General features: G+C 45.6%; 52 protein-coding genes, 1 tRNA gene and 2 riboswitches. Of the genes, 34 read left to right on the plus strand and 19 right to left on the minus strand.

The genetic code is table 11. The features are described 5' to 3' along the window. Nucleotides 1-380 precede the first annotated feature (380 nt). Entirely contained in the window at nucleotides 381-929 is a 549-nt protein-coding gene (gene ssuE, locus MHH86_RS02295) for an NADPH-dependent FMN reductase (protein ID WP_036682586.1), read from the plus strand. A gap of 181 nt (nucleotides 930-1,110) precedes the next feature. On the opposite strand, the gene MHH86_RS02300 is transcribed toward ssuE, so the two are convergent. The 4 genes from MHH86_RS02300 to MHH86_RS02315 form a co-directional block, all read right to left on the minus strand. After that, complete coding sequence (locus MHH86_RS02300) at nucleotides 1,111-2,142, minus strand: ribonucleotide-diphosphate reductase subunit beta (protein WP_036682584.1); 1,032 nt, start codon at nucleotides 2,140-2,142, stop codon at nucleotides 1,111-1,113. 285 nt (nucleotides 2,143-2,427) lie between these two features. Further along, nucleotides 2,428-4,761: a ribonucleoside-diphosphate reductase subunit alpha gene (locus MHH86_RS02305; protein WP_076101340.1), complete on the minus strand. Its 2,334-nt coding sequence runs from the start codon at nucleotides 4,759-4,761 to the stop codon at nucleotides 2,428-2,430. 55 nt (nucleotides 4,762-4,816) lie between these two features. Continuing rightward, nucleotides 4,817-5,332, minus strand: coding sequence for an anaerobic ribonucleoside-triphosphate reductase activating protein (gene nrdG / locus MHH86_RS02310; RefSeq protein ID WP_036682580.1), 516 nt, complete (start codon nucleotides 5,330-5,332; stop codon nucleotides 4,817-4,819). Then, the gene (locus tag MHH86_RS02315; protein WP_036682578.1) at nucleotides 5,329-7,314 is read right to left on the minus strand and encodes an anaerobic ribonucleoside triphosphate reductase; all 1,986 of its coding nucleotides are present in this window, start codon (nucleotides 7,312-7,314) and stop codon (nucleotides 5,329-5,331) included. Before MHH86_RS02315 ends, nrdG begins: the two co-directional genes overlap by 4 nt. A 241-nt stretch (nucleotides 7,315-7,555) precedes the next feature. Beyond that, nucleotides 7,556-7,791, minus strand: a riboswitch (cobalamin riboswitch). Nucleotides 7,792-8,169: 378 nt separating this feature from the next. On the opposite strand from MHH86_RS02315, the gene MHH86_RS02320 reads away from it, so the two are divergent. The 3 genes from MHH86_RS02320 to MHH86_RS02330 all read left to right on the plus strand — a co-directional run bounded on the left by MHH86_RS02320 (nucleotide 8,170) and on the right by MHH86_RS02330 (nucleotide 10,171). Then, nucleotides 8,170-8,478, plus strand: a complete 309-nt coding sequence (locus MHH86_RS02320) for an MTH1187 family thiamine-binding protein (protein ID WP_036682575.1) — start codon at nucleotides 8,170-8,172, stop codon at nucleotides 8,476-8,478. Between the two features lie 94 nt (nucleotides 8,479-8,572). Beyond that, nucleotides 8,573-8,644: transfer RNA gene (locus MHH86_RS02325), tRNA-Thr, on the plus strand. Nucleotides 8,645-9,367: 723 nt separating this feature from the next. Continuing rightward, a complete protein-coding gene (locus tag MHH86_RS02330) occupies nucleotides 9,368-10,171 on the plus strand; it encodes an undecaprenyl-diphosphate phosphatase (protein WP_038568497.1) in 804 nt (267 codons plus the stop codon). Nucleotides 10,172-10,448: 277 nt separating this feature from the next. On the opposite strand, the gene MHH86_RS02335 is transcribed toward MHH86_RS02330, so the two are convergent. The 4 genes from MHH86_RS02335 to MHH86_RS02350 form a co-directional block, all read right to left on the minus strand. Beyond that, nucleotides 10,449-10,664 carry a hypothetical protein gene (locus MHH86_RS02335; RefSeq protein WP_036682571.1) on the minus strand — a complete coding sequence of 72 codons (216 nt, stop codon included), beginning with the start codon at nucleotides 10,662-10,664 and terminating at the stop codon, nucleotides 10,449-10,451. A gap of 316 nt (nucleotides 10,665-10,980) precedes the next feature. Beyond that, nucleotides 10,981-11,325 carry a DUF3221 domain-containing protein gene (locus tag MHH86_RS02340; RefSeq protein WP_076147388.1) on the minus strand — a complete coding sequence of 115 codons (345 nt, stop codon included), beginning with the start codon at nucleotides 11,323-11,325 and terminating at the stop codon, nucleotides 10,981-10,983. 191 nt (nucleotides 11,326-11,516) lie between these two features. Continuing rightward, entirely contained in the window at nucleotides 11,517-12,338 is an 822-nt protein-coding gene (locus MHH86_RS02345) for an SDR family oxidoreductase (protein ID WP_036682566.1), read from the minus strand. A 13-nt stretch (nucleotides 12,339-12,351) separates the two neighbouring features. After that, entirely contained in the window at nucleotides 12,352-12,765 is a 414-nt protein-coding gene (locus tag MHH86_RS02350; RefSeq protein WP_036682564.1) for a MarR family transcriptional regulator, read from the minus strand. A 327-nt stretch (nucleotides 12,766-13,092) separates the two neighbouring features. On the opposite strand from MHH86_RS02350, the gene MHH86_RS02355 reads away from it, so the two are divergent. Then, entirely contained in the window at nucleotides 13,093-13,506 is a 414-nt protein-coding gene (locus MHH86_RS02355; protein WP_076101343.1) for an ASCH domain-containing protein, read from the plus strand. Between the two features lie 197 nt (nucleotides 13,507-13,703). Here MHH86_RS02355 and MHH86_RS02360 read toward each other — a convergent pair whose 3' ends face one another. Then, the gene (locus MHH86_RS02360; RefSeq protein WP_143758698.1) at nucleotides 13,704-14,201 is read right to left on the minus strand and encodes a hypothetical protein; all 498 of its coding nucleotides are present in this window, start codon (nucleotides 14,199-14,201) and stop codon (nucleotides 13,704-13,706) included. Between the two features lie 390 nt (nucleotides 14,202-14,591). Next, nucleotides 14,592-14,682: riboswitch (cyclic di-GMP riboswitch) on the plus strand. 108 nt (nucleotides 14,683-14,790) lie between these two features. Here MHH86_RS02360 and MHH86_RS02365 point away from each other — a divergent pair. From MHH86_RS02365 to MHH86_RS02410, 10 genes are all read left to right on the plus strand, one after another. After that, nucleotides 14,791-17,016 (plus strand): choice-of-anchor A family protein, encoded by a 2,226-nt coding sequence (locus tag MHH86_RS02365; RefSeq protein WP_342479624.1) that lies wholly within the window; start codon nucleotides 14,791-14,793, stop codon nucleotides 17,014-17,016. Between the two features lie 149 nt (nucleotides 17,017-17,165). Next, complete coding sequence (locus MHH86_RS02370; RefSeq protein WP_339211242.1) at nucleotides 17,166-18,101, plus strand: alpha/beta hydrolase; 936 nt, start codon at nucleotides 17,166-17,168, stop codon at nucleotides 18,099-18,101. Nucleotides 18,102-18,920: 819 nt separating this feature from the next. Beyond that, nucleotides 18,921-19,310, plus strand: a complete 390-nt coding sequence (locus MHH86_RS02375) for a NusG domain II-containing protein (protein ID WP_036681022.1) — start codon at nucleotides 18,921-18,923, stop codon at nucleotides 19,308-19,310. Beyond that, a complete protein-coding gene (locus MHH86_RS02380) occupies nucleotides 19,294-19,851 on the plus strand; it encodes a Gx transporter family protein (RefSeq protein ID WP_036681020.1) in 558 nt (185 codons plus the stop codon). The genes MHH86_RS02375 and MHH86_RS02380 overlap by 17 nt, the downstream gene beginning before the upstream one ends. 29 nt (nucleotides 19,852-19,880) lie before the next feature. Further along, nucleotides 19,881-20,735, plus strand: coding sequence for an ATP-binding cassette domain-containing protein (locus MHH86_RS02385; RefSeq protein ID WP_051491165.1), 855 nt, complete (start codon nucleotides 19,881-19,883; stop codon nucleotides 20,733-20,735). Beyond that, nucleotides 20,726-21,628, plus strand: coding sequence for an ATP-binding cassette domain-containing protein (locus MHH86_RS02390; protein ID WP_076215095.1), 903 nt, complete (start codon nucleotides 20,726-20,728; stop codon nucleotides 21,626-21,628). The genes MHH86_RS02385 and MHH86_RS02390 overlap by 10 nt, the downstream gene beginning before the upstream one ends. Then, nucleotides 21,621-22,412: an energy-coupling factor transporter transmembrane component T gene (locus MHH86_RS02395; protein ID WP_036681014.1), complete on the plus strand. Its 792-nt coding sequence runs from the start codon at nucleotides 21,621-21,623 to the stop codon at nucleotides 22,410-22,412. Before MHH86_RS02390 ends, MHH86_RS02395 begins: the two co-directional genes overlap by 8 nt. A gap of 43 nt (nucleotides 22,413-22,455) precedes the next feature. Further along, nucleotides 22,456-24,381, plus strand: coding sequence for a U32 family peptidase (locus MHH86_RS02400; protein ID WP_038568508.1), 1,926 nt, complete (start codon nucleotides 22,456-22,458; stop codon nucleotides 24,379-24,381). A 97-nt stretch (nucleotides 24,382-24,478) separates the two neighbouring features. Continuing rightward, a complete protein-coding gene (locus tag MHH86_RS02405) occupies nucleotides 24,479-25,765 on the plus strand; it encodes an aspartate aminotransferase family protein (protein WP_076101346.1) in 1,287 nt (428 codons plus the stop codon). A 38-nt stretch (nucleotides 25,766-25,803) separates the two neighbouring features. After that, nucleotides 25,804-26,688: a UbiA-like polyprenyltransferase gene (locus tag MHH86_RS02410; protein ID WP_036681005.1), complete on the plus strand. Its 885-nt coding sequence runs from the start codon at nucleotides 25,804-25,806 to the stop codon at nucleotides 26,686-26,688. 647 nt (nucleotides 26,689-27,335) lie between these two features. Here the strand turns inward: MHH86_RS02410 and MHH86_RS02415 are convergent. The 5 genes from MHH86_RS02415 to MHH86_RS02435 form a co-directional block, all read right to left on the minus strand. After that, nucleotides 27,336-28,451 carry an IS110 family transposase gene (locus MHH86_RS02415; protein ID WP_036683961.1) on the minus strand — a complete coding sequence of 372 codons (1,116 nt, stop codon included), beginning with the start codon at nucleotides 28,449-28,451 and terminating at the stop codon, nucleotides 27,336-27,338. Between the two features lie 305 nt (nucleotides 28,452-28,756). Beyond that, nucleotides 28,757-29,737, minus strand: a complete 981-nt coding sequence (locus MHH86_RS02420) for a polyprenyl synthetase family protein (protein WP_036682537.1) — start codon at nucleotides 29,735-29,737, stop codon at nucleotides 28,757-28,759. Between the two features lie 16 nt (nucleotides 29,738-29,753). Next, nucleotides 29,754-30,272 (minus strand): hypothetical protein, encoded by a 519-nt coding sequence (locus tag MHH86_RS02425; protein WP_339211244.1) that lies wholly within the window; start codon nucleotides 30,270-30,272, stop codon nucleotides 29,754-29,756. Between the two features lie 175 nt (nucleotides 30,273-30,447). Further along, nucleotides 30,448-32,328 carry an FAD-dependent oxidoreductase gene (locus MHH86_RS02430; protein WP_036682533.1) on the minus strand — a complete coding sequence of 627 codons (1,881 nt, stop codon included), beginning with the start codon at nucleotides 32,326-32,328 and terminating at the stop codon, nucleotides 30,448-30,450. A 48-nt stretch (nucleotides 32,329-32,376) separates the two neighbouring features. Continuing rightward, complete coding sequence (locus tag MHH86_RS02435; protein WP_036682532.1) at nucleotides 32,377-33,270, minus strand: hypothetical protein; 894 nt, start codon at nucleotides 33,268-33,270, stop codon at nucleotides 32,377-32,379. Nucleotides 33,271-33,730: 460 nt separating this feature from the next. On the opposite strand from MHH86_RS02435, the gene MHH86_RS02440 reads away from it, so the two are divergent. The 5 genes from MHH86_RS02440 (at nucleotide 33,731) to MHH86_RS02460 (ending at nucleotide 38,043) form a co-directional block, all read left to right on the plus strand. Beyond that, nucleotides 33,731-33,934, plus strand: coding sequence for a CsbD family protein (locus MHH86_RS02440; RefSeq protein ID WP_036682530.1), 204 nt, complete (start codon nucleotides 33,731-33,733; stop codon nucleotides 33,932-33,934). A 167-nt stretch (nucleotides 33,935-34,101) separates the two neighbouring features. After that, a complete protein-coding gene (locus tag MHH86_RS02445) occupies nucleotides 34,102-35,514 on the plus strand; it encodes an ATP-binding protein (RefSeq protein WP_038568513.1) in 1,413 nt (470 codons plus the stop codon). Nucleotides 35,515-35,618: 104 nt separating this feature from the next. Further along, nucleotides 35,619-36,884 carry an MFS transporter gene (locus MHH86_RS02450; RefSeq protein WP_036682545.1) on the plus strand — a complete coding sequence of 422 codons (1,266 nt, stop codon included), beginning with the start codon at nucleotides 35,619-35,621 and terminating at the stop codon, nucleotides 36,882-36,884. A 19-nt stretch (nucleotides 36,885-36,903) separates the two neighbouring features. Further along, the gene (locus tag MHH86_RS02455) at nucleotides 36,904-37,569 is read left to right on the plus strand and encodes an oxidoreductase (protein WP_038568515.1); all 666 of its coding nucleotides are present in this window, start codon (nucleotides 36,904-36,906) and stop codon (nucleotides 37,567-37,569) included. A 93-nt stretch (nucleotides 37,570-37,662) separates the two neighbouring features. Next, the gene (locus MHH86_RS02460) at nucleotides 37,663-38,043 is read left to right on the plus strand and encodes a RidA family protein (RefSeq protein WP_036682524.1); all 381 of its coding nucleotides are present in this window, start codon (nucleotides 37,663-37,665) and stop codon (nucleotides 38,041-38,043) included. A 93-nt stretch (nucleotides 38,044-38,136) separates the two neighbouring features. Here MHH86_RS02460 and MHH86_RS02465 read toward each other — a convergent pair whose 3' ends face one another. After that, nucleotides 38,137-38,901, minus strand: a complete 765-nt coding sequence (locus tag MHH86_RS02465) for a TspO/MBR family protein (protein ID WP_076146867.1) — start codon at nucleotides 38,899-38,901, stop codon at nucleotides 38,137-38,139. Between the two features lie 463 nt (nucleotides 38,902-39,364). On the opposite strand from MHH86_RS02465, the gene MHH86_RS02470 reads away from it, so the two are divergent. From MHH86_RS02470 to MHH86_RS02480, 3 genes are all read left to right on the plus strand, one after another. Continuing rightward, nucleotides 39,365-42,451 (plus strand): DEAD/DEAH box helicase, encoded by a 3,087-nt coding sequence (locus MHH86_RS02470; protein ID WP_036682521.1) that lies wholly within the window; start codon nucleotides 39,365-39,367, stop codon nucleotides 42,449-42,451. Nucleotides 42,452-42,484: 33 nt separating this feature from the next. Continuing rightward, nucleotides 42,485-43,276, plus strand: a complete 792-nt coding sequence (locus MHH86_RS02475; protein ID WP_076101349.1) for a hypothetical protein — start codon at nucleotides 42,485-42,487, stop codon at nucleotides 43,274-43,276. A 138-nt stretch (nucleotides 43,277-43,414) separates the two neighbouring features. Then, a complete protein-coding gene (locus MHH86_RS02480; RefSeq protein WP_076141851.1) occupies nucleotides 43,415-44,566 on the plus strand; it encodes a YCF48-related protein in 1,152 nt (383 codons plus the stop codon). A gap of 362 nt (nucleotides 44,567-44,928) precedes the next feature. Here MHH86_RS02480 and MHH86_RS02485 read toward each other — a convergent pair whose 3' ends face one another. Next, entirely contained in the window at nucleotides 44,929-45,657 is a 729-nt protein-coding gene (locus MHH86_RS02485) for a GTP pyrophosphokinase family protein (protein ID WP_076218890.1), read from the minus strand. 204 nt (nucleotides 45,658-45,861) lie between these two features. Here MHH86_RS02485 and MHH86_RS02490 point away from each other — a divergent pair, with 204 nt between their 5' ends. Genes MHH86_RS02490 through MHH86_RS02505 form a run of 4 tightly spaced genes read left to right on the plus strand, consistent with a single transcriptional unit; the run spans nucleotide 45,862 to nucleotide 48,476 of the window. Next, a complete protein-coding gene (locus tag MHH86_RS02490; RefSeq protein WP_036682517.1) occupies nucleotides 45,862-46,653 on the plus strand; it encodes a zinc ribbon domain-containing protein in 792 nt (263 codons plus the stop codon). A gap of 40 nt (nucleotides 46,654-46,693) precedes the next feature. After that, entirely contained in the window at nucleotides 46,694-47,512 is an 819-nt protein-coding gene (locus MHH86_RS02495) for a TrmB family transcriptional regulator (RefSeq protein WP_036682516.1), read from the plus strand. 25 nt (nucleotides 47,513-47,537) lie between these two features. Beyond that, entirely contained in the window at nucleotides 47,538-47,840 is a 303-nt protein-coding gene (locus MHH86_RS02500; protein WP_038568522.1) for a hypothetical protein, read from the plus strand. 42 nt (nucleotides 47,841-47,882) lie between these two features. Continuing rightward, nucleotides 47,883-48,476, plus strand: coding sequence for a xanthine phosphoribosyltransferase (locus tag MHH86_RS02505; RefSeq protein ID WP_076101352.1), 594 nt, complete (start codon nucleotides 47,883-47,885; stop codon nucleotides 48,474-48,476). 113 nt (nucleotides 48,477-48,589) lie between these two features. Here the strand turns inward: MHH86_RS02505 and MHH86_RS02510 are convergent, their stop codons facing one another. From MHH86_RS02510 to MHH86_RS02520, 3 genes are all read right to left on the minus strand, one after another. Further along, nucleotides 48,590-49,546 carry a diacylglycerol kinase family protein gene (locus MHH86_RS02510; RefSeq protein WP_052096739.1) on the minus strand — a complete coding sequence of 319 codons (957 nt, stop codon included), beginning with the start codon at nucleotides 49,544-49,546 and terminating at the stop codon, nucleotides 48,590-48,592. Between the two features lie 113 nt (nucleotides 49,547-49,659). Then, nucleotides 49,660-49,998, minus strand: a complete 339-nt coding sequence (locus tag MHH86_RS02515; protein WP_036682511.1) for a membrane protein — start codon at nucleotides 49,996-49,998, stop codon at nucleotides 49,660-49,662. A gap of 93 nt (nucleotides 49,999-50,091) precedes the next feature. Then, nucleotides 50,092-51,081, minus strand: a complete 990-nt coding sequence (locus MHH86_RS02520) for a serine hydrolase (RefSeq protein ID WP_076101354.1) — start codon at nucleotides 51,079-51,081, stop codon at nucleotides 50,092-50,094. Between the two features lie 470 nt (nucleotides 51,082-51,551). On the opposite strand from MHH86_RS02520, the gene MHH86_RS02525 reads away from it, so the two are divergent. The 7 genes from MHH86_RS02525 (at nucleotide 51,552) to MHH86_RS02555 (ending at nucleotide 57,616) form a co-directional block, all read left to right on the plus strand. Continuing rightward, complete coding sequence (locus MHH86_RS02525) at nucleotides 51,552-51,740, plus strand: hypothetical protein (RefSeq protein ID WP_019913840.1); 189 nt, start codon at nucleotides 51,552-51,554, stop codon at nucleotides 51,738-51,740. Between the two features lie 403 nt (nucleotides 51,741-52,143). Next, entirely contained in the window at nucleotides 52,144-53,190 is a 1,047-nt protein-coding gene (gene coxB / locus MHH86_RS02530; protein ID WP_076101356.1) for a cytochrome c oxidase subunit II, read from the plus strand. Between the two features lie 126 nt (nucleotides 53,191-53,316). Beyond that, entirely contained in the window at nucleotides 53,317-55,164 is a 1,848-nt protein-coding gene (ctaD, locus tag MHH86_RS02535) for a cytochrome c oxidase subunit I (RefSeq protein WP_051491246.1), read from the plus strand. Next, nucleotides 55,161-55,787, plus strand: a complete 627-nt coding sequence (locus MHH86_RS02540; protein WP_076101357.1) for a cytochrome (ubi)quinol oxidase subunit III — start codon at nucleotides 55,161-55,163, stop codon at nucleotides 55,785-55,787. The genes ctaD and MHH86_RS02540 overlap by 4 nt, the downstream gene beginning before the upstream one ends. Nucleotides 55,788-55,792: 5 nt before the next feature. Beyond that, nucleotides 55,793-56,119, plus strand: a complete 327-nt coding sequence (locus tag MHH86_RS02545; RefSeq protein WP_036682505.1) for a cytochrome C oxidase subunit IV family protein — start codon at nucleotides 55,793-55,795, stop codon at nucleotides 56,117-56,119. A gap of 85 nt (nucleotides 56,120-56,204) precedes the next feature. Next, complete coding sequence (gene ctaG / locus MHH86_RS02550; protein WP_076101359.1) at nucleotides 56,205-57,125, plus strand: cytochrome c oxidase assembly factor CtaG; 921 nt, start codon at nucleotides 56,205-56,207, stop codon at nucleotides 57,123-57,125. Between the two features lie 26 nt (nucleotides 57,126-57,151). Beyond that, nucleotides 57,152-57,616 carry a DUF420 domain-containing protein gene (locus MHH86_RS02555; protein WP_036682502.1) on the plus strand — a complete coding sequence of 155 codons (465 nt, stop codon included), beginning with the start codon at nucleotides 57,152-57,154 and terminating at the stop codon, nucleotides 57,614-57,616. Nucleotides 57,617-57,671 lie beyond the last annotated feature (55 nt).

Consider the following 57,671-nt stretch of genomic DNA (forward strand, 5'->3'; position numbering starts at 1 on the left):
TAAAAAAACGCAAAAAACGCCCTCATCCATGGGACGAGGAGCGTCAGCTCGCGGTGCCACCCAGGTTGATCGAATCTCCTTAACTGCAGGAACAATCCGACCCTCTTTGGTCTTCGCGGTAACGGGCGAAACCCGGTGAACTTAGGGAGTTGTTGTAGACTCCGGTCGCAGACGCCTCACGGTTGGATGCCGATCATTGGCCTGATTGTTGGATTTAATATTGTTGCTTAGTATAACTTAAGAGCGGGAGGAGCGCAAGTGGTTATGGTTTGACAAAAATATCAATTCTACGTTAGGATTAGTATTAATTTAAAGTAATTTTGTCGGGATAATAAATAAAGCAGTTTGAGCTGCTTAAGTGGGATGGAAGAGGTGGAAAAGTGGCTAAAATTGTTGTGATTAACGGAACGCCTTCCCTGGTATCGCGTATCAATGCAGCTATAGAATATGCGGAGGCCAGCTTAACCAATCAGGGCTTCGAGGTTGAGCGTATTAACGTAGCAGAACTACCCGCGGAGGATTTGATTCACACTAAGTTTGAAAGTGAGTCTATCGTCAAAGCCAATGGCCTTGTAGCGGAAGCTGATGCGGTAATCGTGGTTAGCCCGGTTTATAAAGCTTCTTATACAGGTGTGCTGAAGACCTTTTTAGATCTGGTTCCACAAAAGGGATTGGCCGGAAAAGTTGTACTCCCGCTGTTCATGGGCGGCAGTCTTGCACATCTGCTCACAATTGATTACGCATTGAAACCTGTGTTGTCCGTACTGGGCGCACGTTACATTCTTGGCGGCGTTTATGCCGTGGATTCTCAAGTGGTTCGTAATGATCACGGAGTGGTAGAGCTTGCTGAGGAGCTGAAGCTGCGCCTGAACGATGCATTAGATGAGCTTGCTGAAGAAACTACACATCGTGTGGAACGCAAGGCATAAGACTAAGTAGCAAGCCTTCTGTGCTTAGTGCTAATAACAAATGTATAAGCGTCTCTTTCATCCCTGATACCAGGGGAGAGGGGCGCTTTTTGCATTATATAAGCTATAGCAAAAAGGCCATCTCACTGTGAAAGTAGAGAATGGCCTCTTTTTATATATAGGGCTCGTTATATATCCGGTCTTACAAATCGTCGAATCCGTTATCGTCGCCAACCTTACCGTAGTTGCGGGACTTGGCTTCGAAGAAGTCAGTTTTGGTAGCATTAAGCGCATCATCGGAGAAAGGTTTGATCCAAGGCATACAGTTAACGTCAACACCTTGGTAAGCTTTTTCCATACCCATCAAAGTCAGACGTTTGTTCGCTGTATATTTGATGTAGTCGCTAAGCTCGTTAAGATCAATGCCACGCACGTTAGTAAGTGTGTAGTAAGCCCAGTTGGTTTCGAGCTCTACCGCGCGGTCGATGGTACGGTATACGTAATCCATGTTTTCTTTGGTGTTCAGCTCAGGGAAGTCTACGAGCAGCTGCTTAAATACTTCTGCGAAGAAGTAGCAGTGCTGATTCTCGTCACGTTGAATATAAGAGATCATTTGGCTGGTCGCCATCATCTTCTGGTCACGGGCCAGATTGTAGAAGAAGGCGAAAGTGCTGTAGAAGAAAATCCCTTCCAAGATGAGATCTGCTACCAGCGCATGGAAAAAGGTCTGTCTCGTAGGGTTATCACGGAACTCTTGATAAATATCAGAGATAAACTGATTGCGTTCCAGCAGGACAGGGTCTTTTTTCCAATATTCAAAAATTTCCTTCTGCTCACTCTCCGACACGATAGAGGATAGAACATAGGAATAGGATTGGTTATGCACCACTTCTTGCTGCCCGATAATAGCGGAGATAGCTTCCAAAGAGGAATCGGTGAAATAACGCTTCACGTCGCTCACGAACATCGTCTGCATCGAATCCAGCACAGCGAGTAGGGAGATATTAATCTTAAATACGCGTTGTTCCTCGGCATCCAGCATCGGGAATTGTTGCGCATCCTTGGACATTGGAATTTCATCCGCGATCCAGTGATTAAGCAGCAGCACCTTATACAGCTTGTACATATGAGGCATGCGAATATCGTTCCAGTTCAGAATACCTGAGCATTCACCGTCGATAATTCGTGTGGATTGATTAGGTGCTTCAGTATTAAAAATCTTTTGTAATTGCATTTCTTATCCCTCCATTTTTTGCGCGGGTAATCTTTCTTTGGTGTCTAGTTCATAGAAAGACGGTGATGGAGTAACGGAGAGGAAGTTTGGAGCTGTAGGAGCGTCAGCGACCGCCCGAAAGCTTTCCGTAGGAAAGCTCGCATCGAAAGCATATGCTGTCATCGGATGTCATCCGCTAATAGCGGTAAAGATCAAGACATCTGATGACAACAGCGGCCGGAAGCACAAACATTCCTCGCAGTTACGAAATTCATCATCGTTTTTCTATTCAGGGCACTAAGATAATTAGCTAGCGCAAGATTCACACTCTTCTATAGTCAAAGCACGGCTACGCACATAATAAGTTGATTTCAAGCCGCCCTTCCAGGCATTCAGATGCAGTTCCAGGAACTCGGTAGCCTTGATGTCAGGACGGACATACAGGTTAAAGCTTTGGCCTTGATCGACGTGACGCTGGCGAGCAGAAGCCATGCGGATCGACCAGTTTTGGTCAATTGTAAATGCTGTCTTATAGTACCAGATCGTTTTATCGGACAGATCCGGTGCTGGGTTAGCGATCTTATAAGTTGTTTTCTCTTCATAGGATAGCAGTTCATACAGCGGATCAATGCTGGCGGTGGAGCCGGCAATAATCGATGTAGATCCATTTGGCGCAATGGCGAACATCCAAGCGTTACGCACGCCGTCCTTAGCTACTTCTTCTTGCAGCTCGCGCCATTGCTCAGTCGTTACATATTTACCTTCTTGCTCACCGCTAACATACCCGCGGGAAGTGAAGTATGCGCCAGTCTCCCAATCGGAGCCAACAAATTTCGGATAACGGCCTTTTTCACGGGCGAGCTCCATGCTCGAACGAACCAACAGGTAGTTGATATGTTCATATAAATGATTGTTATATTCTACGGCTTCATCGGATTCCCAACGAATGCCCTTGAGTGCCAATAGATGATGCAGGCCGAATGTGCCAAGACCTACTGCGCGGTACTGGCTGTTCGTGTATTGTGCCTGCAGAACTTCAATATTATTAATGTCGATTACGTTATCAAGCATACGGACTTGGATCGGAACAAGTCTTTCTAATACGCCAGCTGGAATCGCCCGTGCCAAGTGAATTGAATTCAGGTTGCAGACTACGAAGTCGCCAGGGATTTTGGAAATAACGATCCGGGTCTGGCCATCTTTAGTTACTAATTCTTCTTGTTCAATTACTGTTGCAGACTGATTCTGCATAATTTCTGTGCACAGGTTGGAGGAGAAAACCATACCTTGATGACGGTTTGGGTTGGTCCGGTTCACGGTATCACGGTAGAACATGTACGGTGTACCCGTCTCTAGCTGTGATTTCATAATCCGTTTCATGATGTCGATCGCAGGAACAGTGATCCGGGATAATTCCAGGTTCGCTGTAGCTTCAGCATATTTTTCACGGAAAGTACCTTTGCCAAGCTCTTCATCGTAGAAATCTTCCAATCCTAGTGGACGGCCATTTTTATCAGTCCAGCCCATGACCTTTTTCACTTCATGAGGGCAGAAGAGGTTCCAGTGGCTGCGCGATTCTACAGCTTCCATGAACAGGTCAGGCAGGGAGACCCCGTGGAACACGTCATGTGCACGCATACGCTCGTCACCGTTGTTCAGCTTAAGATCAAGGAAAGCGAGAATATCTTTATGGAATACATCAAGATAAACAGCTACAGCACCCTTACGTGTGCCCAGCTGGTCTACGCTGACTGCTGTATTGTTCAACTGGCGAATCCAAGGGATTACGCCGGAGCTTGTGTTCTTGTGGCCACGGATATCCGAACCACGTGCCCGTACTTTTCCAAGGTAAACGCCGATGCCGCCACCCATTTTGCTTAGACGTGCTACGTCTGTATTGGAGTCAAAGATACCCTCTAGGGAATCGTCTACAGTATCAATAAAGCAGCTGGATAGCTGTCCAGCGACCTTTTTGCCGGCATTAGACATTGTAGGTGTAGCAGCAGTCATGTAGATGTTGCTCATAGCCCAATAAGCTTCTTTTACAAGCTCAAGACGTTTCTCAGCTGGCTCACGGTGCATCAGGTACATGGCAATAATCATATAACGTTCTTGTGGAAGCTCCATCACACGGCCGTCAAAATCATGCGCCAAATAACGGTCGGATAGCGTAAGCAGACCGATATAGTCAAACAAAAGGTCGCGTGTATAATCGATACACCCACCTAGTTCGATAATTTGTTCTTTGGTGTAATGACTTAGAAGTTCTTCGCGATAGATTCCTTTTTTCACGAGATCCGTAATTAGTGGATACAATTCACCGTAAGGCTCTTCTGGATAAGCTTTGTAGCGGCGATGAACGGCAGCTTTTTTATAAAGGGTTGTCAGAAGGGCGCGGGCAGCTGCGAACTTCCAGGTAGGCTCTTCTTTTGTTACAAGCTCTAGAGCGCTCATGGTGAAGGCGTTGCTGATTTCTTCTCCGCTTACCGAGTCACGACGCAGTTTGGAATTCACTCCACGCAGCAAAGTTTCTTTATTTAGTTGATCGAGACCTTCCAGAATACGGTCAGCGTAGACGGAAAGACGGTTCTCATCAAAAGCCAGTTGGCGATTATCCGGTTTTACTACGAATTGCGGCATGGTTAGTTCATCCCTTCTTATTTCAAATTAATTTTCAATATCAAAAATTGATATATTATAGCGCAGCAGGCTGCCACAGAAAGACCTCCGAGCCGTTCATGCTGGCCGGAATGTCGATAATGCGTTGGTTGGAGCTTCCCCGGTAGAGAAGCGTAGTATCTTTCAGTTCTTCTACAAATCTTCCATCTATTAACACCTGACACTGCTTAAGTAGATCCCATTCCGGCGTACCGGGAAGGGCTGTAAGTTCTTCGTACGTATAACCACTGTAAATCCAGATTGAGAAGCCTGGCAGTACAGCGCGAAGCTCATGAATGAACCCCAGCAACTCTTCTGCTGAGAAAAAAGGATCGCCGCCTGCCAGTGTCAGACCATCCAGCAAAGGGTTAGCGGCGATTTCTGCAATAATTTCATGTTGTCGTTCTAAGGTGAAGACTTCTCCATATTTAAAGTTCCATGTCTCGGGATTAAAACATCCCGGGCAACGATGGCGGCAGCCGCTGAGAAAGAGGACGGCCCGCATGCCCTCTCCCTCGTTAATCGACTCCGGATAGTAACCGCAAATATTCATAGATGCTTAACGCGATCCCGTACTTCAGCTTGTTTGGCGGCATTAAAGCGGGTCTGATAGTCGCCGGTTAAATAACCTGTAACTCTGCGCAAACGGCGGATGTGCACGTCATTCTCATGTGCGTTGCAGGAAGGACAGTTTGTCCCAATTACGCCTTCGTATCCACAGCTGGAGCAGCGGTCAATCGGATGGTTAATGCTGAAATAGCTGACCTGTTGTTCGAGCGCATATTTAATGATTTTGATAAAAGCCGATGGGTTGTTGCGGGCATTGCCGTTTAATTCGACATAAGAAATAGCCCCGGCATTGCAATATTCATGGAAAGGAGCTTCCAAGCTGATCTTCTGAGCAGCACCCAGATCGAAGTATACAGGGATGTGAAAAGAGTTCGTATAATATTCACGGTCGGTTACGCCCGGAATGGAACCCAGTACCTTGCGATCAACTTTTGTGAATTTACCGGACAAACCTTCTGCTGGAGTTGCGAACAGAGTGATGTTGAGATCCAGTTCCTCACTTTTCCGATCGCAATAGTCCCGCATATGACGCACAATAGCCAGCGCCTTGGCATGAACTTCCATATCCTCGCCATGGTGTTTGCCGTACATAGCTTTCATACATTCCGCCATACCGATGAAGCCAAGAGACAGACTGCCATGCTTTAGCAGATCGCCTACAGTGTCATCAGGTGCAAGATGCTCGCCGCCTTCCCAGACGCCTTCTCGCATCATGAAATCGGAAGCTTTAGCTTTTTGTGCGGTTTGAATGTGGAACCGATGAAGAAGTCCTTCCAGCGCAATATCCATATAATGATTTAGATCTTCATAGAAGCCAGCTTCGTCTGCGATGGTACGTCTGCCTGTTACTGTGCCGTGTGCCAGACCTAGCCGAACCAGATTCAGTGTATTAAAGGAAAGGTTGCCCTTTCCAGAGCAATGATTACGACCAAAACGGTCACCGAGCACTCGGGTTCGGCAGCCCATTGTAGCGAACTCCGTATCAGGATCACTTGGATCATAATACTGCAAGTTGAGCGGAGCGTCCAGATTAGCGAAGTTTGGATATAGTCTGCGCGCAGAACATTCAGCCGCTTTTAGGAACAGTTCATAGTTAGGATCGCCTTGTTGTTGATTGATTCCTTGCTTGCATTTGAAGATTTGAATCGGGAACACTGGTGTTTCTCCGCTGCCAAGTCCGTTCATAGTTGCTGTTAGCAGAGAACTGATCACAAGCTGACCTTCTGGTGAAGTACAAGTACCGTAGTTGATGCTGGTAAACGGTATTTGTCCACCGGATCGGCTGGACATGGTATTCAGATTATGTACCATACTTTCAGCCGCTTGCAGGGTTTCGATTTCGGTTTCCTTTAGTGCAAAACGGAACGCTCTTGGATATAACTCCGCCAGATCGGTCCGGCTCATCGTAATCTCGCCCAAAGATTCATCAGCTTGTCCTTCTTCAAAATAATCCAGACCCTTGCGGAACAGCTTGGCGAAGGATTTGGTTACATAAGGTGCCAGATCATAGTCGAGTTTATTGGCGGATACACCACCATATTGAGCATTTTGCTGGGATTGGAAAATAATCGCTACCAGAGACATAGCAGTCATTATTGAGTTCGGAGGACGAACGCTGCCGTTGCCGGTATTGAAACCTTCACGGAGAAGTTTATCAAACGGGATAAAAATACAGTTCGTCGTTCCAATCGCGTATTGATCCAGATCATGCACATAGACGACATTGTCATCAATAGCCTGCACTAGCTGCGGCGGCATCGTAAAATTGCGGGCGTACCATTTTGAATATTCACTGCCGAACTTGCTCATTTTACCGGAGAAACTCTCTCCATTCAAATTGGCATTCTCGCGCAATAGGTCCATATCCCGACTGTCGATAATATCCCGGCCTAAATCAATGAGCTCTTCTAAAAGAACTTCCCGTGCATTTTCTACTCCATTAAATTGTCTCTCCAACAACGTCATTGTACAGCTCTCCTCTCAGTATAAAAGAAAAACATCTATCATCAAATCCATATATCCATAGGAAGTTGGACTGCCATAAGCAGTCGTATATTTGTTCTGATTACATAAAAAAAGCATCCCCTACCCGAGGATGGCAGAAAATGCCCGATGCGTTATGTAAATATCCACACGGATATTTGCAGAGGTCTCTACGTAGATGACCGCATGCGGACACCATCCCTGTTCCTCGCAGGCATCAATAGTTGGTGTCGTCGAAACAGGTAGGTCTCCTGGCTTCCGTGGGATCTCTCGGCGCCTTCCCAAGGGTGTTCCTAACCCTCAGTGGCATCTGCCGGGAGATGTGGATTCTCAAGCTTCCCAGAAGCTTAAGAAGGCCATCCGGTTACAGTGGCGGGACCGCAGCGGATTCTCACCGCGCTTCCCTATTAAGCTCTAAATCCGGTTAAGGATCAAAGCGCCTGTCTCCACTATATTTTGTTGTCGTTAGATAAAAATAACCCAAGATGTTGTGTTTGTAAACAGTTTTTTAGAAAACCCGCGCGGGGAGCGGGTTCTTTAAAAGTACTCCACAAATGATCCACAGGCTGTCCATAAGTAATCCACAATTGATCCACAGGGAGATGCGAAATGATTCATAAATTGTCCGAAAAGATGCCACAAAGAGTCCATAAATATAGTGCAGATGACCCTAGAATTTGCGCATGAGAAAATACTCTTAGCCCAAAGTCATATTTTGGAGTAATCAGAAGAAATAGAAGAGATAAGGGAGGATAATCTTGCTTAGTTTGTGACAGAGCGGTGGAATTGTTACAATGGAAGAAGATAGGTACTATAAAATTTCGAGGAGGTATTCTCATGCCTATTGCTGAAGTTACAGTTATTCCAATTGGAACAGGCAGTACCAGTCTTAGCAGCTATGTTGCGGATATGCAGCGGGTGCTGAAGACAGTAGAAGGGATTACATATGAACTTACGTCCATGGGGACGATCATCGAAGGGCCTCTGCAACGCATTTTTGCCGCGGTAGAAGCTTTGCATGAGTCTCCTTTTGCCGCAGGTGCAGAACGTGTCTCTACCTCACTTAAAATAGACGACCGCCGCGATAAACCCTCCACTAGCCGTGGAAAGTTAGAGTCTGTGGAGCGTAAGCTACAGGTGGATTAGCAGTTTAGGAGGGCGGAAAACAGGGAGAAATAGGCTTGCGTTTCTGGCTGAAAGTTGTATAATATTTTTTGTTTGACAGAAAAATCAGCTTTAAGCTGGTGTAGCTCAGGGGTAGAGCAACGCACTCGTAATGCGTAGGCCGGGGGTTCAATTCCCTTCACCAGCATCCCAAAAAACCATACGTGGCGCGGATTTCCGAGGTTTCGGGACCGCGTCATTTTTCATTAAATCCCCTGGCTTCTAACATTCTTCTAAAAGATAAGACATGGCGAAATCGCTAATGAAAACGGTATGACTAGTGGTCACTGTCGAGCAGATGGAAGGCGTGTCGCAAGCTGACAGCAGTCAGAATGAAGGATGGTGGAGGAGGAGCAGCATAAGCTGCTTTTCTCTTGCGGGGGCAGATTGGTTAGATGGTAATTACTATAAAAATAAAAAAAGACACCACAAGGTGTCTTAGTACAGATACTTTTCGCTCGAATTTCACGAGCTCGTCAGTGAACTGAGTTCATAAGCAAGACTGGCTACGGCTAACAGATGAAGAGATAAAGTAATATCAATGTTAAAATGTGCGGTAATATTAATTTTCATAGATAACCACGCTCCTAAAGTATAAATACACATAAAGAAAACTTTATAAAGCGCTTGGCCTGCCATCATCAGTGCCAGGTAGCCATCCTGTACAGACGCCTTAGCGTTTCGACAGTAACATTATACTTAATATTTTGTGTTTTGCAAACCAAAGCCCCCTTAAGACTGAAATAATGAGCAATGTGACAATTATGTCATTCTGAATTGAATATTGTTAGGTTAATCGATGGGGAAGTTTACGTGTCTCCCTTATACTGGAAATTAAATGATTTTATTTCCGAAAGGGGACAATCCACTGATGACTGACGTAATTAAAGCAATAATACTTGGCATAATAGAGGGCTTAACTGAATTTTTACCAGTATCATCTACTGGACACCTTATTTTAGCAGGCGATTTGCTTAGCTTTGAGGGAGATGCTGCAATAACTTTTAAAATTGTTATTCAGTTGGGTGCAGTGATGGCAGTTCTAATTCTTTATTGGAAAAGGTATTTGGAAATTGGGGTTAATATGATTAGAATGGATTTTTCCAAAAGCAAAGGATTAAATGTCATTCATATGATTTTGGCTATGTTACCAGCATTAATCCTATATCTTCTCTTCAAGGACACAATAAAAAGCCAATTATTTGGTCCAACCCCTGTTTTGATCGGTCTAGTTGTTGGTGGGGTGTTGATGATCATTGCAGCGCGGAATAGGCGGACTGAAACCGCTGATACTATCGATGGGATTAATTATAAACAGGCTTTCGGAATTGGTCTGTTCCAATGCTTGGCGTTATGGCCGGGATTTTCGAGATCAGGTTCGACAATTTCAGGTGGCCTGTTGCTTGGCACTAGCCAAAAAGCCGCCGCAGATTTTACATTCCTTATTTCCGTGCCAGTTATGTTTGGTGCAAGCTTGTTGGATTTGTACGATAGTCGTGATTTGCTGAGTTCTGACGATTTACTTCTAATGTTAATTGGCTTTGCGACATCCTTTCTTGTGGCAATGATTGCAGTAGTGACGTTCATCAAACTGATTAAGCGACTTCGATTGGAGTGGTTTGCTCTATACCGGTTTGTTTTAGCAGCTCTCTTCTATTTAATTGTCATACAGTAATTGGATTAGTCAATATGAACATCATGGGAAAGAAGCTTTTAAAAAGGGCTATACATCATATCCTGCACAGATTAAACTAGAGGTTCAAAACAAGGGGAAATCACCAAACAAGACAAAGCTCAAGTAGTCTATGAACTAAGGAATGAATTTTCGGTGAAAGCACTTCTACAGCTAGCCATTATCCCTCGTTTGTTTCTTCTACCATTAATATCACAAAGTGATTTTACAAGTGTTTGGGAATATGAAAAACCCCACCAGTTTAAGGTGGGGCTTTTGCTTACCAAGTATTATAGTTCGACTGATACTTAACTTGTTTATTCTCATAGCTCTCATTGGGGTAATCACGTCTGACAGACTGCAAGTAGCCTGAAATTGCAAATGCTGCAATAAGCCCTCCTATAATTCCTGTGATTAAGCTGAATGTTGAAAATCCGAATGTGGCAACTACTCCAATGGAAGACAATGCTACAAGCAATAGACTGAATATTTTCATCTTTATACACACCTCCATTTTGTATATGTAGTAATTTGAAAATTAAGATTGATACGTTACTATATTTGATCGGTTTCGATAAAAATAATAATATTTCAGCAAATCTTTAGACGGGCTTCATACTTATTTAAGCTAAGAGGATTATAGTAATCACATAACCCCCTTATAAAATAGATCTAGACCCTGCCGAAAGTGGTGGGGTCACTTTTTTGCACAGAGTGCATTTATAAATATGGATTTCTCCTTAAATCTACACAAAGAAGCGCCGCCCCTTTTGGAGACGCCGCTTCTTTATAGTAGATTCTATTCTTTTTGCTCAATTCTTGATTTTGGTGATTTTTTTGGCGGTAACTTGTGCAGGGAATGAATCATCACTTACTTCAAAAAATACTTTAATCTCATCGCTTTTTTTATATTTAGAAGGTGCAACTTTATTTACCCAAATGGCTTGAGAGTACTCATTAGATTCGAGAACCTCCTTGTATTCCTTGTTCAAGTCTTCTTCTTTTAATTCGGAAATTACTAAAATTCTTTTATTTTCTACATCTATTGTATGTACAATTCCTTTCAAAACTTCATCATTCTTACTACAGGCGGTGACTAATAACAAAAAAACAAAAATAAGAGTCCATTTAATAGTAGTACGTGGTTTTTGAATCATGGACCTTCCCCTCTAGTGGTTACGACATTAGTTTAAAATCGGTTGCACAGGCATAGCATTTTGTACATTACCAATATAAGAATAAACAGCAGCATATCCATTATGACGACCTTTATTGATTCCCCTCGCACGCGGCAGTAACAATGTATCCTGAAATGCTTCCTGATGGTTTAGCCAAAAAACCACCATGATTAAACTAATTCGTACTTATAGTCATGTGCAAATTCTTTGAATGTAATGGGTCTTTTACCAAGTAATATTTGTAAATCGGGCGTGATTTTTTTGGCTAATCCAATTTTTGCAGTGAAGTAAATTCCAATCATAACAGTCACAAATTCTTTTTGAATTCCTTTTGTTAACATTTTATCTCTAAACTGAAGAACTGATGGATTAACATATTTGATTGTTTCTCCTAGCTCTTCAGATAAAATTTCAGCTACTTCATAGTAATCTAGCGCTTCAGTTCCCGTTAACGAGTAACCTTTATTTTCATGACCATTCTCAGTTAGGATTCTAGCTGTTACAGTACCGATATCACGAACATCGATAAAGCTAGTCTTGCCTTTTCCTGCGGGTACATAGATCTCCTTTTCTTTACGTAGCTCTTCCCCATGTTGAGAAATTAAGTTTTGCATGAAGAAACTTGGGCGTAAAAAAGTATATGGAATTCCTGATTTTTTAATGATTTTTTCAATTTTATGGTGTGGAACAATTGGGTTTTTCTCTACGCCCAATAGAGATAGAAACACAATGTGTTCAACTCCGACTTCCTTTGCGATATCTATGAGGGGTTGGAAATATTTTTTTGCGTCAGCTATATGAGGAGGGCGCAGTAAAAATAATTTTTTCACTCCTGTTAACGCTGGACGAAAAGAATCAGCATTTTCAAAATCAAAATAAACATACTCACTGTCTTTTCGATGGGAGGCAATTTTAAAAGGTGTTTCACTTTTCCTTAGTTCGTTAACCACTTCACGTCCTACATTACCGGTTGCCCCTGTGATTAGAATCATAAGTCTCACTTCCCTAACTAATATTTAAATAGATTGTTTTAAGCACGTTCATAAACGTGGACATTTCTTGTTCAGAAATATTTTTAAGTGCGTTATCCATGATTTCGTCACTAAGAACTTCTATTTGACTCTTAATTATCATTCCCGAATCTGTAATGAATACAAGATTTGATCGTTTATCATTTGGATTATCTCTAATGTCCAGAAGTCCTTTTGCTTTAAGTCGCTCGAGTATACCCGTTATTGTAGGGCGATCCGAGTAAGTTCGCTCTGCAATCATAGCTGGAGTTGTTCCTTCTAAATGAATAGATATATCTTTTAATACTGCCCATTGAGGAGCTGTTACATTATAAAGTAAAAGTTTTTTTGTTAAGCTTTTTTTCATTTCAAGACTTACTCTTATTAATAACTGTCCTGGGTTGTCCATAAATTAATTCCCCTCTTTATATAGTTTGCACACTAACTACTTGATTAGTATACAAACTATATTCTCCTTTATCAATTTTAATTATTTTATTTGTTTAAATTGTGGGGAGTTACAGGTGAATGTCAATAATATTGATATTTAGAACTTTTGTTTGTATATAATAAAAATGAATGTTCTTATTTTTAGAGGCGATCAATCATGGAAATGAGTATCGACCAAACGGTTGGGATTATTTATCAAGTCAAGGAGAGCAAGATTACACAACGCGAGATCGAGATCCGTGGCATCCGTGACAAACGTCCAACATAAACAAAGGGGATAAATATCATGCGGTGTATAACAATACGGCAGCCTTGGGCGACCTTAATTGCTCTTGGTGAAAAAGAGTTTGAAACTCGTTCATGGAGAACAGCCTACCGCGGCGAGTTAGGCATCCATGCCGGAATGAGGATTGACAAAAAGATTTGTGAACAGGAACCGTACAAATCAGTATTGGCGAAACATGGCTATACAGCGAATAATTTGCCGACAGGAGCTATTATTGCTACAGGTCAGCTCGCGGGATGTTATGTGGTTACTCCAGAGGTGGATTTAAGGGAATGGATCAATGGGAACGAATATGATTTTGGCGACTATAGCGAAGGACGTTTTGCCTGGAAGCTTGAAGAGGTTCACTCACTGCGCCATCCAATTCCAGCCAAAGGTCGGCTAAGCTTGTGGGAGCATTCGGATCACTTCTGAACGGCGAATGATATTTTTAATGTAATTTTTATGTGCCTATCAGCTTTTTTTCAGGTTCGAGGTATATATTGAAGACACCAAACACCCCCCAGTGTTTTGTGGTATATCTCTCTCAGGTCTTGCCAACTCCCATGGTAAGGCCTATTTTTTTGTTCACTAATTGATTGGGGGGAGAGTAGAGCGGCTTCTATACAGCTTTATTTAATCTGATACTGTTCTTCGTAACTCTTAAAAGAGGAAATATCCAGCCCTAGGTATCTGCGCATATGGATGGCAGCCTGAGCCGCAACAATGTCATTCAACAGCAGCATTCGTTCGTGATAGCCACGACATATATACTTGGCTTCAATTCCCGTATTAAGTCTGTTTTGCTCATACACCTTGATTCCCCGTCTTCTCATTTCTGCACGAACATCCCTTAGATCTGTTGTAGCTACTGCAGCAGCTGTTCCAAGCACCTCCAGATAAGGGGCGGGTGTTCGTAAGTGTGTAGATAAAATGGCGGAGTCCCGTTCGAAAGCTGATAAAATCATCGGAAGCAATAAATAAGATTTCACCAGCATGTTGTCCCTGCTTTCTGCTCTATGCATGAATCTCATCACCTCTAATAGGAACGTATATTCGTATTCTACCCCGATATTCCAAAAATAATCAATGGTATTTCTAAACAGCTTATCAAATGTGATTAAATTCACAAGTAAATAACGAAGAATAAATTATATTAAAATTGTAATAATAAAAAATAATGTATCGGACGCACATAAAGGAGAATTATGATGGAAAAAGAGGGCAGCCTCCAGCGTGGATTGTTTTTTGGTTTAATTCTGAGTGTTCCCTTATGGATATCCATATTGGGCTATATACAGTTACTTTAAAATTTAATGAAAAACCTTATGCGAAGCGCCTTTAGGCGCTTTTTTTGTATGGTAATAATGAGGGGGATCATCGAAAGGAATTGATTGACAATTGTGGGTGTCGGGCGCTAAACTGTTATTAATTCAAAAAGTATTAAAAGTCATAGACGGTTATTGGAGAGAATGCTTCGGCTACCAGTTCTGGACTTGCAGTGTAATACATATATATAGTCATGATAATAGCAAACCGTCTGAAAGGGCGGGACGCAAAGTCCAGGAGTCTAAAGTGTCTTAAAGGCACAATGACCGTCCGACTGCCATGAGAAGGGAATTCCACTTCTTTTTGGCGGTCTTTTTTGTTGTTAGGTCCTTTAGAGTTTCTGGTAATTATTCTGATTAATATAAATCATAGTTTTAGGAGGTGTGCCATTTGAAAAGAAGAATAAGACCGTTACTCTCGCTTGTATTAGCTGGGATTTTGACGGTAGGTAGTGGGCTTTCCTCATTAGGAGCTGGAGTTGCTGGAGCTAGTAGTTCTTCTACATTGGGAATTGCAGGGGTCTACAACGTGTTTATTCTAGGGGATATAACAACGGTTTCGGATACGGAAGGAAGGTTTGCTGCTGGAGGTAACGTTAACTTAACCAACTATAGTGTTGGAGATAGGTTGACCGCTGCTGAGGTTTCCTTGACTGACACACTTGTTGTTGGAGGGAATCTTACTTTCAACGGAGGTACTGTTTATGGGAATATCGTGCACGGGGGAGATTTTTCAGGGAATGTAACGCTCCTCAAGGGAGGTACAAAAAGACAGGGGAGTACGATTGACTTTTCAGCCGTAGGTCAGTCTTTGAAGGACAAATCAGCAGAACTTGCAGCATTGCCGGCGAATGGAACAACAGTGTACCAATATGGCAGTCTTACCCTGACAGGTACAGATCCTGCGGTCAATGTTTTTAATGTTCCAGGAGATAACGTCTCTAATACCTATGGAATTACAATAAATGTTCCTTCAGGATCTACAGCAATTATTAATATTGATGGTTCTAACGTAAAAATGAAAAACTTCGGATTTCTACCTAATAACGTGTTGAATAGCAAGAAAATTTTGCTTAACTTTAGCCAAGCTGCGTATCTGGATATGGCAGGCATAGGTGTAATGGGAAGCATACTTGCCCCCTATGCTCATGTTGATTTTATTAATGGTCAGATTAACGGTACTTTAGTGGCGGCTTCACTCAAAGGGACTGGTGGTGGTGAATTTCACCACTATCCATACGATGGTGATGAACCTGGACCAACGCCGACACCAACGCCAACAGTGACACCAACGCCAACGCCAACAGTGACGCCAACGCCAACGCCGACAGTGACACCAACGCCAACGCCGACAGTGACACCAACGCCGACGCCAACACCAACACCAACACCAACGCCGACGCCAACAGTGACGCCGACGCCGACACCGACACCAACACCGACGCCAATACCAACGCCGACGCCAACAGTGACACCGACGCCGACAGTGACACCAACACCGACGCCAACACCAACGCCGACGCCAACAGTGACACCGACGCCGACACCGACACCAACACCGACGCCAATACCAACGCCGACGCCAACAGTGACACCGACGCCGACAGTGACACCAACGCCGACGCCAACAGTGACGCCGACACCAACACCAACGCCGACGCCAACAGTGACGCCGACGCCGACACCGACACCAACACCGACGCCAACAGTGACACCGACGCCGACAGTGACACCAACACCGACGCCGACAGTGACACCAACGCCGACAGTGACACCAACACCGACGCCGACAGTGACACCAACGCCGACGCCAACGCCAACAGTGACACCAACGCCGACGCCGACGCCAACGCCGACAGTGACGCCAACGCCGACACCAACACCGACGCCGACGCCAACAGTGACGCCGACGCCAACACCAATACCGACGCCGACGCCAACAGTGACACCGACGCTAACACCGACGCCAACGCCGACAGTGACACCAACGCCGACGCCAACGCCAACACCAACGCCGACGCCAACAGTGACGCCGACACCAACGCCAACGCCTGAAGCAACACCGACACCGACAGTAACACCAGAAGCAACACCGACACCGACGGTAACGCCAGAGGTAACACCGACACCGACGGTAACGCCTGAAGCAACACCGACACCGACAGTAACACCAGAAGCAACACCGACACCGACGGTAACGCCAGAGGTAACACCAACTCCAGAGGTAACACCAACGTCGACACCAGAGACTTCGGTGTTCCCGACACCAACGCCATCATCCGTAATTGGCACTATAGTTCTTGCAGAAGATCCTGTGCCGCTTGGGCCTGTAGCTTCGCCGACACCAGCGCCAGTACCAACACCGTCGAATAGCACAGAAGTACTTGTTGATGATGATGAGATCCCATTAGGTCCGGTACCGGCAGTGACACCAACGCCAACGCCAACACCTGATGAAATCATCGTAGTGGACGATACGATCCCATTAGGTAAGCCACCTGTGAAGGAATTGCCAAAAACGGGTGAATCAAGTCCTGCACCTTACTATGTAGCAGGTTTAGGTTTTGCACTTATCGGATTATTAATGAGAACCAAGTTCTCCAAAAAGAATAAATAATAAACGGTAGAGCACAACATAGAGTCGCTTTCGGGGGGTGTCCCGATGGCGGCTCTATTTGTATGTCATGATTGCGATAGTTTGGTGCATTCTAAGTAGATGGTATACTCTTGTTGCAAAAGAAATGAAGAGGGGATGGCGAAGGCGAATTGATATGGTTCATTATTAGCGCTGTAATCATCATAGGGATTCTAATCTATGTGGGATTTTTCTTCTATGGTATTGCTATTAAACGAGCACCAAAGGTATTTCTAAGTAATAATCCTAATCTGAAGGCTGATCCTCCGGTTGCCGGAGCTTCTTGGGGGGAGGGGAAAGATTGGGTCTCTCGCCAGAGCTTCGAGAATATTGAGATCATATCTGCAGATGGACTTAAACTAAGAGGTTTCTTACTCCAATCTAATCGTGCTGCGGGACGCACAGCCATTCTAGCCCACGGTTATTCAGGTAAAGCAAAGGATATGGGGGCGTACGCCAAAATCTACTACGAGAACTTAGGCTTTAACATCCTAATTCCCGATGCAAGGGGGCATGGAGATAGCGCAGGGGATTACATTGGTTTTGGTTGGCCGGAACGAAAAGATTATTTGCAATGGATTGAATACATGATTAAAAAGACTGGGTCTAGTGCTCAAATTGTGCTTCACGGTGTTTCTATGGGCGGTGCTACAGTGCTAATGACCTCAGGGGAAGATCTTCCGCCGCAGGTAAAAGCTATTGTTGCGGACTGCGCTTATACCTCAGTAAAAGCACAATTATCTTACCAACTACGACGCATGTATCGTTTGCCAAGTTTCCCTTTCGTTCAAAGTGCAAGTCTAATCACCCGCTTGAAGGCGGGGTATGGTTTTGGTGAAGCCTCTACATTAAAACAAGTGCGGAAAGCGAAGGTTCCGATTCTTTTTATTCATGGGGATGCGGATAACTTTGTACCTTTTGCTATGATGAATGAATTGTATGAGGCATGCCAGAGTCCAAAAGAGAGGCTCATAGTGCCGCAAGCGGGGCATGGATTGTCTTATGATACGGATAAGGCGGGGTATATAGATGTAGTAACAGCTTTTGTAAGCCGATATGTAAAATAAGTCCTGAACGTAGACAGCGCCCGATATCCGCTAGGTAGCGGTTATCGGGCGCCTATATTTTTCCACACATGACGTAGTCCTTGAATAAGGATCGTACCGTCATGCTTTCTCGTTATATTCATCCCCCGCCGTTCGTGAATAACGGGTGTCTTGATTCCTTGTTATTTCCAGCAGCCGTGTGGCGAGAATAATCCTTCCAATACGACAAAAGCCCTACCTCTCTTTTGCCCTTGCGGCTCCATTGACCGCGCCAGTGTGAATCGGAATGCTATATTTCGAATTTAATCTCATAAAAAGGAAGAGTACTGCAAGAAAACATAAAGCCTCTTTGTCCAAAATGCCGATGTGTATAATAGTCGGCCTGACATCTTCTTGGTGGGGATATTCAATATATCGAAAAACAAATACCATATAAATATAACACACTATTGTTTAAAAGGCAAATATAATAATGAATTCCAAGATAAGGTTTATTTGATTCTAGAGAGAAACAAACCTCGATAGGGAGCGCTTAGATTTCGAAAGTAACTTAAATTGGGTTAATTGTGAATTATTCCGGAAAAGCTAGTAAACCAGAGGAGATGGGCGATCTCGGTGCAAATGGGCTAAAATGTAAGTTGGATATTTTTGCAAACGCTACAAACTACAACTGAAAATGCCAGAGACGAAGGGCTTGTGTCTGCTGGGGTTATTTTGCGTGCCTATTTTGTGAACAGCTCTCTAAAACTGACAATAAACTCCAACATTGATTGAAGGATTGAGGGTAGACCGTTATAATTAATAAGTCTGGATTTTAATTAAAAAATAAGGGAGATTTTTATGAAACGCGCAGATGTGTGGCTGATTTCCATCGTATTGATTGCTGCGCTCGCTTTTCTCGTACCGAGATGGTTTTCGGACAATGATGACAAAGGTGGGGCCGGTAAAAATCTCATAGCCAATGTAACGGTGGACGGTGAGTTATTTAAAACGGTAAAGCTTACAAAAGAAGAACAAACCATTGAGGTCCGCACGGAACGCGGCTATAACATTTTGAAGGTGCATGATTACGGGATTGAAATGTACGATGCCGATTGCGCTGATAAAGTTTGCCTAGGTTTTGGTTTTATTACCCTGCCCAAACAGACGATTGTCTGTCTACCGCATAGAGTATTAGTCGAAATCACCAGTGCGTCGGGGGAGGATGATATAGATGCCTATGTCCAGTAGTGAATCTGCAACAGCTTTAAAAAGAACAGTGATTATTGCGATTTTCGCCGCAGTGGCAGTAGTGTTAAGTTTAATAGAGGCACAGATTCCGTTATCCGGGATGGGACTGGTGCCGGGTGCTAAGCTCGGACTGGCCAACATTATGATTTTGACTTGTATTTACTTTTTACGTGGACGGGATGCTTTCCTGCTTGTCATCCTCAAAACACTGCTTACTGCATTTCTGCTAGGTACCTTCTCAAGCTTGCTGTTTAGTTTATTTGGTTCACTTTTTAGCTTTGTTGTTATGTTTGTGCTGATGCTGATTAGTGGCAAAGGTAAGAGTATAAGCTTGATCGGAATTAGTATAGCTGGTGGGATTGCACATAATATCGGTCAGCTGCTGGCAGCTTCTATGGTATTTGCATCACTTAGTATTTTTTATTATCTTCCCATGCTGCTGATCACTGGGGTAGTAACAGGAATTGCCGTGGGCTATGCAGTCCGTTATTTGGTGGCGTCATTGTCAAAAATATCGCTGTTTGAAGAATTTTTGGACTGATTAGTCACATCAGCGGAAGGATGACTAACATGAATGAATCATACGAAGGTCAAGACTTAGAGGGAGAAGGACAAGCAGTCATCTCTCTGGATGGGGTATCGTTTGGCTATGATCCCGAGCATCCGATTCTTCAAAATATAACGTTATCTATCTCACAAGGACAATGGGTCAGCTTGGTTGGTCCTAATGGCTGCGGGAAGTCTACGTTGGTCAAGCTGCTTAATGCTCTGCTGCCTAAGGGGGCTGGTGAGATTGAGGTTAGTGGCATGCTGCTTAGTGAGGAAACGATCGGAAGCATTCGGCAATGTATCGGAATGGTGTTCCAAAATCCAGATAATCAGTTTATTGGAGCCACTGTAGAGGAAGATATCCTATTCGGCCTGGAAGGGCTTTGTTTGCCGTACGAAGAGATGGCTGAACGTTTGCACTCCTATACGACAAGACTAGGAATAAATCATCTGTTGTCCAAGCATCCGGGTGAGCTGTCGGGAGGCCAAAAGCAGCGTGTTGCTATCGCTTCCATTCTTGCTATGGAACCAGGCATCGTCATTTTTGACGAGGCCTCTTCTATGTTGGATGAAGGAAGCAGAAATGACCTTCTCGGCATTCTGCAGGATATGCGGGCAGAAGGGAAGTACACGATCCTCATGATTACGCATGATGCAGATGAGATTTTGGCATCGGATCGGGTGCTTGCGCTGCATGGAGGTAGTTTGGCTGCAGATGTTACACCGGCGGAGTTGTTCCGGAACGAGGAGCTTCTGGAAAAATGCCATCTGCGTGAACCTTATCCTTGGCGCCTTGCACGCGAGCTGCAGAACCAGGGTATTCATGTGGATGTTCCGATCAGTGAAAAGGAGCTTATAGACACGTTATGGCCATAGAATTACAGCAAGTAAGTTACACCTACGCTGACCGAAGCCTCTGGAAGCTGACGGCGCTCCGGGACATTAACCTCAGTGTACCCATTGGCTCGATGGTTGGTATTGCGGGGGCGACGGGCTCAGGTAAATCGACGCTGCTGCAAATGTTTAACGGGATACTGAAACCAACCGAGGGTACGGTAAAAGTGCTTGATGTAACCATTCAGGCTGGTGAGAAGTCACCTAAGCTAATGCCACTGCGCCGCCGAGTCGGATTGGTATTTCAATTTCCGGAGCAGCAGATGTTCGAAGATACGGTCGAAAAGGATCTCATTTTCGGTCCCCTTAATTTCGGTATGAGTCTCGATGAGGCAAAGTCACGTGCACGTCAGGCCATGTCAGATATGGGGCTGGATCTCGCGTTGCTGGAGCGGAATCCTTTTCAATTGAGCGGTGGACAAATGCGTAAGGCGGCTATCGCTTCCGTGCTAGCTATGGACCCGGAGGTCATCGTTCTGGATGAGCCCACGGCAACGCTTGATCCCATTAGCCGTGCAGAGCTAATCAGCTTGCTGGAGCGATTATGCCGTGAGCAGGGCAGAACGATCATTATCGTTACGCATCGGATGGATGAGTTATTGCCCTATGCGGACAGCTGGGTTGTACTTAAAGAGGGCAGCACGGCGTTTCAGGGCAGTGTAAAGGCACTTGCAGATGATCCTTCGATTCTGGAACAGTGTGGTTTGACGGTTCCGCAGTCCCTTCGTTACTGGCGTGCAGTTGCTGATCATTTAGGTCTTGTGGATGAAGTCCCCCGCTTGACGGCTGAGAGTCTGGCAGAGCTTATAGCTTCGCTGCCAGCGGAATCAATAAGCACTGGTAAGCCCGATGGAAAGAGGGATGACCATGAATGAGAAACTGATCTTAGGTCGGAGTATTGAGACCGGCTCGTGGGTGCACAAGCTGGATGCTCGTGCCAAAATCACTGGCATGCTATTATACGTAGCTGTTATCCTGCTCTCACGTTCGTGGATGGCCATGGCTGTGTTGGCTATTTTTTCGATAGCCGTTATGGCTTCCACGCGGATTCCGCTTAAATACTTCCTGAAAGCAGCTAAGCCTTTACGTTATTTAATGTTATTTATCTTTATTGTGCAGGTGGTGTCTGTGAAGACAGGGGAGGTAGTGCTGACTCTTGGTTCCTGGTCTATCTATGAGGGAGGGCTAAGATTAGGGGCATTTTCGGTCATCCGCATGTTCTTTCTTATCACCTTTACAGCGCTTCTGACCTTCACAACAACGCCGGGGAAGCTGAATCAAGGGTTGGAGGGGATCTTGACACCCTTCAAAAAGCTTGGCTTATCCCCTGACCGTATCACGCTGATGATCAGCATTTCACTTCGTTTCATTCCTACGATTCTAGATGAATCGCAGATCATAATGAAAGCGCAGGCCTCAAGGGGAGCCGATCTAAAAGAGCTGCCTTTGAAGGAAAAGGGACGGATGTTAGTCTCCCTGCTGGTCCCGATTATCGCCAGTGCTTTTAGGCGTGCTCAGGATCTGGTGTATTCCATGGAAGCCCGCGGTTTTCGCATGGATGCTCCCCGCAGTCGGTATCACCGCCTAAGGTGGGGCAAATTCGATACTGTTTTTATTGGGATGTTTGTGGTCATGGGAATTGCAGTAGCTTTGTTATAATACTCATTCCCTATTAGTAGTATCAACTTGGGAGGGAACTTGAATGGCACGTTATTTTAACGGTAGAGAAGTTGAATTACTCGCACCCGCAGGAACGTTTGAGATTTTCAAGGAAGTGATCCAATCACGGTGTGATGCAGTTTATTTTGGTGGACCTGTATTGAATATGAGAATGATGCGTAAAGGTTATAATCTTACTCATGAAGAGATTGTAGAGGCACTTGATATCGCTCACCGTCTAGACAAAAAAGTGTATATCACTGTGAATAATCTTTTTAGTGAGGAAGATGTGGAAGAAGCTAGAGAATACCTGCGTTTTCTTGATAGTGCTCGGCCGGATGCCTTGATTGTTCAGGATATGGCAGTGTTGGAGCTTATTCGGGAGATGGAGCTTAACCTTCCTATTCACTCTTCAGTAATGATGAATGTTCACAACCTGGAGATGATCTATGCGCTGCGTGATCTGGGTGTAACTCGTGTAGTTACCTCGCGGGAAATGGACCTGCAGACAGCTAAGCTGCTTGGTCAGCGGAGTGGCATGGAGCTGGAATATTTTATTCATGGAGATATGTGCTCTGTGCATGGTGCAAATTGTTACTTTAGTTCCCATGTTTTTGGTATGAGCAGCAACCGGGGGAAATGTATGAAGCCTTGCCGCTGGGATTATCGGGTTAAAAAAGACGGATATGTATATCCTGCTGAATATCCACTGGCTGTCAAAGATATGTTTATGTATGAGCATCTTCCGGAATTGATTGAATCAGGCATTACTTCTTTTAAAATTGAGGGCCGTATGCGTGATAAGGAATTTATGGTGATGCTGGCGAATAGCTACGGCGAAGCCATTGACCGATATATCGATGATCCGATTGGTTTTGATCGTACGGTTGATACCAAAGAACTGTACAACAACCGCAAGCGCGACTTTTCGACAGCCTATGCTTTTGGTAAACCAGGGTTAGCTAATATCAACCGTCGTTATGAAGGTACGGGCAAATTCTATAGCACTGGAAAAGTATTTAGCACACCAACCGCAGAACGTGAGCTATCTGAAAAACGTGTAGAGGAATTGCGGGAACGTTTGGCGCAAGAAAAGAAGCCTAAGACAACAAAAGCGAAGCTGGCTGTACGTGTGAATAATATGGAACAGGCGCGCGTAGTATTGGAACTGGGTGTGGATAGTCTGTATTTGCCGGGCGATGTATTTGAACCGGACAGACCTTTTACAAAACGTGATATTAAGGAACTTGGTGAATTAAAAGGCGATAGCAAAATATATTTAGGGTTGCCACGCATGATGACCGAGCTGCATTTCGATCAATATGATCAATTGCTTGGTGGAGAACGCTTGCCGATCGACGGTATAATCGTTACTAATTTGGGAGCGATTCGCAGATACAGCTCTACAGGTTATCCGTTAATTGGAGATGGTAGTTTAAATGTCTACAATCATCTTTCCGCCCAATTATATGCAAAATTAGGTTTGACTCAGCTTTCGGTTTCACCGGAAATGACGCTGGAGCACTTTGCTACCTTTGCCTCACGTTGTGACACGCCTTTGGAAGTTGTTGTACATGGTACACCTGCACTAATGTATATGGAGCACGACCTTTATGAGAATACTGAAGTAATGGAACCTATCGCTGAAGAGGATAATCAATATGTGCACAATAATGTATTGGTTCTAAAAACAGACAAAGGTGAGAATCCGGTATATCGTGATCAGCACGGCCGTTGCCATCTTTTGTTCGCAAAAGAGCTCTGCTATTTACCGTTACTTGGTGAGATGATTGATCTAGGCATATCTAGCTTCCGTATTGAAGGAGCGACGTATAGTGCTCAGCAGTTGCGTGAAATTATAATTTCTTATCAACAAGCTATGAATCGTACTGAAGTGAAAGATGACATGCTAGGTGGTCTTGAACCCATTTATGCGGGTTATACTCTAGGTTCGCTGCAATTTAACTAATTCTATTTTTTGGGACAAAATATCGTCTGCTAGTAAGAAGAATGCACAGTACTCTATCAATAAGTTACTATTTTCACAAGAAGAGAGGGAATTAATCATGGAACAGCAAGAATTCATCGGAAGAGAAGCCGTAGTGGCGAAGCGTAAGCAATATTTCTATCCGTGTACACAGCATTTTTACCGCGATGCGCCTCAGCTTGTGCGAGGTTCGATGCAGTTTGTGTATGATGAAAATGGCAAACAATATACAGATTTCTTCGCAGGTGTATCTGTAGTCGCTTGTGGGCACTGCAATCCAGCCATAACTGGACGTACGATTGAGCAATTGCAGCAGCTGCAGCATACGTCTACGATCTATTTAACTCAGCCAAATGTGGATTTGGCTGAACGTCTGGAAGAGGTTATGCCAGGCGGTCTACGCCGAACCTTCTTCGTGAACAGCGGCTCAGAGGCTAATGAAGGTGCATTGCTGCTCGCCCGGATGTATACAGGACGTAAGGGGTTCATTGCATTGGAGAGTGGTCTACACGGCCGTACCAATCTAACTATGAGTGTGACAGGACTGCCGATGTGGCGTACCGATAAATACTTGGATCATGACGTTGAGTTTATTCCTCGCCCATATCATCCAGAACTATCTCTGGAGGAAGCCGCTGCACTCTCCCTGGAATCTCTGGAGCGAGTGCTTGAGGAGAAGGGGAATACTATCGCTGCGATGATCGTAGAGCCAATCCAAGGCAATGGGGGTATGATTATGCCAACGCCAACCTACTTCAGTGAGGTCAAAATGTTGCTGGAGAGATACGGCGTACTTCTGATCGCTGATGAAATTCAAACTGGATTTGGTCGTACAGGCAAAATATTCGCTATGGAGCATTTTGACGTAGTGCCCGATATTATAAGTATGGCTAAGGCACTGGGGAATGGAATTCCGGTTGCGGCTTTTGCGACAACGGATGAGATTGCACTTGCGCTGGACCGTCCGTCGGCTTCAACCTTTGGAGGCAATCCGGTATCTGCTGCAACAGCACTGGCTGTGCTTGATTATATTCGCTATGAACGGCTTCCTGAACGCTCAGTGCTGCTCGGAGAACAATTGAAAGCAGGGCTAAAGACCCTTCAAGAGCGTTATCCTTCGCTTATTGTGGATGTCCGGGGAATTGGGCTTATGTTGGGAGCGGAGCTTGCTGGTGAGAATGCTGAAGGCTCTGCGGCGCTTACAGATCAAGTGCTGGAAGCGATGAAAGACAGAGGATACCTGATCGGCAAAAATGGTATAGGACGCAACGTACTAGCCTTTCAACCGCCGATGATTATTACGGAAGAGGATATCGACGGGCTGCTTAACAACCTGAATGAAGTCCTTGCGGAGCTTAATGTCTAATACAATGAATTTCAAGTAGCGAAGAAAGAGGAAAACGAATGGCTATTCTAAACATTTTTAAAACTGCAGGCCTAAAGCTGAAAATGTTCAGTGAACTGGTGATGTTCTCTCATACACTTTTTTCGCTGCCGTTTGCCATTATCTCTATGGTGTGGGCCGCTGGGGGCTGGCCATCAGGGCATGTAATGATCTGGGGTCTGATTGCATTGATCGGTGCCCGTAATGGCGCTAATGCATTCAATCGGCTGGCAGACCGTACGTTTGATGAACAGAATCCTCGTACGGCACATCGGCATTTGCCACAACGGTTACTGGCAGAAAAAGAAGTGGTTGTCTTTGTTATTGTCAATTATGCCATCTTTATTGTGGCTTCAGGCATGCTGAACTTGCTCTGCCTGCTCTTATCGCCGGTAGCAATCGTATTGATATCGACTTATTCTTATACAAAACGTTTCACCTTTCTCAGCCATTTATATTTAGGCTTTGTCATTGCTTCCGCGCCGATTGGTGCATGGTTTGCCGTAACTGGAAATATCGCATTTACACCGTTTGTGATCGGAACGGTAGTTATGCTCTGGATTGCCGGATTTGATATTATCTACGGCACTCAGGACATTGAATTTGACCGGCGGCATGGGTTATGGTCTATTCCGAGCTTCTTTGGATTAGAGAATGCGCTGCGTATCGCCAAAGGTCTACATTTCATTATGATTATGCTGCTATTATTCCTATACGTATGGCAGGATCTCGGCTGGATGTATCTGGTTGGGATTGGCATCGCTACATTGCTCCTGATGACCGAGCATAAGATAATAAAACCTTCGAATCGTAAGCTGATGAAGGTGGCTTCTTATAATCTAAATCAGGTAATCAGCATAGTGATATTATTGTGTACGCTGATTGATTTTTTCTATGTTAGTTAGAGAGCTGGCTTTGGTGAGCCGGCTGGCTGAGCATTGGCGCATTGCCCGCAAACTAACAACAAAAGACAATAGCCTACCCAAAAGGGGTAGGCAAAGGAATCGGAAAGCTGGCTACGCTAGCTTTCCTTTTTTGTGTTGACTCGCTCCCCGCTCTGTAAGGGGGAAGCTAAATGCAAAGATTAGGGAAAACCTCCCTAATCTTATTACGTTTATTATTTTTAAACTCTGTTTTAGGGAATTTCTCCCTGAAATATAGCTGGTTACTCTTAAAAGCATGCTAAAGTGGACTTTATTAGAAAGGTTTTCCCTAATATCGTAGTTTTCGAGCGATTAGTAGCTAATTTTAGGGAGGTTTTCCCTGCTATGAACGAATTAGTCAATTCCCCTGTTTTCCCCTTTAACTAGAGGGTTTTCAATCCCTTGGGCACAGAGACAAAATGCGAGTCGTCGGCTGGCAATCTGCTATCCGTGGGTTGGTTACCACATATTATGCCTACGTCGAAGGAGCTTCCGTAAACTAATTTCGCACGTTAGATCAGGGATCCTGTGCACAGGGAATTCACGGATTCTCCTCGAACCTTTCTCTTTGTCTCCATGCCCCAAGGATTCAAATCTTTTGGGTATGTTTTTATTTTTTTTCGTTTCACCTACGCCATTTTTCGTTCTGCCTCTACCGCAATCGACCAGATAAATCCAATTAACTCACGACCCACTGCTGCCATGGTTAAATTTCGGTGTTTCCCGCGTCTGACTAATTTTAAATACTTGCTGTGTAACCGTTCTTGGGCTTTCCACGACGTTTCATGGACATGAATACTCTGGCCCTCAAGACGCACTGCTAAATCTCCCTTGACGGCAGGGCGGTGACGGTAACTCCATGCGGACTCCACCAGTGCGCGCCGCACTCCGGAATTTCCGACTTTTGTAAGACTCCCTCTTTTGGTACTTGCTCCCGAGGAATATTCCCGTGGCACGAGTCCCAGGTAACTCATGAGCTGAGCCGGTGAACGAAAACGTTCGAAATTTCCAATCTCGACAACTAAAGTCATAGCTGTCAGCAGGGCGATTCCCCTCAGGCCTTGCAACGCTTGAATGACAGGTGCGTAAGGGCAGATCTGTGCTTCTTCTCGCATTGCGGCTTCAAGTCGCTTGATTCGCTCCTCCACTTCCCGGAGCTGTTGCAGGGATTCGGTAAATACCCGTTCTTGAGCTACATTATTAAACTTCAGCATAGAGAGCCATTCCCGGTACCTTTTGGTCCAGCGTTTTTTCATACCCTCTGGCTTGTGAATTTGGTGGCGCAATAGAAAATGAATGAGCCGTTGCCGAGCCCGATGTAGGTCTTGCCTAGCATCTTCTCGTGCACGAATGAGATCTCGTAAAGCTTCGAGTTCTGGCGTTGGCACATAGATCGCAGTCAATTCTCCAGCCCGGTGTAACTGAGCCAGTTTTTCTGCATCCCGTCGGTCGGTTTTTATGGCATCTCCGGGACGCTGTGGCATACGCGAAGGTGCAATTACCACACAGGAAATTCCCATCTTCGTCAACCAGCGGTATAAGTCGTACCCCGTAGGCCCGGCTTCATAGCAGACCTCCAGTGTAATCCCTGAACCTTTGAGTTTCCGAATCATTCGAGCCACTGCATCTGGGGTATGGGGGATGGCTCCATAATATCGTGCGGGTTCCCGACCCTCATCTGCAATCGCCACCGCAATTTTTTCTTTAGACACATCCAAACCGACGTATTTTATGGTATTCTTCATAGTAACAGCTCCTTTCGCATGTAGCTCTGTAATGGTTGTCCTTTTAACTTCCATTTTAACCTACGGTGTGCGAAACAGGGGCTGCCTTTCGTTCATCATAACTAATTACGTCCGATGGAGTAGAATGACTAAACGAGCTCATGTGCGCTACGCTGCGTTTGCGTGTTTAGCTTGTCTTGTTGAAGCGGAAAAATATCGGTTTGAATTTGCGACAAGATCAATGAAATGATGTGTTTAAATCAAAAAAACGGATACCCCCAAGTGAATGGGAGGTATCCGTTTTTATTTGTATTAGAACGTACGCTTTAGCGATCACGGTCCGCAAAATATTGCAGCAACGTTTCCAGATCAGCATGCGCCGGGTAGGAGGAGAGCTGCTGCACAATAGCTGCAGCTTTATCCAGATAGTTCTGGCTGACCCGTTCAGCGCGAGCGAGGGCATCGCTATTGTTAATTAGGGTGAGCACATGTGCTACTTCAGCGTCGGAAGAATCCGGGCCGATTGCACGGATCACAGGCGAGAGCTTAGGGTCCTGCAAGGCGTACAGCACTGGCAGGGTGACCTGACCATGTCGCAGGTCGCTACCGGCAGGTTTGCCTAGGACATCGGCGGACTGTGTGAAATCTAGCAAGTCATCTTGTATCTGAAAGGACATCCCTAAGGCTTCTCCAAAATTATAAAGGAGATTGGCAACTTCTTCGGTGCTTTCAGTGGACAAAGCACCAACCCGTAAGCAGGTTGCCATAAGAAGAGCGGTTTTGTTTAAGGATTTCTCCAAATACTGATCCATTGTAATTTCATAATCAAAAGCATGTTCCATTTGCTGATATTCACCCAGGCACAGCTGAGCGGTGGCTACAGAGGATAAGTCATGAACGTATCTGTTTTTATCTCCTGTATATTTGCTCAGCAGCTCGATGACCCGAGCGGACATGTAATTACCAACATGTACTGCTGACAATGTACCCGTCTTAATATGTAAGGCGGGTACGCCCCGCCGTAACTCTGAACGGTCAATGATATCATCATGAATTAATGAGGCGGCATGAATAAATTCAGCAGCAGCAGCTAATTGAAGCGCTCTGCGGCCGGTATCCTTACGGCCAAACCGACTGCCAACAATGACCATGAGGGGACGAAGGCGTTTACCACCGGAATTTATAAGCTCTAGAACACTTTGCGCGAGCTGAGATTTCTTAGGTACATCTTTATCACGCGCCACAAGGTTTACGATTTCGCGGTTGATTTCATTTATGTCTATATTTAAGGCCTCATGCAGCTTCATTTATGGATCCCACCTGTCAAATGGCTTTGCTTGTGCGATTACGCTGTCTGCACTCTTGGATCAAGAACTCTTCGATTCCAGTAGCTGGATCATGTTCCGCGAAGTCTCCATTTGACCGTCTAATCTGCATTTTTTTGATCGAAGGAGCTAGATAAGCAACTAAGTCGAGCTCACGGCATTTCACCGCAAACTGCAGGTAAAAGCTATACAAATAATCTCCATCCAAAATGTTGCGTGTAAGGTCGGGATGATGTGGGATACATTCCATATGGCGCTCTGCTGCCAAAGTGAGAATAGTGTAAATACCCAGCAAATTGACTTTGCGGCTGTATTCCAGATCATGGCGTTCCAGTACCGAGATTAACTGTTCACATGCAGCCGGAGAGGGCTGAAGCTCAATTCCGGCAATAGGTGACATTTCAGTATGCAACAACCGGAGGGTATCTTCTATGAGTTGTTTGTTCACAAGATTCTCTCCTTCTTGTCGGTTTTGCCGGAAGAAACCATACCCGATCATCCCTACAAAACCATTCATTCAAGAAAAAACCACCATTTCCTAGGATTAGGAAGGTTATTTTCTTCTTGTAAATAAGGAGAGTAATGTGTCCTAGGGACACATTACTCTGAAGTATATCCATATTTAACCCTAATAAAATACAATTTGCACATATGTTCTATATGATAAATTACACTAATTCAGGGTTTTATTATCAGTCGGTGTATAGATACCATCGTCTGACGAGCGGAATTCTCTTCCACTGTTTCTTAAGCCAAGGAAGTACATAATAGTCTAGACCAAGTGTGCTTCCTGATCCGCCGATGCAGGCAATACCAGCAGCAACGTACCATAACATTTCTGTCGATGCCATTTTGGTTGACCAAATCATGACCGACATGGCGACAGTCGCTATAGAAGCGAGTGCAGTGAAGAGACCAACGATGAGCATAATACCGAAGACGATTTCTGCACATACCATACCGATTTGGAACCATTTCGCGAGGAAAGTGTAACTTCCGTCGTTGTTGTAGAACATCAAATCCATGAACCAGTTTGTAATGTTGTATACGAAGTTAGGTACAGGCAACGCTTCAACAGCTTCTTTTGCAGTGGATACTGCTGAAGCTGCAGATTGTGCATCTACGGTGTCTTTAACTGCATCTACTGCAACACTGGCTGCTGATGAAGCATCCGTTGCAAAAGGAGCAGCTGGAATCAAGAAAATCTTATCTGGATCTTTCCAAATCTTTTGGATCTTCTCAATACCTTCGTATAACCACATACCACCAAGTAGAACACGAAGTGGTACGAGCCAGAAATTAGGTGAACGTTTGGAGAAGTGACCACCCAAGAAGCTCTTGCGGTTCTCAACATGGAAGAACTCATGCATCATATATGTCCATACTTTATTGAATCCGACAACCTGAGACAGGTAGAACATATTAATAAAGTGTTTGGATAGCATTGCCATGAATCCAGTAAGCATAAAGAACTTACCTGGCAGACCAACATTTGCTACACCGTAGCGGCTACCAATGGAGACCATTGTACCGTGGAAACCTGGTTTGTAAGCTTTTTTAGCAGTGTTCTGAATGTCAGCGGCAATGTTGCCAGCAACAATCGGAGCTGCTTGTTCAGCGTTCTCAACCATTTGTGGTACAGGACGAGTTTCACCTTCAGGAATGTAGAAAATGTTGTCCCCTACTACGTAAACGTTCTTATGATCTACACTTTCCAGGTTCTCATTCGTAACAATCCGTTTGCGGCCTTGTTGTTGTACTTCAAGTCCACCAACGATTTCGGAGCCTTCAACACCAGCAGTCCAAACAATTGTTTGGGAATCGACAACGTTTTTCTCACCAAGTGCAACACTACCATTGCCTACTTCGGTGATTTTAGCGCCAGTCACGATTTCTACGTTCAGCTTACGAAGGCGAGCTTCAGCTTTTTGAATCAGCTTATCTGGAAGGATAGGCAGAATCTTCGGAGCCATATCAGCCACAATCAGTCTTACTTCGGATGGGTCGATAAAGAACTCCTTGCATAATTCCTCGCGTTGTTCAGCCATTTCACCAACTAGCTCGACACCAGTAAAGCCGGCACCGATAATAACGAAGGTTAGCATAGCACGACGTACAGCTGGATTTTTCTCCATAGCCGCTTTGGTATACATATCGCGGATTTGACGTTTCAATGCTACCGCATCATCGTAAGACCAGAAGGAGAAGGTGTTTTCTTCTGCGCCTGGAATGCCGAAGAAGGTTGGTTTGCTACCTGTGCCGATTACAAGGTAATCGTAAGCGTAGGTAGCTTTATCGGATTTAAGTTTTCTGCTTTTGAAATCGATATTGCTGATCTCATCAAGAACAACATCTACTTTAAGGCCCGCAAAAATCTTCTTAAGATCGATCTTGATTGAATCCTCTGGAGCACGGTTCGCGGCAACCTCATGCAGCTCAGTCAATAGAGTGTGATATGGATTCCGGTCGATCAGTGTAATTTCAACATCTTTGTTTTTCTTAAATTTCTTTGCCAGTTTTTTAGCCGTGAGTACGCCGCCGTAGCCGCCGCCCAAAATGACTATCTTCTTCAAGAGAAATTCACCTCATTCGTCTGATTAGCTGCAGAAGGTCCTGCGAAATTATTTCGCGCCTTCGAGTGCTTTTTCTGCAAGTGTAAAATATTCACCAACATGAATACTCACGCCGGAAATTGCATCAGTTTTGCCTTCAGCATCAAGCGTTGGAGCAACACCTTTGTTTTCAAGGAAGTATTTTTCAGCCAAAGCGATTTCTTCATGCCATTCAGCAGAAGCGCCGCCAGCTTTCATACCATATTTACCATCAACGGAGAATTGCTTCTTGTCATCGCCAGCAGCATTCAAACCACTGAATTTAACAGCTACAACATTACCGTTAGCAACAGTCAGGTCAACAGTGGATTTCCAACCGGATTCAGCGTCCATTTCGCCTTCAGCATGGTAGCCTCCGTCTTTATATTGACCAGCTTCTACTGGACCAGCAGCAAGAGCAGCTTGAGCAGCTTTTACAAAGTCAGATACGTGTACGGATACACCAGAGATGGCATCAGTTTTCCCTTCAGCATCAAAAGTTATAGCTGCTGGATCTTGTTTTTCGATCAGGAATTCTTCAGCTTTAGCTGCTTGCTCGTGCCATTCAGAAGAAGCACCGCCAGCTTTCATGCCATATTTACCATCTTCGGAAACTTTTTTCTTCAGGTCGCCTGCAGTGTTAACGTTAAAGGCATCCCAGTCAGCTTTAGTGATCTTTCCACCTTCTACAGTTAAGAGTGCGAAATATTGCCAGCCAGTTTTAGCATCAACGTCAGCAGTACCGTAGTAAACTCCGTCTTTGTACTGTCCAGCTTCAGTTCCAGCGTTACCGGAATTTGTTGCAGGAGCAGTTGTTTCAGCTGGTGCGTTAGTAGGGGCTGCGGCGTTGTCTGTGTTGTTACCACAACCTGCGAGCAATCCAAGGATAAGTGCGCTCGACAAGATAACAGAAGCTTTTTTCATTTCAAATGACCTCCAAAAATATAGTTTAAAATATATATATTAAAATGTAAAACATTTTAATAGTCGAGCGAAGTGATAAAAATCACTTTATAAATGATATTTGTCACTTTAATCTCATGCGTTATTACCCATTTGTAACAGTATCTTGACTTATATCGGCATACATTAGGAAAAAATTTAATGATGTTGTTTTATCTCCGATGGCATTCTAGCACATGGACTAGGAAAACCATTGTGAAATAAATCACTTAAAAAATTAAATATTTAATTTATATCTGGATTATATCAAATTTTAAAAGATTTGAATACATATATTTAAAAATATATGTGACAGAATACGACTTAATTTGCGAATGTCTTGAAATGTGGAAAGATTCATAGCGAATGGGGAAGGGTAAGTAAAGGTAACACGGGATAACAATCCTACCCTAATTAATTCAGCTAAGGAGATGAGCTTATAATGGACAACAATGTATTTAAAGGAAAATGGAAACAGCTCAAAGGCGAGGCCAAGAAGCAATGGGGCAAGCTTACAGATGATGATCTTGACGTAATTGACGGTGAAAAGGATAAATTAGTAGGTAAACTACAAGAACGTTATGGACATACGAAAGAAGACGCGGAGAAAGAGTACCAAACCTGGGGACGTTCCTACCGCGATTAATTCATTACTAATGACGTTAATATAAAATTCCAGAAGAAGAGCGCAAATCGCATCTGATTTGCGCTCTTCTTCTGCGTCCATGGGCGTTAGTTATCGAATGGGGCTTTAGTATGGTAGTATTATGAGATGAAAGTTGTATTTTATTTTGCCGAGGTGGGAGTGAATCTATGGGTTATCTTAAAATATTTTTTGGAAACACCGCAATGCTAATAGCTGTAGCCTATTTGGCTAATCTTATATATAAAAACACCATTTCAAATGCAAGTGTAGGAATAAAAAAGGTAAGCTGGGTATTACTGGCCATTTTTGCCGGGTGGATTAGTACTCTTTTTGGATATAGGCTGGGTGAGCATGTGATTTTTGATTTACGTTTTGTGCCACTTATTATATCAACGCTGGCTTATCCGCATCCTTTCATTCTTGTTTTGATCGGTATAGGAACAGGTCTTACACGGTTAACTTTTGGAGTAAATGAGGCGGCGATGGCCGGAACCATTAATCTGTCCATTCTAGGATTTGTTTGTGCTGCGCTTAGCTACTGGGTCAGACGATCTAACTTATGTATGGTGAACAAAGGTTTGATCGTGATTCTAGTCATAAATGTAATGAACGCAATCAACATTATGGTGTTTGGTGTGATCCCCGCCCCAGAGTACATAAAAGAGATTATGCCGATTACTTTCCCTGCCGGATTGATTCTAAGTGTTCTATTCTCCTTAATTATCCGTGACTTTCAATTGGGTCTCTTGCGGAATGGACAGATTGAGCGTGCTAATGAACAGCTGTCTGCCCAGACGGAGGAGCTGCATAAGAATAAGATCGAGCTTGAAGAGCGTGCCGATCAGTTAATGATGGCTTCGCAATTTAAATCGGAATTTCTGGCAAATATGTCTCATGAGCTTAGAACGCCACTGAATAGCATTATTAATTTATCGCAATTAATTGAAGACAATGATAATTCTCTTACGGAAGCAGAAATGAGGGAGTATGCAGCTATTATCCGCCGTTCTGGTGAAGAATTATTGATGATTATTGGCGATATATTAGATCTGTCCAAAGTGGAAGCAGGTCGATTAGATATTATTAATGAAGATTTAAGTGTTAGTGAGATTCCAGAGATTCTGGCTATGCAGTTCGCTGTGACAGCGAAACAAAAAGAACTGGAATTTAATATTGATATGGAAAAAAATGTTCCACAAATGATTCATTCCGACCCGCAGCGGATTCAGCAAATCCTGCGCAATTTGCTTTCTAATGCTTTTAAATTTACAAAGTCTGGCCATGTCGCACTCCGTATTCGTCAAGAGGAACGTGGGGAAAGAGCTATTGTGAAGCATTGGATTGTATTTGAGGTAGAAGATAGCGGTATTGGTATTGCACCAGAGAAGCATGCCATGATCTTTGAAGCCTTCCAACAGGCGGATCGAACAATTAGTCGAAAATATGGCGGAACAGGATTAGGGCTTTCTATTAGTAATGATTTGGCCAGACTGCTCGGAGGTTTCATTACTTTAGAAAGTGAGGAAGGTAAAGGGAGCCGTTTTTCGCTTTATTTACCCCTCGAAATCATAGAAGAGTAAGCTCCAATATTATTTGTTAATTTGGCGTATTGACAGTAGATTGATGCGGAGTAGAATGAAGCAAATGCCGCATCAAAGGAGTGTTACCCCTCTCTATGAACAACATGGAAACTAAGCACACAGTTACTAGTTCAAAGCGTGTCCGTAAAACCTCAGTACATCGCAGAAATTTGCGCATTGCTACCTGGGAAGGTGTGCCATCGACCATTTTCCAGGTACTGCTGCAAGGGCAGTTTCTAACAGGATTCCTACTATATTTAGGAGCCACTTCAAGTCAAATTGGATTTGTGCTAGCGCTTACCACCTTGGTTAATGTGATGCAGATCGGGGTAGCTTTTTTGATTCAGAAGCTGCCAAGCCGCAAATGGGCTATGGTTACTTTTATCGGCCTGCATAGGATACTTTGGAGTTCTACGGGGCTAATTCCGTTTATTTTTCCTAAAGAGTATTGGGTCATGGCTTTTATAGCCTTATATACTACTGCATTTATTGCCAATACGGCGGGTGGTGTGCTGTGGAGCTCTGTGATCAGCGATCTTGTTCCAGCACGTGTGCGCGGACGTTATTTTGGGATTCGTAATACGTTCCTGAATGCACTCGGTAGTCTGGTAATGTATGGTGGGGGTATCGTTTTGGATCGTTATCCCGGGAGCCATGGCTTTCTGATTCTTTATATTGTTGTGTGGATCTTCGCGATCTCTAACGTCGTTGTATTCTTTTTTTATCCCGACGTGCCTTTCGAGAAATCGGAAGAACATAAATTTTTGCCGATGTTTAAGAAACCGCTTAAAGATACTTTATTTATGAAGTCTACTTTGTTTCTGGCCGCCTGGTTGCTGCTGCAGAATCTAACTGTTCCGCTATACTCGTATGTCATGTTGCAGTTACTTCATATAAATTATGAAACGTTATCACTGCTTAATGTGTCCCAGACTCTTTTTATGATGGCCAGTTTCTACGTTTGGGGCAATCTAAATGCAAAATATAGCAATAAACGTCTGTTGTTCTTTACGTTGCCGATTATTGCCTTGTCCTCTTTAATGTGGGGACTCTTGTCTGTGCTGCCGATGCTGTTGGTGTTGTTTGCCGCTCATATTGTTTTTGGTGTAGGTGTAGGCGGTTTCAACCAGCTGGCCTTTAATTTTATTATTGGGGACACGCCGAAAAAAGAACGGCCTATGTATATGGCGACCTATGCGGCGCTTACGGGTTTATCATCCTTTTTTGGCCCGCTTATCGGGGGACAGTTGTATGAAAAAATTGCCCACTGGCCGCAATGGACCCAAGTATACGGTATGCAGTTGGTAGTGGGAACGCTTATGATTGCTCTTGCCTTCCTGCTGGGCCGTCGTATTCTAAAGGACGAATAGAAGTAAAGGGGACTATTCCATGTTAAGGATTGCGTTGGTATTAGGGGCTACTGGGTTAGTAGGGAAAGCGGTTACGGAGGAATTGCTGAATCGTGAAGGTTGGGGTGAGGTGAGAGTGCTTGTACGGACTCCATTAGCTTTAGAACATCCCAAGCTTAAGCAAATCGTTGTGGATTGGGAGAACCTGGCGGAGTATAGCGATTCGTTCGAAGGCGTTCATTCCATCTTCTGTTGCCTCGGGACTACGATCAAGAAGGCAGGTTCACAAGAGAAGTTCGAACGTGTTGATCTGGATTATCCGCTTGCAGCTGCTACTATTGCGAGAGATCACGGTGTTAAACAGTTTTTGGTTGTTTCATCCATGGGGGCAGATGCCAAATCGCGCAATTTCTACAGTCGGACTAAGGGTAGAGCAGAGGAAGCGTTAAGCAAAATCGGTTTTCAAGGGCTGCATTTGTTTCGGCCATCCTTGCTGCTGGGTCATCGTGAGGAATTCAGACTGGGAGAACGCGTCGCGGCTAGATTGATGAAAGCGCTGGAGTTTGTAATGGTTGGCAAAGCAGCTAAATATCGTGCCATTCCTGGTGTAACTGTGGCGAGAGCTATGGTTAACATTGCCTCTGCTGACACGCATGGTTTGCATATCTACACGAATGAAGTAATACATGTGATTGGAAAACGATAAGTTTTTCGGGCTGCTAATAAATTTGCATTACGGTGAGAACAGGACTTACAATGGACAATAAATGATCAGCGTTTAATGGAGAGGGGTAACAAGATGAGTAAAAAACAAGTAGCTACTACAAAAGCACCTGGAGCCATTGGTCCTTATAGTCAAGCCATTACCACCGGTAGTTGGGTATACACTTCAGGACAGCTGGGCCTTAATCCAGAGACAGGGAATTTGGCTGAAGGCGTTCAGGAACAAGCTCGTCAAGCACTTAGCAATGTACAAGCTATTCTTGAGGAGGCTGGTGCATCACTGGATCATGTAGTGAAGACCACTGTATTCCTAAAGGATATGAATGATTTTGCAGCAGTTAATGAGGTTTACAGCACCTTCTTTAAAGAACCTTATCCTGCCCGCAGTGCCATTGAGGTTGCCCGTCTGCCAAAAGATGGCCTTGTTGAGATCGAAGCGGTAGCGCGTAAAAAATAAATATGATTTCGCACTTCTAAATTAATCTACAAAAAAGGCAGGCTCAGAAGGATCACCTTCTGAGCCTGCCTTTTTATAATATCAAAAGGACAATCAGTATCTGCTGTATCTTCTGCGGGGTGTGAGCAATAGCCAAATGCTGTAGAGCAGCAGAAGACCTGCCGTTATTGTGCCCGTCACAAAGACTGCATTAGCCTCTCTATGTTCCAGGGCAATCGCGATGAAAGCCCATACGAAGACCAGAGGATAGATGCTGTCTCGGTTAGGATAGCTGACTAACACCGCAAGCAGTGTCCCCACGCAGAGCATGATCACAGCCCAGGTTATCCCGCTAAGTCCAAATCCATCCCAATGATTTTTCTCCAGAACAACGCTAACATTCACGATAGTAGCCACAGAGATCCAGCCAAGGTATATACTAAAGGGTAGCTTGATCAACCATTTCTCACCTGAAGTAGGATTTGCGATCTGGCGCGATTTGCGATAGATAACAATGATTGAAATTAACATTAACACCATGGCAATCAATGAAAGCTCGATGTATAGATACTGCCAGAGGAAAAGCCAGCTCATATTAAAAACACAGCTCAGGATAAACCAGAACGAAATAACTCGTACAGAATCCCTAGAGCTTGTATAGGAGCGGAATTGATAAATAACGAAACCGGCTAACAATAAATAAATCAGCGACCAAATGGAGAAGGCATAGCCAGCAGGAGTCATGTAAGTCTTATATTTGTCAGAGATCTCTCCTGTACTGTTTCCGCCCAAAGGCAAGGTTACCGCCAGCACATTTACGATAATTACACCCACAAAGAATACGAGGTTCCACCATTTATAAGGATTATAACGTCTCAAATTATTCACTCCCTAGCTTTTTTAATAGGGTGTTGCTTATTTAGAATATACCCCTTTTTGGCACAATTAAGACTATAAAAAGAAAAGAAGTGACTAGTGAGTCATAACATTCTTGGATAGCAGGGCAGTAGTGCGGGGTATTTTAAATGAATCAAATTACTGGGTGTTTCTATATCCTTCAACTTTATTTCATAAAAATCTACAGAAAATATGCAGAAATGTTTTTAAATCAGCGCTTTTTCGTATAAGATGAAGAGATGAAGATTCAAGAAAATATAAGTTTTGTCCTAGTTCTTTATCCTTATATTTACCGCAGGAGCGCATCCCCTCTCTAAAAGAGGAAGAGGCGGCTTCTACTTGTATAGCTTCAAAATTTATTTCTCGCGGAAAAGGTTGCAGTTACCCTTCCTGATGGTGGGGGGCTGGTTCTTTTTTTGCTTGCTTAAAAGACAGGAGATCACCGATGACTAAGCATCTGTATGCAATATGGTTAGGGGACGTTTTATTTTGCTTCTCTGGCGAAACTTCGGAGCCGAAGGTTGACGCTTGGACTCGCGTAGTGAAGCGGATGGAGCTACAGGGAGGAGTGCGTCCTTTTGCAACTGCTGCTCTGCGTCTGGCAGAAGTGAAATATCCGGCTCCCCCTGTAGAGGGGAAGCCAGCCCGGCGCGGATTGCCCGGACGAACGTTCGAAGGGCTCGCCTTGGTTCCTAGCGATGCATTTCAACTGCTTCTGGCATGGGATGAGACGTTATGCCGAGATCAGGGAGTGGAGCCAGGCGGCGAACTGCGTTACTGGGCAGCAGCGGCACGTTTTGCGCTGGAGCTGATGGGTACAGGCGGGATTACGCCGGGAGCCTTGCCACCACGCCCCGTGGGCTCACGTCGCCGCGGCGGAGAACAGGCGGCGACAGTCTGCTGGTCGCCAGCTTTCCGAAAGCAGGAGGACAAAGAGATCTTTTTGCAGCTGGCAGCATCCATGCCTGTTCTTGCACTAGGAACGCATATCGCAGAGGCAGGGGATCTATCCTCTCGCGATGAGGCTGGAGCTTATGTGCTTTACTCCTTTATGCAGGCTGTAATGACTGCTGAGATAAAAAAGGTAATTGCGGGCATTGAAAGTGAGTTAACCCCTTATAAAGCAAATTATCGCCGGGGTTATTCTCCTTTAACTGAACTGTGGTGGAATAGCCTTCTCACTGGAAGCCGAGATATACCCGTGCAAGGAACTCCAGCAGAGGTGACGGACCTTTTGGTCACTGTGAACGAGACCGCTGGCAGCGATGTGCCACATTCAGAGCCAGAGGAAGCGCGGAGCGGGCAGCTGGGTCTTGGGCTACGGCTGGAGCCGCCAGAAGACAATAATGAAGTCTGGCGGTTAACCTTCTGGGCGGAGAATAAGGAAGAAGGGGAATTCTGGTTTCCCGCCAAATCGATCTGGAGCAGTAAGGAACGAGAGTTTACGTTATGGGGGAAACGCTATCGCAATATCCAGCAGCAGCTGCTTATAGCGCTGGGCCGGGCTGCGAAGATATCGCCGGATATCCAGCGCGCTCTTGCTAAGCCTGCGCCTACGGGGGCAGATTTGGAACCAGAACGTCTTTATTTCTTTTTGAAGGAGACGGTGCAGCAGCTGCGCGATCGGGGAATAACGGTGCAGATGCCTTCGCGCTGGAGCCGTGAAGGACGCCGCCGCATTGGCATGAAGATGAAAATGCAGCCAGGCGTGAACGGGGGCGATAGTCCTGCGCCCGCGGCTCTGGGTATGGAAGAGCTGATCTCGTTCCGTATTGAGGCCTCGCTTGGAGAAAGTGCGATTAGTGAGGAAGAACTAAACGCATTAGTAGAGGCTGGCGTACCTTTTGTACGTTTCCGCGGGGAATGGATCGAGATAGATCCTAAAGAAATCCGCCAGGTTCTTAGATATATGAAACGCCATGAAAACGGAGAAATGACTGCCGCGGATTGGATGCGCCTAGAAGCCGAGGATGGTGAAGATCGGCTCTGGAAAGGAATGTCCGTCACTGGGATGGAGACATCCGGGCTGTTGGCATCGCTTATGCGCGGAGATGTATTACGTAATCTTCCGGTGCGTCCCGTACCTGAAGGTCTGCATGGAACTTTAAGACCTTATCAAGAGCGGGGTTATCAGTGGCTGGCCGAGCTCAGTGGTCTGGGTTTTGGGGTATGTCTCGCCGATGATATGGGTCTAGGTAAAACGGTGCAGGTTATCACCTGCCTGCTGGACCGGGCGTTAAGTGCTCCCCCTGAAGAGAAGCAGGAGCCTGTGCTGATTCTCTGCCCAACTTCGCTTCTTGGCAACTGGCAGCGGGAGCTGCAGCGCTTTGCTCCTTCGCTTAATGTACACATACATCATGGTGGACGCCGTGTTCGGGGAGATAGCTTCTTAGAACTGGCAACCAGTCATGATATCGTACTGACGACCTATCACTTGGCAGGGCGTGACAGCGAGGATTTAGCTAATGTTCAGTGGTCAACAGTGGTGCTGGATGAAGCTCAATATATTAAAAATCACCGTACGAAGCAGGCGCAGAGTGTGATGAAGTTATCAGCGCCGCATCGCATAGCTATGACGGGTACTCCGGTAGAGAACAGACTTGGCGAGTTATGGTCTATTTTCCACTTTTTAAACCCGGGCTATTTAGGAACCTATCATTCCTTCCGGCAGCGTTATGTGTCTGGGGAGGGTGGGGAGCGTCTGCGGGAGCTGCATCGCTTGGTATCACCCTTCCTGTTGCGGCGTCTGAAGAGTGATCCGGATATTTCTAAAGATTTACCGGAGAAGCTGGAGTTGAAGTCTTATTGCCCGCTGACCGAGACCCAAGCTGCCCTGTATCAGGGTGTTGTGGATGAAATGCTCGGCGTGATCGGGGAGAGCAGTGGTATGGCTCGCCGTGGACTGGTGTTATCCTCTCTGACGAAGCTGAAGCAGATTTGCGATCATCCTCAGCTATTCCGGAAAGAAGAAGGTCGGAGTCCGCGTAATGAACATTCCGGTAAAATGGAGGTTATGTTCGAGGTATTGGATAGTATTGCTGAAGTTGGCGAATCTGTGTTGATCTTTACGCAATACGTAGCGATGGGCGAGCTGCTGGTGAGCAAGCTTACTAAGCGTTATGGTACATCGCCATTGTTCCTTCACGGAGGGATTCCAAAACGAGAGCGTGACGAGATGGTGCATGATTTTCAAGAGGGCAAGGGTCCATCCTTCTTCGTGTTATCTCTTAAAGCGGGTGGAGTAGGTTTGAACTTAACCCGGGCCAATCATGTTATTCATTACGATCGCTGGTGGAATCCGGCAGTGGAGAATCAGGCGACAGACCGGGCTTTCCGAATTGGACAGGATAAGAATGTTCAAGTTCATAAGCTGATTTGCCAAGGAACACTGGAGGAACGTATTGACGAATTAATTGAGCGGAAGAAAAGCCTTTCGGAGCAGGTTGTTGGTTCTGGTGAAACATGGTTGACCGAGATGTCTAATCATGAACTGAAGGAGCTTATTGAACTGCAGGATCAGGATTGGATGTAAGGAAAGACATGAGCAATACGGAGGGATCAAACAATGAGTGAACTGTTAGAGATGCGGCTGGAAGTTGTGCCTGGATTAGTAAAAGCAGCATGGACGACTTCGCCCGGGAGAGTGACGGGAGGGTCGCGGGCAAAGGGTGAATGGAATGTCGGTACTTCTGCTGTTCCTCAGGGACAAAGACCGGAGCGACCTCTCTCTCTGAAGGTTCCAGTCTGGCATGCTGCCCGTAGAAAAGAAATATTGCGGCGTCTGGCGCTAAGTCCGGATGAGGTATTTGCATTGTTGCAGGGGAGATTAACGGGTGGGCTGGCGGAACTGGATCTTCTGCCTACAGATACAGAGCTGGAGCAGGCCCTCTTTGAGGGTGAAGGGTTAGAGGATCAGGCGGAGACTCTGCAGCTTATAAAAGAACGACTAGCTGAAGAACCGCTGCTGGCGCTTTCTCTGAGAGGATTTACTAAGGGAGAACTCCTGGATGGAATATTTGCCCTTTGGGCTGAAAGTGATATAGCCGCCGATGATTCTGAGACAGAGGCAGCCCCCGTTAGTGAGCTTGCAACGGAATTAGCACGGCTAGAGCGCAAGGGCCCCGCAATTTCCTCTGGAGAATGGCTTGCAGAAGCGGCTGCTGAAGGTTCGCTTCACCAGCCGGGACCGCAGTTCCATGAGATTACGGCTAGGCCATTTCCTTCATCGCCGGTAGTAGCAGCGGTAACGGAAGACTGGGGAGCTTTGCTGCCTCAGACACCTAAGGCGCTAGAAGGCCTAACTTTGATTATGAATCGAGTAGCAGAAGCTGCTGCCCGTCGAGCAAGTAAGGCGTAATTAAACAGCAGTGGAGTGTAGAGAAGCCGCATCCTATCTGAGGAGGCGGCTTCTTTGTGTAAAGCTTCTGTAACCTTTTACTATTAAACTCTGTCTATGATTATAGAATAGAAGGAAATGGAAAAAGGAGGATTTCATTTGAGACTATATGCCGTTTTTGCCCCGATAATCATTGCCGGGTTATTTCTGCAATCCTGCATGGTAAACGATAAGTTTGGTTTAGATTCGAGTATTGGGACAAATACCGCTGAGCTGAAGACGGATATGAATTCTTTGCAGGGGTATCCTGCTAAATTTAGCATGAATGACATAAAGCATGGGTGGGGAATAGACGAGACTGGATTATGGACTACGAACGATGGAGGGAGTAGTTGGTACCATCCGGACAGCAATATCGTTCCTATTCCACAAGAAACAGGCATCTTTGCCGCAGCAAGCTTTTTCCTGAATGCCACAAATGGCTGGATTATAAGTAGTCATGGTATGGGTCAATCTGTCCTGATCTATCATACCTCTGATCAGGGCCAGACCTGGAAGGAGACAAAACTTCCCGTCACGGAGGATTGGGAGCAAGGATACAGTGGCGGATTTATTCATTTTATCGATGTGAATAACGGGTATGTGCTGCTGGATTCAGAACCTGGTCTCGGGATGATGGAGAAATCCTTGTATCGCACGACAGATGGCGGGAACAGCTGGAAGCGAATCGGAAATCTAACGGGGAGTATTAAAGCCTATCCAACAGGGATGACCTTTCAGGATTCCCGGAATGGCTGGATCACCTCCAGCAACCATGGGCAAGAATACATTTTAACGTTCAGAACTTCGGATGGCGGGAAGAGCTGGAAGCCGGAACAATTAAAGAAGCCGGCTGCTATGGCAGCATTTACTTACAGTAATAGTTATCCACCTAAATTCTCAGGCAAAGACAATATGAAAGGCATCCTGCCGCTGGAGATTGTTGACGATGGGATTCGAAGTATGGTGTTTTACATAAGTGATAACGGAGGTAGGACATGGAAGCCGGGCCCTCAATTACTCGGTACTGAGGCGGTGAGAACAACATGGCTGAACGCTCGGGAAGGTTGGGCCTTGCAGGAGGGTGGTAAACTGGTGGCGACTGTCAACGGGGGTGTAAGCTGGAGGATAATTGCTACTTCGCAGCTATTCACGAAGGCAGAGAATATTCAGTTTGTTACGCCGAAAAACGGTTGGCTGGCGGGTCCTGAATTTCTACAGACCACTACAGATGGTGGCGTTACATGGAAGCCTTTGGTTGGCAAGCCTTGAGGCTGAATACAGCGGAATGCCGGATGTAATGATTAGCCGTTGAGACTTAGGGACCCAGGGGGCGTTATTCACACATTTACCGCCTATCCAGCATGTTTTCGGACTCCAGTGCAGCTATTTCATATAGTAGGGCGCAGATCCGGTGTTTTTTATGCCGTTAGTGACTTTGGGGTCCGTTAGTATGCAAAATGGAGGATTATTCTGTGAATAAGATCGGCTGTGTCTGATAACCCCTTGCTTCGGCGGCGAAGGGTATCGATCAAACGGCCTAATCGATTAAAAAGAAGGGGGTGTCCCAGCAGCCATTGTCATGGCTTATGAGACATCCCCTTATTTTTTGAGAAATGTAGAAATATGAAAGCTTAAACCTGCCCGCCGGCAGGGGATTCCCCTTCTGCAAGTTCCAGAATCTCACGGCGCAGGCGCAGCATTTTTTGATCCAGTTCATCGGCGGCGCGTGCGGCATCCTTCAATTCCTCAGCAACATGCGAAGGGAGCTGTTTATCGAATTTATAATACAGAATATGTTCCATACTTGCCCAGAAGTCCATGGCTAGGGTTCGCAGCTGTATTTCTGCTTTGACCCAGCGTGTTCCTTCCAGCAGGACGAGCGGAATTGCGACGATAAGATGCAGGCTTTGATACCCATTCGGCTTGGGATGGGCTATATAATCTTTGATCTCCAATACGCGAATGTCTTCGCGTGTGCTGAGGTGATCAACCAGACGGTAAATATCTTTAACAAAAGCACATACAATCCGCATACCTGCAATATCGTGAATGTGCTGCTCCATATTTTCCAAGTTGAACTCGAAACCTTTGCGCTCCATCTTTTGCAGGATGCTCTTGGGTTCTTTAATTCGGCATTTAACATGTTCGATGGGACTGAAGCCGTCACGGACCTGCCATTCCGTTTTGATCACATCGATTTTATTCTCAAGATCATTTAGTGCATGGCGATAGAGTGCTGGCAGAGACTTAAACTCATTGATAAGATTTGTGAAATCCTCGTTATCCTGCCAATGTTGCAGATCCTTAACGTGTACCTGCATCTGTTTTAGCGTAAGCTGTGTGCTGTCATGTTCTTCCACTGAAACTCTCCCAATTTCGTTATTTGTGATTAATTCTATTTTAACCGATGTAGAACCCCTGACGCAAAATAACGTCTGAAATCAGTGAAAATAAGAATTTATAGGAACATTCTCCGCTAAATCGCGTATTAAAGCACATTAATGAATCTGTTCGATACATTTGGTATGATAGAATCACGTATCGCTGGAGAGGGAGGAACTGTAATGAGTTTTATGAAACGAATCAAAGATAGTGCGAGCCGGGTTACTGAAAAAGCACAAAGCTCTGTTGAGATTGGCAAGCTGAACGGGCTTATTTCCGATATTGAACGTGAGATGGAAGTGGAATTCACGAAAATGGGCAGGCTTTTTTATGAAGGGTATCGCACTAAGGATATGTCGGTAGCTGAAGGCAAAATGGTAGAGCTGGCACGGACCTGTTCCAAACTTCAGGAAAAAATCGAAGTCCAACGCGCAAGGATTGCTGAACTGAAAAATGAACGGTTATGTTCTTGCGGCAATGTTGTGGCGCTCGATGCAAACTTTTGTCCAAAGTGTGGAAGTAAGCTGGAGGAGCTAACCACTTCAAGAAAGATTCCTTCACCGCCCGTATTCGTCAAAACTGTGGATGAGGACGAAGAGGATGAGGATCAATACTATGGTGCAGATGAGCTAACGGATGAAGAGAAGGAGATTGCAATGAAGCTCCATCCGCAAAGTATGGTGTATTCTGAGATCCTGCCTTCAGAGGATGATGAGCTGCCATTGGAGGAATATGCGGCGAACGAACATGACATTGAACGGGATCGCAGACATGCTGATCAGCTGGAACGGGAAAGACAAAGACAGCTTGAGCTGGATCGTCGCATCCGCGATTGGAATGCGAATGAACATCAGGAGGAGTCCGCAGTCACCCAGGACAGTGGTGTACGTGATATGATTAAGTGTCAAATCTGTCGGAATGAATTGCCAAAGGGCTCCTTATGGTGCCCGCGTTGTGGATCGGAGCAAATATAGTACAGATATCAGTCAGCTTAGGGCTTAGGGGGACAACAAGATGGAACAGCTGCTGCTGCATCTGCGCAATCTGGGCTTCACGGAGATGGAGTCCAAAATCATGGTCGAGCTTGCGACTAAAGGTCAGGCTTCTGGCTATGAGGTTGCCAAACAGCTCGGAGTTTCAAGATCAAATGTGTATGCGGCGCTTCAGCGCCTAACACAGCAGGGATATGTACGATGTGGTGAAGGAGAGCCTGCGCGGTATAGTGTTCTCAATCCAGAGGAGCTGGCGACGATGATCTCGGGAAGAGTTCAAGCTTCGCTGGCTTATATGGAAAGTGAGATGCCTCGCGGGGGGCCTGTTAGTCCTTCTTTTTATAATGTAGAGGGCGACCGCAATGTAATGGGGGCGCTGATTCGCCAGCTTAACATGGCAGAGCAGGAGATTGTAGTGGATATGTGGCGCGAGGAAGCGTCGCTTCTGCGGAGCGAACTTGAACAGGCCGAACTGCGTGGCGTTAGGCTTTTATGGGCTTTTGACGGTGGCAATGCTGCTGCTGCCTCTTACCCGGTATGGCCGTCATTCGGAAAAGATTCGCAGCGGGCGGATGGACGGAAGTTCTCATTTGTGATCGACCGGAGCTGGTGTATGCTGGGGATGCGTTATGATGATGGATCCGCACAAGCAGTGGTAACAGAGCACCCGGTGTTAGTGGAGCTGCTGTTGAATCATTTTACACAGGAAATGGTCTTATTCGAGCTGGAGCAGGATATGGGCGCAGAATTAGTAGAGCGTTATGGAGAACGTTACAGCAAAATTCATAGCAAATATGTTATGTATGATCAAGGCGATGATGGGGAAGAACAGGCGCAGTAGTTATTATCATAGGGAGGTGAGAAGCATGGAATGTATCGTTCATTTTGAAGTGGTGCACAATGATGGTCCTAAGAAATTGCGTGGACTATTGTTTCTGGATAAGGGAGCATCTCCTGGAGAAGCAGAACTGGTCGAAATGTTTAAGGATATGAATTTTAACGTGAGACTGGAAGACCGCGAGAAATTGATTTTTAAACCGGTAAATCCGGGAGATTTCTTGGAGATTCGAATTACGGGTTATGATAACGGTCAGGAAAAGAGCAAGGATGATCATAATTTAAAATCGATCGTTGGAAATTTATTGCCTCAGAAGCCGACAGGCCTGTAATGTGGGGAGAATGGATTTAATGATGGGAGAAGGAGGAGCACTATGGAGCTGTTGAGACAAAAGGTATTGAAAGAAGGTATTGTACTCGGGCAAGGAGTGCTCAAGGTGGATTCTTTTCTGAATCATCAGATGGACCCCTTCCTGATGCGCGAGGTTGGCCGTGAGTTTATCCGCCGGTTCGCTGGCGAAGAAATTACGAAGGTGCTGACTATAGAATCCTCGGGAATCGCTCCGGGGATTATGACAGCATTAGAGCTGGAGGTTCCGTTGATTTTTGCCCGTAAGCAGAAATCGCTGACGCTGACAGAAGACATTTACGTGGAGAAGGTATACTCCTTCACGAAGAAAGAAACGAATGAAATTACCGTTTCGAAGAAATTCATTGCTCCCGGAGAACGGGTGCTGATTGTTGATGATTTCTTGGCGAATGGTGAAGCCGCCTTCGGACTTGCCCGTATTGTTGAGCAGGCGGGCGGAAGTGTGGTTGGAATTGGCATTGTGATCGAAAAAGCGTTCCAGCCAGGGAATCGGCTGCTGCAGGAAGCGGGATATCGCGTAGAATCACTTGTGCGTATTGCTTCACTGGAGGACGGAAGAGTCACTTTCGTGGAAGACGAGGAAGAGCCTCTTGTTTGAGGCTTTAGGAATGAATGCTCAAACAAAAGCTATAGGATATACAAAACAGCAAGCGAACTGGTAATGAACCAGTCGCTTGCTGTTTTTTGTGTGTATGGTATGCACGGGTCAGGTTACCCGTTGCTGCCGCATGCCGCTGCAGTGTCGACGGGCAGCTGTACGCTGTCCGCCGCCAGCGGCGAGAGCACCCGCAGCGCCCCCGGCTCGCAGCGAACGGCCAGCGGCCCTTTGCCGAGGCTCTCGCCGTCGCCGATCGCAGGCCGGGCCTCGGCAAAGCCTACGGCTACGCTACGTCCGCGCAGCATAGACACGAAGGGCAACGCCACATGCTTGCCCTTCAGTACCGTAGGGAACAGCCGCAGCAGCTGCCCGCGGCTGCACCCGTGCACGACGCAGACGTCGAGCTGGCCGTCATCGGCCTTTGCCTGCGGGCAGATCAAAAGCCCGCCGCCGTAGCTGGGCAGGTTGCAGATCGAGACCAGCCATGCCTTCTCGAAGGCATGCTCCGTGCCGTCGCAGACTACGCTTACCCGGCAGGGCTTGAACGTCATCAGCGTATGCAATATGCCGATGATATACGCCAGCTGGCCTGCTCCAATGGCATTGCACAGCCGTTTGTAACGGCTGGCATTCACATTCTCGGCCACCTGAGCATCAAAGCCGTTGGCAACGGCTGTTACGGTCAGTCCGTTTGCTCCTGAAAGCAGGTCTGCTTCGATATACCGCTCACTAAGGGCGGCCTCCAGCGCGGCTTCTATCGAAAGCGGGATGCCGAACCCCCGGGCGGTGTCGTTGCCGGAGCCGGCAGGAATTACGCCCATGGGGATATCTTTACCGCAAAGTGCACCCAAAATGCTATGGAGCGTGCCGTCACCACCGATTACAATCACAGCTTTCCAATCCTCGCGATGCTTTAGTGTATTTAAAACAAGGGCTTCTGCACCCTCTACGCTGTGCGTAAACAAGGACATGAAAGGCAGCGAACGCTCCTTCATGAGCGCCTCTACAGTATGCCAGGTCCGGCCGCCTGCTCCCCCGCCGGAACGTGGGTTTATGATAAATAGATACATATAATTTCCTCCAGCCTGTAGAATTCCATTGATGCCCTTTCTACATTGTAAGGAGTGGATGGGCAAAAGGGAATACTTTTCAGCGATCAGAGGGACTGCTTTTTGGGGGGGGATTACAGATGGCGAATCTGACTTTCTGCGATATCACCTGCCCAAGGGAGTTTGTACCACCTGCCACTTAAGGCATGGTAGATCATTAGCAGCCACACTCCAAAGCTGCAGAGAGAGACGAGTGCACTCATCAAGGGACCGAGGAAAGGGACCAATCCGGTTAGAACGTGGAGGATCATCAGCACTCCGAAGGTAATCAGTGATTGCAGCGAATGGAACAGCACAAAGCGGCTGCGTTTCTCCAATGCGAGAAAGACGACGCCGCCGAGAAAAGGGAAAAAGTAACACAACGCGCCCGCTATATTATCGGGCAATCCGGTAGATGATTTAAAAGGGGACAATAGGCTCACTCTCCTTCTGCTTGGAGAAGAAGGGGCTTGATTGTTCGAATCCTTCTTCCTTACAAGCCTATGACTTGTCAGGAAAAAGTATGTTTAGCTCATTGAAGGGAGAACATACTTTTCAAGCAGCTTGCGTGGGTTCTTCCAGTTGTTTGTCTTGCTCTCTGCTGTAAAGACCACTACAGCATCCAGATTGGGGAAGAGCAGAATCTGCTGCCCGCCATGCCCGTGGGCGAGCTTGTAGGGCTGCCCGCTCATCGTACCGATCCAAAACTGATATCCGTAATCACCAAACGCTGGATATCCCTTAGTTTGAGTGGTAAGTGCATCCTGCAACCAATGTTCTGGGATGATTTGCTGCTCTGCAAACACTCCATTATTCAGCAGGCAAATTCCGAATTTAGCCATATCCCGAGACGTTAGGTGCAAACCGATATGACCCATGCTATGTCCTTCGGGGCTAGGTAACCAAGCGGTATTAGCCATTCGGAGTGGAGTGAATAAATGCTGTGCTGCATAGGAAAATGCATCAAGACCTGTAGATTCACTAATCATCATCGAGATTAGATGTGAGTCGATGCTTCGATATTGGAACTGGCCGATTTGTTCTGGAATAATGTTCAAGCTAAGGCCAAAGGAACCCCAGCGGCGGCTGCGATGGAGGTTCCGAACGAGCGGTTCACCAAGCTTCTTCCCTGTGATCCAGCTAAAACCGGAAGTCATGGTAAGAAGATGACGGAGTGTGATCTTTGAGAGATGTGGGGAGTGAAGGTATGGAATATGCTTGCGAAGAACCTCGGACACAGAAATATGGAGATCAGGCATCTCTCCACGGCCGATAGCGATTCCCGTAAGGACGCTGACAAAACTTTTGGTGGCAGAACGGAGATCATTTAATGCTCCAGCATGATGGTCGTTAAAATAACGTTCGAAGATAAGTTTTCCATGACGCACAATAAGCATGCTATGCATCTTGGGATATTCTTTTAGGATAACTTGATGGGCTTGTTCAAGACCCTCCCGGCGTGTAGCTGTGTCCTCTGGCGTTGCGGTAGTCATTACGGGAATTACAGGCTGGGCCATAACGATCTCCTTCTCATTTGTTGATAAATGCAGTTTCACTTGCTGTATTGGTTATTGTATTTTAACCAGTTTGGAGACATATGACTTACGAAGAGAGTTGTAAAAAAATAATATTTTCCAAATAGTACATTTTACAAGGAAAGGTGGAAGTTAATCCGGAATATGATACAATATAACGATAAGGCCCGAAAGGAGTGATTCAGTAAGTGGCTCTTCGGGTAATAAAAGTGTCAAGGAGCTATCGTTCATCAGGCGTCCTTACTCTCAGCCCAAATCACGACGAACCTGCTTCACCGGCAAGGCGGTGTTTCAAAGGCTAGACATAGCTTTAGATTCCACGTTTTGACGGATAGTGCAAGCCACGTATGTGTAATGGATACTTCACTTGCATTCGAGGTTACGGCGTACTTTTCATCATGCATTCTCTACAACGGAGCATTCATTTTCAATGTTTTGGGAGGGAACTGATCATGGCAAGTAAAGGTCATAACGAAGTCAAGGAAAGTCTACGGGAAATGACACGCATTTTCCGGCCCAAAGATCCCAAGAAATTCGTAAAGGAGTACGTCCGAAAGTATCGGATTACAGGAGGCTATGAAGAGGAACTGACCATGGTCGTGGAACACGAGTTGGTACGGATGAATTCATCCGTCTCCTAGCTAACAGATACGTTTGTCACTTGCTTAACTTTAGACATCATTTTGAGTAATAACATCCACGAGGATTCTTATAAACCGTGCCCGAGCAACTTTTGTTGCTGGAATCGGTTTTTTTTGTATGCCCATTTACGAATAAGGAAAAGTCTTCCTCATAGAATAGTCAAATGAATTAATAGACACATTTTAAAGTGTATGCGCTTTCTTTATTATTTTTTATTTGTTTGCGTTTTCATAAAATGCCATCAAATCCAGATGGGACAAGGGTTTATTGTGTCGAAAATTACAATGTGAACTAGTTGTGAACGATTGACAAAACTTTCCCTTAAACTTATATTAATAGTGATTGTTATAATTGACAGAAAAAAACAGGAATCTACGAAATCGGGAAAAGCGGGGTAGATCAATGATGAAAACGTGGCAGGCTGTAAAGCGACTCCTTCCCATGACCGCTATGTTTGGACTCTTTCTTGCCGGGTGCGGTCGTGAGGACTTGTCAGTACTCAGACCACAGGGACCTGCAGCAGACAGATCTTACGGATTAATGGAGCTGTCGATCAGCATTATGATCGTGGTGCTGCTGATTGTCTTTACGATTGCAGCTTATGTACTGATCCGCTTCCGCAGAAGACCGGGTCAGAATGAAATCCCTGAGCAGGTTGAGGGCAGCATTAAACTTGAGATTCTCTGGACAGTTATTCCGCTTATCCTTGTTGTAGTACTGGCCGTGCCAACGGTGAAAGCAGTGTTTGCCGCTGGAGATGATCATTCCAATGACAAGAATGCGATCAAGGTTAAAGTAACCGGCCACCAATACTGGTGGGAGTTTGAGTATACCGATTATAAGGTAACTACAGCACAGGATCTGATTATTCCGGTGGGCAAAGATATCGCCTTTGAACTGGAAACTAAAGATGTGCTGCACTCCTTCTGGGTCCCTTCTCTTTCCGGTAAAATCGATACCAACCCAGCTGGAACGATTAACCGCTTTAGCTTTAGTGCGCCTAATGAAGGCGTTTACCGTGGGAAATGTGCGGAGCTATGTGGGCCTTCTCATGGATTGATGGAATTTAAGGTGAAATCAGTTAGTGAACAGGAATTTCAGAAGTGGATTGATTCGATGAAAGCGCCTGTCGCTGTGCTGCCGGAGGATCCTGCTTTAGCTGAGAAGTTCAAAGCGGCATGTCTGACTTGCCACGCTGTAGGCGATCAAGGGATTAATAATGCGCCGAACTTGACCGGAATTGGTTCTCGGGAGTCGATTGCTGGAATTCTGCTCAACGACGACACGAGGGAAGATGGTGCGCCGATTGAAGAGAATCTCAAAACCTGGCTGCACGACCCGCAATCCGTAAAACCAGGCAATCTGATGCCTAACCCCAAAGATCTGGGCCTGAGTGATGCTGAGATTGATGGCATTGCAGAGTATCTGGCCAACTATAAGCTGGACTAATGCCTTAGCCTAAAGGCGGGCGGAACTTTCGAAAAGGGGGGACGAACTTTGGCTCAAGCAGCGCATACCTTGAATTCATCCAAGCCTCTGGGGCACGGCCACAGTGTGAAGCGCCATACAGGACTTATGGATTGGCTTACTACCGTCGATCACAAAAAAATCGCGATTTTGTACCTATGGGCCGGAGGATTGTTTTTTGGCATCGGGGGAATTGAAGCGCTTCTGATTCGCTGGCAGCTCATCAAGCCGATGAATAACTTTTTGGATGCACAAACGTTTAATGAACTCATAACCATGCATGGTACGACGATGATCTTCCTCGGCGTCATGCCAGTCATCTTCGCACTCATGAATGCCGTCATTCCGCTACAGATCGGTGCACGTGACGTAGCCTTTCCTTTTCTAAATGCACTTGGTTTCTGGACCTTCCTGTTCGGCGGGATTCTACTGAATCTTAGCTGGGTTATGGGTGGTGCTCCTGATGCCGGGTGGACCGCCTACACCCCACTATCTACGAGTACATACAGCACTACACACGGTGTAGACTTCTATACGATCGGCTTGCAAATTGCCGGATTAGGGACCCTCATCGGGGGGATTAACTTTCTAGCCACGATCATTACGATGCGTGCGCCGGGAATGACCTATATGCGGATGCCGATGTTCGCCTGGACCACATTTATCACTTCCGCCATTATTTTGTTTGCTTTTCCAGCAATAACAGTAGGTTTAGTACTGTTGACATTTGACCGGATTCTCGGAGCCAATTTCTTCGAAGTTGGAGCCGGAGGAAGTCCAGTGCTATGGCAACATATCTTCTGGATATTTGGTCACCCGGAAGTTTACATTCTCATTCTGCCTGCCTTCGGGATTATTTCCGAGGTCATCCCAACCTTTTCGCGTAAAAGACTGTTCGGATATAGCTCCATGGTGTTTGCAACCATCTTGATCGCCTTTTTAGGCTTCATGGTCTGGGCTCACCACATGTTCACAACTGGACTTGGACCTGTAGCTAACGCGTTGTTCTCCGTATCAACGATGTTAATTGCGGTTCCTACCGGGATTAAAATTTTTAACTGGTTGTTCACGATGTGGGGCGGGCAAGTACGTTTCACAACCCCTAACCTGTTCGCTGTTGGATTTATTCCTACCTTCACTATGGGGGGAGTAACTGGAGTGATGCTGGCGTCCGCACCTGCTGACTTTCAGTTCCATGATACGTATTTTGTCGTAGCGCATTTCCACTATGTTATTGTTGGTGGCTTGGTGCTTGGCCTGTTCGCAGGTCTGCACTACTGGTGGCCGAAGATGTTCGGACGGATGCTGAGTGAGAAGCTGGGCAAGTGGACCTTCTGGACGTTTATCATCGGATTCCATCTGACCTTCTTTGTACAGCATTTCCTTGGGCTTATGGGGATGCAGCGCCGCGTATTTACTTATTTACCTAATCAGCAATTTGATTTCCTGAATCTAGTCAGTACCATCGGTGCAGGACTTATGGGTGTCGGTATGATTATTTTCTTGGTGAACATCTTCCTGACTTCCAGAAAACCAGCGGATGCAAGCAATGATCCGTGGGAGGATGGACGTACATTGGAATGGACCATTCCTTCACCGCCGCCAGAATATAACTTCAAGCAAACACCTCTTATTCGGGGGATTGATGCCTTCTGGAAAGAAAAAGTAGCAGGGAATAAAGGCATGACACCAGCAGAGCCGGTGGGCTCAATTCATATGCCGTCGGCAACGATTTTACCGTTTACGATGTCTATCGGAATTTTTATCGCTGGGCTTGGCTTTATGTTTAGCCGTGATGAATTCGGCAATGCTTTTATGAGCTTCCTGTTTAATAATTATATCGTTACAGCCATCGGTCTTATTATTACATTTGGATCCATGCTGATGCGTTCGCTGTATGATGATCACGGATGGCATATTGAACCTGAAGAGCTGGAAGGAAGTGAGCGGACATGACAACGGCACATGCAGAAGCTTCTAAGGATACCTTTCCGCACGAGCCGGAAAAAGCTACGCTCGAAGGACGCAACAAGGTTCTTGCCTTTTGGTTGTTTCTAGGCGGCGAAGCGGTATTGTTCGGCACGTTGTTCGCTACTTTCCTCGCACTGCGTAATCAGACGAATGAGGGGCCTTCGGCGAATGAGCTGTTTCACCTGCCGCTAGTAGCCGCTGCAACATTCATCCTGCTGGTTAGCAGTCTGACAAGTGTATTCGCTATTCAAGCGATGCACAGAAATCGGCCGGCACTGCTACGGAATTGGCTTTTAGTGACTGTAGTCTTAGGTTTAGGTTTCCTGGTTTTGGAGATCTATGAGTTTACTCAATATGTAAGACACGAAGAATTCGGAATGACCACAAGTGCATTCAGCTCGGCATTCTACACACTGGTAGGATTTCATGGTGCGCACGTAGCCTTCGGGATCGCTTGGATCTCCATCTTGATCGGGCAGCTCGCCCGCAAGGGGTTAACGGTAGTTACTGCACCAAAAGTGTATGTGTCAGCCATGTACTGGCATTTTATCGATGTGGTATGGGTCTTCATCTTTACGGTTGTATACCTACTCGGAAAGGTGGGCTAGGCACTATGACGACGGATCAGCATATGCCAGATAGCGGCGGGTATAAGCAACGTCATCGGCATGAAGGACCACAGAAACATATTGTTGTCTTTATTTTCTCCATTGTCTTAACATTGATTGCTTTCGCCGCTGTTGCGGCTGGGGGAGTAAATGCAACCTTTGCGATTATTTTGCTGCTGGTAATGGCTGTTCTTCAGGTGATTGTACAGATGGGCTTCTGGATGCACCTAAAAGATAAAGGGCATCTTCTGCCGATTCTCTTCATGCTGGGCGGCTTCTTTATCGCTGGGACCTGTATTGTTATGTCGCTGTATTGGGTTTGGTGGAACTAACGGACAATAATGAAAGAGGTGGGCTGCGATGCCCCCTCTTTTTGATGTTTAGATATAAGAATTCCTGCGCTAGGAGGTTGGGATTATGCTGGGATTAGAATACTTTAGCTTTGCTGAACTATGGAGTCCGCTTTTTCTAGCGGTAATGCTGCTGCTGACAGCAGGTTATTTTGTGTGGATTGGTCCGATTGCTGGGCGTTATGCCGATTCAGTTACGGTGCCATTTTGGCGTAGAGCGTTATTTGTCTGTGGGATGCTTGCCCTTTATCTGGCACAAGGAGGACCCATTAGCCTTTTAGGGCATATGATGTTTTCCTTCCACATGGTCAGTATGGCCTTGTCTTATCTGGTAGCAGTGCCGCTGATTATGCTTGGAATTCCAGATTTTATCTGGCGCAGGATACTAAAGGTGAATCCGCTTCGGCGGTTATCTTTTTTAGCTCATCCAGTGGTCGCTGCCCTATTGTTTAACGGACTTTTTTCCTTGTACCATATTCCTGTTATTCATGATTATGTGATGTTGCATTTTACTGTTCATCGTATTTATTACATTATTTTGTTCCTGACCTCTGCTTTAATGTGGTGGACGCTGATTAATCCGCTGCCGGAACATCGTATGGCGAGTGGGCTTGGGAAGATTGGGTTTATTTTTCTGAACATGGTATTGCTGACGCCAGCTTGCGGGCTGATTATATTTGCCGATCATCCGCTCTACGCCACTTACAGTGATCCAGAGACTTGGGCGCGTGCTATGGGCTATTGTATCTCGGGTGACCCCACTGTTTTACTTCAGAATTTTGGAGGTCCTGCATTCTTTGAAGTGATGTCGCCGAAGGTGGATCAACAGGTGGGAGGCATCGCGATGAAGTTCATTCAGGAATTTATTTTTGCCTCTATGCTTGCTTATGTGTTCTATCATTGGTATAAAAAAGAGAACGGACAAGACGACGATGAATTGTCGACGCCATCCTCAACACTTCAGGAGAGCAACTTGAACCGTGCATAACTGGTAGACTGCCGAGGGGGAGAATCATGGATATTTTCACAGTGTTCCCGACCATTAGTACGTCATTCATCGTGCTCAGCGCGGTGCTGGTGGCTATAGGTTGGTGGCTCATTATCAAGGGCAAACGCGAGGCGCATAAGAAAACGATGATTGCTGCCGCTATCGCTGCGCTGCTGTTTTTTATTGTTTACGTATCGAGAACGTTGTTTGTGGGGAATACCTCATGGGGCGGTCCGGATGAACTGAAGACGATTTATCAAGTGTTTCTGATCTTCCATATCGTCCTGGCAACCGTAGCTGCGGTATTCGGACTTACTACGTTAACTCTTGGTTTCAAGGCGAAGTATTCCAAGCACCGTAAGTGGGGCAGAGTGACATCGATAATTTGGTTTATCACAGCGATTACAGGCGTTATGGTGTACGTGCTGTTGTATGTTTTGTATCCAGGTGGACACACCAAGCCGGTGTGGGAAGTTATTTTGGGTGCGTAAAATAAGTGCTTGAATAGAGCACAGAGTTTAGTGCGTTGAGCGAATGAACAGCACT

This window comes from Paenibacillus sp. FSL F4-0097 (assembly GCF_038593125.1).
Classification (GTDB): Bacteria; Bacillota; Bacilli; order Paenibacillales; family Paenibacillaceae; genus Paenibacillus_AQ; species Paenibacillus_AQ odorifer.

What these genes read in the sequence shown, in the direction of transcription:
- ctaD (WP_051491246.1), top strand. Translation starts at nt 53,317, where the DNA reads ATGGATTGGCTTACTACCGTCGATCACAAAAAAATCGCGATTTTGTAC.
- MHH86_RS02505 (WP_076101352.1), top strand. Translation starts at nt 47,883, where the DNA reads ATGGAGCTGTTGAGACAAAAGGTATTGAAAGAAGGTATTGTACTCGGG.
- MHH86_RS02540 (WP_076101357.1), top strand. Translation starts at nt 55,161, where the DNA reads ATGACAACGGCACATGCAGAAGCTTCTAAGGATACCTTTCCGCACGAG.
- MHH86_RS02440 (WP_036682530.1), top strand. Translation starts at nt 33,731, where the DNA reads ATGGACAACAATGTATTTAAAGGAAAATGGAAACAGCTCAAAGGCGAG.
- MHH86_RS02555 (WP_036682502.1), top strand. Translation starts at nt 57,152, where the DNA reads ATGGATATTTTCACAGTGTTCCCGACCATTAGTACGTCATTCATCGTG.
- MHH86_RS02350 (WP_036682564.1), bottom strand. Translation starts at nt 12,765, where the DNA reads ATGGACAACCCAGGACAGTTATTAATAAGAGTAAGTCTTGAAATGAAA.
- MHH86_RS02500 (WP_038568522.1), top strand. Translation starts at nt 47,538, where the DNA reads ATGGAATGTATCGTTCATTTTGAAGTGGTGCACAATGATGGTCCTAAG.
- MHH86_RS02405 (WP_076101346.1), top strand. Translation starts at nt 24,479, where the DNA reads ATGGAACAGCAAGAATTCATCGGAAGAGAAGCCGTAGTGGCGAAGCGT.
- MHH86_RS02320 (WP_036682575.1), top strand. Translation starts at nt 8,170, where the DNA reads ATGCCTATTGCTGAAGTTACAGTTATTCCAATTGGAACAGGCAGTACC.
- MHH86_RS02520 (WP_076101354.1), bottom strand. Translation starts at nt 51,081, where the DNA reads ATGGCCCAGCCTGTAATTCCCGTAATGACTACCGCAACGCCAGAGGAC.
- MHH86_RS02455 (WP_038568515.1), top strand. Translation starts at nt 36,904, where the DNA reads ATGTTAAGGATTGCGTTGGTATTAGGGGCTACTGGGTTAGTAGGGAAA.
- MHH86_RS02510 (WP_052096739.1), bottom strand. Translation starts at nt 49,546, where the DNA reads ATGTATCTATTTATCATAAACCCACGTTCCGGCGGGGGAGCAGGCGGC.
- ctaG (WP_076101359.1), top strand. Translation starts at nt 56,205, where the DNA reads ATGCTGGGATTAGAATACTTTAGCTTTGCTGAACTATGGAGTCCGCTT.
- MHH86_RS02305 (WP_076101340.1), bottom strand. Translation starts at nt 4,761, where the DNA reads ATGCCGCAATTCGTAGTAAAACCGGATAATCGCCAACTGGCTTTTGAT.
- MHH86_RS02420 (WP_036682537.1), bottom strand. Translation starts at nt 29,737, where the DNA reads ATGAAGCTGCATGAGGCCTTAAATATAGACATAAATGAAATCAACCGC.
- MHH86_RS02380 (WP_036681020.1), top strand. Translation starts at nt 19,294, where the DNA reads ATGCCTATGTCCAGTAGTGAATCTGCAACAGCTTTAAAAAGAACAGTG.
- MHH86_RS02390 (WP_076215095.1), top strand. Translation starts at nt 20,726, where the DNA reads ATGGCCATAGAATTACAGCAAGTAAGTTACACCTACGCTGACCGAAGC.
- MHH86_RS02475 (WP_076101349.1), top strand. Translation starts at nt 42,485, where the DNA reads ATGAGTGAACTGTTAGAGATGCGGCTGGAAGTTGTGCCTGGATTAGTA.
- MHH86_RS02345 (WP_036682566.1), bottom strand. Translation starts at nt 12,338, where the DNA reads ATGATTCTAATCACAGGGGCAACCGGTAATGTAGGACGTGAAGTGGTT.
- MHH86_RS02435 (WP_036682532.1), bottom strand. Translation starts at nt 33,270, where the DNA reads ATGAAAAAAGCTTCTGTTATCTTGTCGAGCGCACTTATCCTTGGATTG.
- MHH86_RS02355 (WP_076101343.1), top strand. Translation starts at nt 13,093, where the DNA reads ATGCGGTGTATAACAATACGGCAGCCTTGGGCGACCTTAATTGCTCTT.
- MHH86_RS02395 (WP_036681014.1), top strand. Translation starts at nt 21,621, where the DNA reads ATGAATGAGAAACTGATCTTAGGTCGGAGTATTGAGACCGGCTCGTGG.
- MHH86_RS02470 (WP_036682521.1), top strand. Translation starts at nt 39,365, where the DNA reads ATGACTAAGCATCTGTATGCAATATGGTTAGGGGACGTTTTATTTTGC.
- MHH86_RS02415 (WP_036683961.1), bottom strand. Translation starts at nt 28,451, where the DNA reads ATGAAGAATACCATAAAATACGTCGGTTTGGATGTGTCTAAAGAAAAA.
- MHH86_RS02410 (WP_036681005.1), top strand. Translation starts at nt 25,804, where the DNA reads ATGGCTATTCTAAACATTTTTAAAACTGCAGGCCTAAAGCTGAAAATG.
- MHH86_RS02445 (WP_038568513.1), top strand. Translation starts at nt 34,102, where the DNA reads ATGGGTTATCTTAAAATATTTTTTGGAAACACCGCAATGCTAATAGCT.
- nrdG (WP_036682580.1), bottom strand. Translation starts at nt 5,332, where the DNA reads ATGAATATTTGCGGTTACTATCCGGAGTCGATTAACGAGGGAGAGGGC.
- MHH86_RS02340 (WP_076147388.1), bottom strand. Translation starts at nt 11,325, where the DNA reads ATGATTCAAAAACCACGTACTACTATTAAATGGACTCTTATTTTTGTT.
- MHH86_RS02495 (WP_036682516.1), top strand. Translation starts at nt 46,694, where the DNA reads ATGGAACAGCTGCTGCTGCATCTGCGCAATCTGGGCTTCACGGAGATG.
- MHH86_RS02315 (WP_036682578.1), bottom strand. Translation starts at nt 7,314, where the DNA reads ATGACGTTGTTGGAGAGACAATTTAATGGAGTAGAAAATGCACGGGAA.
- coxB (WP_076101356.1), top strand. Translation starts at nt 52,144, where the DNA reads ATGATGAAAACGTGGCAGGCTGTAAAGCGACTCCTTCCCATGACCGCT.
- MHH86_RS02375 (WP_036681022.1), top strand. Translation starts at nt 18,921, where the DNA reads ATGAAACGCGCAGATGTGTGGCTGATTTCCATCGTATTGATTGCTGCG.
- MHH86_RS02300 (WP_036682584.1), bottom strand. Translation starts at nt 2,142, where the DNA reads ATGCAATTACAAAAGATTTTTAATACTGAAGCACCTAATCAATCCACA.
- MHH86_RS02545 (WP_036682505.1), top strand. Translation starts at nt 55,793, where the DNA reads ATGACGACGGATCAGCATATGCCAGATAGCGGCGGGTATAAGCAACGT.
- MHH86_RS02385 (WP_051491165.1), top strand. Translation starts at nt 19,881, where the DNA reads ATGAATGAATCATACGAAGGTCAAGACTTAGAGGGAGAAGGACAAGCA.
- MHH86_RS02330 (WP_038568497.1), top strand. Translation starts at nt 9,368, where the DNA reads ATGACTGACGTAATTAAAGCAATAATACTTGGCATAATAGAGGGCTTA.
- MHH86_RS02425 (WP_339211244.1), bottom strand. Translation starts at nt 30,272, where the DNA reads ATGAATGGTTTTGTAGGGATGATCGGGTATGGTTTCTTCCGGCAAAAC.
- MHH86_RS02525 (WP_019913840.1), top strand. Translation starts at nt 51,552, where the DNA reads ATGGCAAGTAAAGGTCATAACGAAGTCAAGGAAAGTCTACGGGAAATG.
- MHH86_RS02400 (WP_038568508.1), top strand. Translation starts at nt 22,456, where the DNA reads ATGGCACGTTATTTTAACGGTAGAGAAGTTGAATTACTCGCACCCGCA.
- MHH86_RS02450 (WP_036682545.1), top strand. Translation starts at nt 35,619, where the DNA reads ATGGAAACTAAGCACACAGTTACTAGTTCAAAGCGTGTCCGTAAAACC.
- MHH86_RS02460 (WP_036682524.1), top strand. Translation starts at nt 37,663, where the DNA reads ATGAGTAAAAAACAAGTAGCTACTACAAAAGCACCTGGAGCCATTGGT.
- MHH86_RS02335 (WP_036682571.1), bottom strand. Translation starts at nt 10,664, where the DNA reads ATGAAAATATTCAGTCTATTGCTTGTAGCATTGTCTTCCATTGGAGTA.
- MHH86_RS02490 (WP_036682517.1), top strand. Translation starts at nt 45,862, where the DNA reads ATGAGTTTTATGAAACGAATCAAAGATAGTGCGAGCCGGGTTACTGAA.